54 protein-coding genes are annotated in these 57,671 nt (G+C 62.0%); 21 read left to right on the forward strand and 33 right to left on the reverse strand.

Annotated features, from left to right (window positions below; translation table 11 throughout):
- Window positions 1–93: 93 nt before the first annotated feature.
- From SSPSH_RS04055 to SSPSH_RS04090, 10 genes are all read right to left on the reverse strand, one after another.
- Entirely contained in the window at window positions 94–432 is a 339-nt protein-coding gene (locus SSPSH_RS04055; protein ID WP_021031390.1) for a hypothetical protein, read from the reverse strand.
- 91 nt (window positions 433–523) lie between these two features.
- A complete protein-coding gene (locus SSPSH_RS18305) occupies window positions 524–1,522 on the reverse strand; it encodes a hypothetical protein (protein ID WP_021031391.1) in 999 nt (332 codons plus the stop codon).
- 500 nt (window positions 1,523–2,022) lie between these two features.
- Window positions 2,023–2,184 carry a hypothetical protein gene (locus tag SSPSH_RS18840; protein WP_153802873.1) on the reverse strand — a complete coding sequence of 54 codons (162 nt, stop codon included), beginning with the start codon at window positions 2,182–2,184 and terminating at the stop codon, window positions 2,023–2,025.
- Window positions 2,185–2,193: 9 nt separating this feature from the next.
- A complete protein-coding gene (locus SSPSH_RS04060) occupies window positions 2,194–2,760 on the reverse strand; it encodes a hypothetical protein (RefSeq protein ID WP_006913838.1) in 567 nt (188 codons plus the stop codon).
- 848 nt (window positions 2,761–3,608) lie between these two features.
- On the reverse strand, window positions 3,609–3,980 hold the full coding sequence (locus tag SSPSH_RS18675; RefSeq protein ID WP_021031393.1) for a hypothetical protein: 372 nt from the start codon (window positions 3,978–3,980) through the stop codon (window positions 3,609–3,611).
- Between the two features lie 99 nt (window positions 3,981–4,079).
- Window positions 4,080–4,520: a hypothetical protein gene (locus tag SSPSH_RS04070; RefSeq protein WP_021031394.1), complete on the reverse strand. Its 441-nt coding sequence runs from the start codon at window positions 4,518–4,520 to the stop codon at window positions 4,080–4,082.
- Between the two features lie 166 nt (window positions 4,521–4,686).
- The gene (locus SSPSH_RS04075; protein WP_006913841.1) at window positions 4,687–5,007 is read right to left on the reverse strand and encodes a hypothetical protein; all 321 of its coding nucleotides are present in this window, start codon (window positions 5,005–5,007) and stop codon (window positions 4,687–4,689) included.
- Window positions 5,008–5,273: 266 nt separating this feature from the next.
- Complete coding sequence (locus tag SSPSH_RS04080; protein WP_006913842.1) at window positions 5,274–6,590, reverse strand: short-chain fatty acid transporter; 1,317 nt, start codon at window positions 6,588–6,590, stop codon at window positions 5,274–5,276.
- A 48-nt stretch (window positions 6,591–6,638) separates the two neighbouring features.
- Window positions 6,639–7,571, reverse strand: a complete 933-nt coding sequence (gene lhpI, locus SSPSH_RS04085; RefSeq protein WP_006913843.1) for a bifunctional Delta(1)-pyrroline-2-carboxylate/Delta(1)-piperideine-2-carboxylate reductase — start codon at window positions 7,569–7,571, stop codon at window positions 6,639–6,641.
- A gap of 73 nt (window positions 7,572–7,644) precedes the next feature.
- Window positions 7,645–11,049: a molybdopterin-dependent oxidoreductase gene (locus tag SSPSH_RS04090; RefSeq protein WP_006913844.1), complete on the reverse strand. Its 3,405-nt coding sequence runs from the start codon at window positions 11,047–11,049 to the stop codon at window positions 7,645–7,647.
- A gap of 105 nt (window positions 11,050–11,154) precedes the next feature.
- Here SSPSH_RS04090 and SSPSH_RS04095 point away from each other — a divergent pair, with 105 nt between their 5' ends.
- From SSPSH_RS04095 to SSPSH_RS04125, 7 genes are all read left to right on the forward strand, one after another.
- The gene (locus SSPSH_RS04095) at window positions 11,155–12,069 is read left to right on the forward strand and encodes a LysR family transcriptional regulator (protein ID WP_006913845.1); all 915 of its coding nucleotides are present in this window, start codon (window positions 11,155–11,157) and stop codon (window positions 12,067–12,069) included.
- A 325-nt stretch (window positions 12,070–12,394) separates the two neighbouring features.
- Window positions 12,395–13,243, forward strand: coding sequence for a bifunctional allantoicase/(S)-ureidoglycine aminohydrolase (locus tag SSPSH_RS04100; RefSeq protein ID WP_006913846.1), 849 nt, complete (start codon window positions 12,395–12,397; stop codon window positions 13,241–13,243).
- A complete protein-coding gene (locus SSPSH_RS04105) occupies window positions 13,240–13,932 on the forward strand; it encodes a GntR family transcriptional regulator (RefSeq protein ID WP_021031395.1) in 693 nt (230 codons plus the stop codon). Before SSPSH_RS04100 ends, SSPSH_RS04105 begins: the two co-directional genes overlap by 4 nt.
- Before the next feature lie 38 nt (window positions 13,933–13,970).
- Window positions 13,971–14,918 carry an allantoinase PuuE gene (gene puuE, locus SSPSH_RS04110; protein ID WP_006913848.1) on the forward strand — a complete coding sequence of 316 codons (948 nt, stop codon included), beginning with the start codon at window positions 13,971–13,973 and terminating at the stop codon, window positions 14,916–14,918.
- Between the two features lie 48 nt (window positions 14,919–14,966).
- Window positions 14,967–15,509: an ureidoglycolate lyase gene (locus SSPSH_RS04115; RefSeq protein WP_006913849.1), complete on the forward strand. Its 543-nt coding sequence runs from the start codon at window positions 14,967–14,969 to the stop codon at window positions 15,507–15,509.
- The gene (locus SSPSH_RS04120) at window positions 15,506–17,014 is read left to right on the forward strand and encodes an NCS1 family nucleobase:cation symporter-1 (RefSeq protein WP_006913850.1); all 1,509 of its coding nucleotides are present in this window, start codon (window positions 15,506–15,508) and stop codon (window positions 17,012–17,014) included. The genes SSPSH_RS04115 and SSPSH_RS04120 overlap by 4 nt, the downstream gene beginning before the upstream one ends.
- A 295-nt stretch (window positions 17,015–17,309) precedes the next feature.
- On the forward strand, window positions 17,310–18,032 hold the full coding sequence (locus SSPSH_RS04125; protein WP_006913851.1) for an aspartate/glutamate racemase family protein: 723 nt from the start codon (window positions 17,310–17,312) through the stop codon (window positions 18,030–18,032).
- A gap of 25 nt (window positions 18,033–18,057) precedes the next feature.
- Here the strand turns inward: SSPSH_RS04125 and SSPSH_RS04130 are convergent, their stop codons facing one another.
- The gene (locus SSPSH_RS04130; protein WP_006913852.1) at window positions 18,058–18,930 is read right to left on the reverse strand and encodes a hypothetical protein; all 873 of its coding nucleotides are present in this window, start codon (window positions 18,928–18,930) and stop codon (window positions 18,058–18,060) included.
- A 160-nt stretch (window positions 18,931–19,090) separates the two neighbouring features.
- Between SSPSH_RS04130 and SSPSH_RS04135 the strand changes: the two genes are divergently transcribed.
- Window positions 19,091–19,594, forward strand: coding sequence for a hypothetical protein (locus tag SSPSH_RS04135; protein WP_006913853.1), 504 nt, complete (start codon window positions 19,091–19,093; stop codon window positions 19,592–19,594).
- Window positions 19,591–21,189, forward strand: coding sequence for a WG repeat-containing protein (locus tag SSPSH_RS04140; protein ID WP_021031396.1), 1,599 nt, complete (start codon window positions 19,591–19,593; stop codon window positions 21,187–21,189). The genes SSPSH_RS04135 and SSPSH_RS04140 overlap by 4 nt, the downstream gene beginning before the upstream one ends.
- A 73-nt stretch (window positions 21,190–21,262) precedes the next feature.
- Here the strand turns inward: SSPSH_RS04140 and bla are convergent, their stop codons facing one another.
- Window positions 21,263–22,147, reverse strand: a complete 885-nt coding sequence (gene bla, locus SSPSH_RS04145; RefSeq protein ID WP_006913855.1) for a class A beta-lactamase — start codon at window positions 22,145–22,147, stop codon at window positions 21,263–21,265.
- Window positions 22,148–22,334: 187 nt separating this feature from the next.
- Here bla and SSPSH_RS04150 point away from each other — a divergent pair, with 187 nt between their 5' ends.
- Complete coding sequence (locus SSPSH_RS04150) at window positions 22,335–23,498, forward strand: acetyl-CoA acetyltransferase (RefSeq protein ID WP_006913856.1); 1,164 nt, start codon at window positions 22,335–22,337, stop codon at window positions 23,496–23,498.
- Window positions 23,499–23,627: 129 nt separating this feature from the next.
- Here SSPSH_RS04150 and SSPSH_RS04155 read toward each other — a convergent pair whose 3' ends face one another.
- From SSPSH_RS04155 to SSPSH_RS04165, 3 genes are read right to left on the reverse strand one after another with little or no spacing between them, the layout of a single operon-like run.
- The gene (locus SSPSH_RS04155; protein ID WP_006913857.1) at window positions 23,628–25,904 is read right to left on the reverse strand and encodes a xanthine dehydrogenase family protein molybdopterin-binding subunit; all 2,277 of its coding nucleotides are present in this window, start codon (window positions 25,902–25,904) and stop codon (window positions 23,628–23,630) included.
- Complete coding sequence (locus tag SSPSH_RS04160; RefSeq protein ID WP_006913858.1) at window positions 25,897–26,958, reverse strand: FAD binding domain-containing protein; 1,062 nt, start codon at window positions 26,956–26,958, stop codon at window positions 25,897–25,899. Before SSPSH_RS04160 ends, SSPSH_RS04155 begins: the two co-directional genes overlap by 8 nt.
- Window positions 26,955–27,452, reverse strand: coding sequence for a (2Fe-2S)-binding protein (locus SSPSH_RS04165; RefSeq protein ID WP_006913859.1), 498 nt, complete (start codon window positions 27,450–27,452; stop codon window positions 26,955–26,957). Before SSPSH_RS04165 ends, SSPSH_RS04160 begins: the two co-directional genes overlap by 4 nt.
- 117 nt (window positions 27,453–27,569) lie before the next feature.
- Between SSPSH_RS04165 and SSPSH_RS04170 the strand changes: the two genes are divergently transcribed.
- The 3 genes from SSPSH_RS04170 to SSPSH_RS04180 all read left to right on the forward strand — a co-directional run bounded on the left by SSPSH_RS04170 (window position 27,570) and on the right by SSPSH_RS04180 (window position 31,164).
- Entirely contained in the window at window positions 27,570–28,166 is a 597-nt protein-coding gene (locus tag SSPSH_RS04170) for a TetR/AcrR family transcriptional regulator (protein WP_006913860.1), read from the forward strand.
- A gap of 143 nt (window positions 28,167–28,309) precedes the next feature.
- On the forward strand, window positions 28,310–28,759 hold the full coding sequence (locus tag SSPSH_RS04175) for a hypothetical protein (RefSeq protein ID WP_021031397.1): 450 nt from the start codon (window positions 28,310–28,312) through the stop codon (window positions 28,757–28,759).
- Between the two features lie 380 nt (window positions 28,760–29,139).
- A complete protein-coding gene (locus SSPSH_RS04180; protein WP_021031399.1) occupies window positions 29,140–31,164 on the forward strand; it encodes a methyl-accepting chemotaxis protein in 2,025 nt (674 codons plus the stop codon).
- A gap of 98 nt (window positions 31,165–31,262) precedes the next feature.
- On the opposite strand, the gene SSPSH_RS17730 is transcribed toward SSPSH_RS04180, so the two are convergent.
- The 11 genes from SSPSH_RS17730 to SSPSH_RS17740 all read right to left on the reverse strand — a co-directional run bounded on the left by SSPSH_RS17730 (window position 31,263) and on the right by SSPSH_RS17740 (window position 40,802).
- Window positions 31,263–32,399, reverse strand: a complete 1,137-nt coding sequence (locus SSPSH_RS17730) for a GGDEF domain-containing protein (protein WP_006913863.1) — start codon at window positions 32,397–32,399, stop codon at window positions 31,263–31,265.
- Window positions 32,400–32,903: 504 nt separating this feature from the next.
- Window positions 32,904–33,104: a hypothetical protein gene (locus tag SSPSH_RS04190; RefSeq protein ID WP_006913864.1), complete on the reverse strand. Its 201-nt coding sequence runs from the start codon at window positions 33,102–33,104 to the stop codon at window positions 32,904–32,906.
- 376 nt (window positions 33,105–33,480) lie between these two features.
- The gene (locus SSPSH_RS04195) at window positions 33,481–34,494 is read right to left on the reverse strand and encodes a zinc-dependent alcohol dehydrogenase family protein (protein ID WP_006913865.1); all 1,014 of its coding nucleotides are present in this window, start codon (window positions 34,492–34,494) and stop codon (window positions 33,481–33,483) included.
- A 62-nt stretch (window positions 34,495–34,556) separates the two neighbouring features.
- Window positions 34,557–34,856: an ArsR/SmtB family transcription factor gene (locus tag SSPSH_RS04200; protein ID WP_021031400.1), complete on the reverse strand. Its 300-nt coding sequence runs from the start codon at window positions 34,854–34,856 to the stop codon at window positions 34,557–34,559.
- Window positions 34,857–34,990: 134 nt separating this feature from the next.
- A complete protein-coding gene (locus tag SSPSH_RS04205) occupies window positions 34,991–35,353 on the reverse strand; it encodes a gamma-butyrobetaine hydroxylase family protein (RefSeq protein ID WP_006913867.1) in 363 nt (120 codons plus the stop codon).
- 98 nt (window positions 35,354–35,451) lie between these two features.
- Complete coding sequence (gene hslU / locus SSPSH_RS04210; protein ID WP_006913868.1) at window positions 35,452–36,792, reverse strand: ATP-dependent protease ATPase subunit HslU; 1,341 nt, start codon at window positions 36,790–36,792, stop codon at window positions 35,452–35,454.
- Window positions 36,793–36,856: 64 nt separating this feature from the next.
- Window positions 36,857–37,399: an ATP-dependent protease subunit HslV gene (gene hslV / locus SSPSH_RS04215; RefSeq protein WP_006913869.1), complete on the reverse strand. Its 543-nt coding sequence runs from the start codon at window positions 37,397–37,399 to the stop codon at window positions 36,857–36,859.
- Window positions 37,400–37,589: 190 nt separating this feature from the next.
- Window positions 37,590–38,504, reverse strand: coding sequence for a tyrosine recombinase XerC (gene xerC, locus SSPSH_RS04220; protein ID WP_006913870.1), 915 nt, complete (start codon window positions 38,502–38,504; stop codon window positions 37,590–37,592).
- Window positions 38,505–38,507: 3 nt separating this feature from the next.
- The gene (locus SSPSH_RS17735) at window positions 38,508–39,236 is read right to left on the reverse strand and encodes a DUF484 family protein (protein ID WP_006913871.1); all 729 of its coding nucleotides are present in this window, start codon (window positions 39,234–39,236) and stop codon (window positions 38,508–38,510) included.
- An 82-nt stretch (window positions 39,237–39,318) separates the two neighbouring features.
- The gene (dapF, locus tag SSPSH_RS04230) at window positions 39,319–40,167 is read right to left on the reverse strand and encodes a diaminopimelate epimerase (protein ID WP_021031403.1); all 849 of its coding nucleotides are present in this window, start codon (window positions 40,165–40,167) and stop codon (window positions 39,319–39,321) included.
- 8 nt (window positions 40,168–40,175) lie between these two features.
- Window positions 40,176–40,802, reverse strand: coding sequence for a copper chaperone PCu(A)C (locus tag SSPSH_RS17740; RefSeq protein WP_021031404.1), 627 nt, complete (start codon window positions 40,800–40,802; stop codon window positions 40,176–40,178).
- Window positions 40,803–40,915: 113 nt separating this feature from the next.
- On the opposite strand from SSPSH_RS17740, the gene SSPSH_RS04240 reads away from it, so the two are divergent.
- From SSPSH_RS04240 to SSPSH_RS04270, 7 genes are all read left to right on the forward strand, one after another.
- A complete protein-coding gene (locus SSPSH_RS04240) occupies window positions 40,916–41,299 on the forward strand; it encodes a MerC domain-containing protein (RefSeq protein ID WP_006913675.1) in 384 nt (127 codons plus the stop codon).
- Window positions 41,300–41,335: 36 nt separating this feature from the next.
- Complete coding sequence (locus SSPSH_RS04245) at window positions 41,336–41,830, forward strand: Fur family transcriptional regulator (RefSeq protein WP_006913676.1); 495 nt, start codon at window positions 41,336–41,338, stop codon at window positions 41,828–41,830.
- Between the two features lie 207 nt (window positions 41,831–42,037).
- Window positions 42,038–42,799 (forward strand): ABC transporter ATP-binding protein, encoded by a 762-nt coding sequence (locus SSPSH_RS04250; RefSeq protein WP_006913677.1) that lies wholly within the window; start codon window positions 42,038–42,040, stop codon window positions 42,797–42,799.
- The gene (locus SSPSH_RS04255; protein ID WP_006913678.1) at window positions 42,792–43,496 is read left to right on the forward strand and encodes an ABC transporter ATP-binding protein; all 705 of its coding nucleotides are present in this window, start codon (window positions 42,792–42,794) and stop codon (window positions 43,494–43,496) included. Before SSPSH_RS04250 ends, SSPSH_RS04255 begins: the two co-directional genes overlap by 8 nt.
- 46 nt (window positions 43,497–43,542) lie before the next feature.
- Entirely contained in the window at window positions 43,543–44,754 is a 1,212-nt protein-coding gene (locus tag SSPSH_RS04260; RefSeq protein WP_006913679.1) for an ABC transporter substrate-binding protein, read from the forward strand.
- A gap of 26 nt (window positions 44,755–44,780) precedes the next feature.
- Entirely contained in the window at window positions 44,781–45,683 is a 903-nt protein-coding gene (locus SSPSH_RS04265) for a branched-chain amino acid ABC transporter permease (RefSeq protein WP_006913680.1), read from the forward strand.
- Entirely contained in the window at window positions 45,680–46,597 is a 918-nt protein-coding gene (locus tag SSPSH_RS04270; protein ID WP_006913681.1) for a branched-chain amino acid ABC transporter permease, read from the forward strand. The genes SSPSH_RS04265 and SSPSH_RS04270 overlap by 4 nt, the downstream gene beginning before the upstream one ends.
- Before the next feature lie 765 nt (window positions 46,598–47,362).
- Here the strand turns inward: SSPSH_RS04270 and SSPSH_RS04275 are convergent.
- The 6 genes from SSPSH_RS04275 to SSPSH_RS04300 form a co-directional block, all read right to left on the reverse strand.
- Window positions 47,363–49,045, reverse strand: coding sequence for an AMP-binding protein (locus SSPSH_RS04275; protein WP_006913874.1), 1,683 nt, complete (start codon window positions 49,043–49,045; stop codon window positions 47,363–47,365).
- Between the two features lie 77 nt (window positions 49,046–49,122).
- A complete protein-coding gene (gene mmsB, locus SSPSH_RS04280; protein WP_006913875.1) occupies window positions 49,123–50,034 on the reverse strand; it encodes a 3-hydroxyisobutyrate dehydrogenase in 912 nt (303 codons plus the stop codon).
- Window positions 50,035–50,090: 56 nt separating this feature from the next.
- Window positions 50,091–51,230 carry an enoyl-CoA hydratase/isomerase family protein gene (locus tag SSPSH_RS04285; protein WP_006913876.1) on the reverse strand — a complete coding sequence of 380 codons (1,140 nt, stop codon included), beginning with the start codon at window positions 51,228–51,230 and terminating at the stop codon, window positions 50,091–50,093.
- Window positions 51,227–52,021 (reverse strand): enoyl-CoA hydratase, encoded by a 795-nt coding sequence (locus SSPSH_RS04290; protein WP_006913877.1) that lies wholly within the window; start codon window positions 52,019–52,021, stop codon window positions 51,227–51,229. Before SSPSH_RS04290 ends, SSPSH_RS04285 begins: the two co-directional genes overlap by 4 nt.
- The gene (locus SSPSH_RS04295) at window positions 52,018–53,178 is read right to left on the reverse strand and encodes an acyl-CoA dehydrogenase family protein (protein WP_006913878.1); all 1,161 of its coding nucleotides are present in this window, start codon (window positions 53,176–53,178) and stop codon (window positions 52,018–52,020) included. The genes SSPSH_RS04290 and SSPSH_RS04295 overlap by 4 nt, the downstream gene beginning before the upstream one ends.
- Window positions 53,179–53,187: 9 nt before the next feature.
- Complete coding sequence (locus tag SSPSH_RS04300) at window positions 53,188–54,714, reverse strand: CoA-acylating methylmalonate-semialdehyde dehydrogenase (protein ID WP_006913879.1); 1,527 nt, start codon at window positions 54,712–54,714, stop codon at window positions 53,188–53,190.
- A 530-nt stretch (window positions 54,715–55,244) separates the two neighbouring features.
- Between SSPSH_RS04300 and SSPSH_RS04305 the strand changes: the two genes are divergently transcribed.
- Window positions 55,245–56,159, forward strand: coding sequence for an AraC family transcriptional regulator (locus SSPSH_RS04305; RefSeq protein ID WP_006913880.1), 915 nt, complete (start codon window positions 55,245–55,247; stop codon window positions 56,157–56,159).
- A 120-nt stretch (window positions 56,160–56,279) separates the two neighbouring features.
- Here SSPSH_RS04305 and SSPSH_RS04310 read toward each other — a convergent pair whose 3' ends face one another.
- On the reverse strand, window positions 56,280–57,497 hold the full coding sequence (locus SSPSH_RS04310; protein WP_006913881.1) for an ABC transporter substrate-binding protein: 1,218 nt from the start codon (window positions 57,495–57,497) through the stop codon (window positions 56,280–56,282).
- Window positions 57,498–57,671: the final 174 nt, after the last annotated feature.

Below are 57,671 nucleotides of genomic sequence, written 5' to 3' on the forward strand. Positions count from 1 at the left end.
CCCTTTGGTGCTGTCATTCATAACGTATAATGCCCAAGCTCAGTTGCCGGCCGAAGCGCGCCAGCGCTTTGGGTGGTCAACTGCAGCGAACTGTTAGCTTTCACTCGGCCCGTTTTCGAAGCTCGTCAGCACCTCGTTTAGATAAGCTTGGCGATACAGTTCAAAGCGCTCCGACGAGAAAGCTTCTCTTGGGGCTGGGAAGTCCAAGGCCTGCAGGCGTCCGAGTTCGGCAACAAGCATGGACTCAGATTCCAGAAATGTTCTGCCATGCAGATAGTTATAAACGTAAAACTTCGCTAGATGGTCATCATGAACATGCTTATACGAAGGGTTATCCTTTAACTTGGCTCTCACTTCCCGGAGATAGCGTTCGGCATCTTCCGCTCTACGCAAGAACCCTCGGGATATCGATTCTTTATCGTACTTTTTCATGATAGCTAACGCCAACCATGAGGGCCGCATTTGGAGTGGAGCGCGAAGCGCGTAGCGGAAAATGCGTCCCTCTCCATGGTTTTGTTGGGTGTCATTTTATATGAGCCTCATCTTTGGTTAGCTCGTACTGAATTACCTGAATTTGAAGCTCGCTCAGTGAGGCTTCTATATCTGGCGGGATATTCGCTGGGCTTGGTAGGACGAGATGCCTTCGTGCGCTAAAACCACATGAGTGAACAACTAATTGGCCGATTGCCGTGTACAGGTCAGAGCGGCTACTACTGGTTTTTACTTCGTATAACTCAGATAAAATTCCACCTACCTCTAATCCAAGGTCAATCTGTACATTTTTTACAAAGCGCGATTTTTCGTTTAAGCGCTTTTTCTCCCTCCATAATTTCAGTGCCTCAACTACTTCGCCGTGGCGTGAAAGGTAGTCGATTTTCGACTTCCTGCGCCCTTTCCTACGTCCGAATGACTCTGCATAGTAGTCTTCAAACGCACTCAGCTTTCGTTGAAAGTCAGCGGTGGATATCTCGCCGTTTCGGACGGCTATCTTAAACTCGACAATGCTTTCAATATATTGAATGGCTGAGCGAGTTGCGTTTACTCCATTAATGGGCATAACTACAACGCCAAAGCGCTGATTACCTTCTGAGTCCATAGCGGGAGCCAATGTGTGGTTGCTCCATGCTAAAAATGCGGATTTACCAACGCCTTTGGTACCGCCACCAACCCGACCCGAGTGCATTAGATAAACTTGGCCGTCATCTGGGTTACGGGCGAAATAACCAGATACCTGTCTATTTGCACCAGAAAACGGCGTGTTGATCTCTACTGAAATTTGCAACCCGCCAGCTGCCTCGTATACACCGAACCAGTTTAGTTGACGGGGATTTGGCGTTTCTTCCTTAAGTTTGCTGCTCCAGAACCAGTACTCACCGTTCGTATAAACCTTGGCATCGTAAGTTGTACCGCCTGGATAGCCTATGTTTCTGACATCAGGCCTAACGAGGCTCTTCTGGACAGTTGCTTTGAGAGTGGCGTGTGCCTCAGATATTTCTTGCTTTTTTTCAAGAAGGATAAACATTCAGGCACTCCACATAGTCTGGCTCTGATACCCAACGCCGAAGCTCAGTTGCCGCCGGAGCGGCCGCAGGCCGCGGAGGGAACCCAAAACGCGGCAGCGTTTTGGGCGGTAAACTGCAGCGCTATGTTAGATAGCTGTGAGTTAGAATTTAAGGAGTAGCTTTGCGGCGGGGTCTGTTTTTCGGGCTAGGCCCTTCGCGCTTGCAGCAGCACTTTTGTTGGCAACCGCACTCAGGACAAGTGCATACCCACAAACAATTGGGTAACCCCTCGGGACGCCCTGGACTAACGCAATTCTCCAGGTAGAGCCTCGTGCCGCAGTCAGGGCAAGCTGGCTCATTCCCTTCAACCTTGTCACAGTCTGGAACAGCTTTTGAGCCCATTCGAATTTTCCCCTATATCTAACGCCTAAGCTCAGTTGCCGCCGGAGGGGCCGCAGGCCACGGAGGGAACCCAAAGCGCGGCAGCGCTTCGGGCGGTCAACTGCAGCGTATCGTTAGGCTATCGCTTGTTTTTGTCGTTATCTGTGACAAATTTTCTTCGACGCGATCTTTCATCGCTTTCAGTCACAATTCTTCGCTGCCTTGATTCGTCAGGGATCTTCGGCTCAGGAACTTTTGGAGCGGGCTTTTCACCGTTATTATTGCCATCCGATTCGGCCATATCTTCCTCCTACGCTGTTACGACTTTGATGAAATAGATCGAGCACGAAAAACAAGCAACTACAAAAGAGCCGATCAACAGCCAACTCACGAAGCGAAGCAATTTAGCGCGCTTGAGGTTAGTGTTGCTCCCGTAGTCTACAGCCCTATCAATCTCCTCAATAAGGCTAGTCAAAGTATTTGCGTGAATTGTTTCACACTCATCTTTTAATGATTTGTAAGCGTCGTGCGCAAGAATACGCCAACCAGGGCCAATCTTTAGATAGCCCCTTCTACCCGGCAGGGCATACAAGCACAACCCAAAGGCTGCAGCAGAAAGTAGAACTGATAAAACAAATAGCAATATTGAACATGGCCCCGGAGAAGTCTCGACATTGCTATAGATGAAACTGTAGCTGGTAAAAAATGCCCCTAGCAAGGCGGCAGCTACCCACAGATACGTTCTTGCCACCATTATTTGATGGCGGTTGATATCGATATGCTGAGACCAATACTCTTTTGAGGCTTCATCGAGGATATTCGACAGTGAGGCCGAATATTGCTCGTAATCGTAGTAAGGCTTTTTTTCGTCGTTCATTATTTCGCCTAACGCCGAAGCTCAGTTGCCGCCGGAGCGCGAAGCGCGGAGGGAACCCAAAGCGCGATAGCGATTTGGGCGGTCAACTGCAGCGATTCGTTATGCACTAGTAGCGCGCGAACCACGTAGGTGCGTTTACTCTTGAGTCATACGATTCATCGCAAACGAAACCTACAAATTCGCTGGCAGCCTCGTGCGCCGACTTACCTCGCGGAATACGCTCCGCCGCGTAAAACGCATCGTCCATATTTATTAAGGTTCCAGTAGCAGAAAAGATATGCCTCTTCTCTTTCGCGTCGTCCTCTAGAATCCTATTGATCGCGTGGTTGATAAGCGCCGTTTGAACCTCGGTGACGAACTGAAATTTTTCCAAGAAAACTCTGCTTCCATTTCTCCCCCTGTGTATAACGCCCAAGCTCAGTTGCCGCCGGAGCGGCCGAAGGCCGCGGAGGGAACCCGAAACGCGCCAGCGCTTTGGGCGGTCAACTGCAGCGATTTGTTAGAGCTTCAATTTTTCTTTTGCTGTGCGAAGACTAGAAGTTTCCAGCGGATCGGCCCACTTCCCGCGGAATGTTGGTGGTGATTCTGGGGAGGGAAAGGATTCCCCTTATTTGATGCGATCTCATCGCCACATACTTTGCATCGGTAAATGCCCGAGTTGTTGCATGTATCGCCCGGGCTGTATTCAGCGTCGTATTCGTCACTATTCCCTTTTGAAAGATAGCTTCCGTATTTGTATTGAGCCATCACTTCCTCCCTCGTTTATACATCTCTAACGCCCGCAATAAGCGGCGCGAGGAACGAGCGTCCGGCGACCGCAGGGAGCGAACTTAATTGCTTTGTTAGCTTTAATTGACCCGAACACTGAGAGAAATCCCTTTATTTGAAAGAACACTGTTCTGGTCTGCTTCGCTTATAAATGGCGTGTTGCATGGATTATGAACATATTTGATTGAATCCTGTGGATCTACTTGCGAAAGATATTTTTTAATAAGCTCGATAGCCGCATCAAAATTATCCATAGCAGAGTCGCTTGCTGGCTTTGTGCTGTACACCCAGCTACCTGACGGGCTTGAAACACTATCAAGAATGGTTACTTCTGAGTCAAAGCCGCTATCATTCTTGTATATGTCGATGGTGCAACGACGCCCATTGGTTGTCGCGACATCAATGTCATGGACGTCGCGAAACGGCCCGATAGAAATAACGGTGGTTGCCATACTGCTGATCTCCTTCTTGTAAAGCTAACGCCGAAGCTCAGTTGCCGACCGAAGCGCGGCAGCGCTTTGGGCGGTCAACTGCAGCGATTCGTTGGGCGCTCATTCCGTAATATTCTCTGAGCGCTCTTTAAGGGCTTTGAGCTTCTTATTTAGCTTTTCTTTGCTATCTGGGTATTTACGAATATCTTCTAGCCGGGTTAATGCCAGAATCGCGAACATCGCCGCCATGCTAAGTACGCTGAGCTTCAGAAATACCGATAAATTGGAAGCTCCGGTGACGAAGGCGACAACTGGGTCAATAATCAGCGCGATGCAAATTAGCAAGACTAAGAAAAAAACCATCTTAAAACAAAACAACGTCGTTTTCTCAAAGGATGGCGCTACAGCATCAAGCCATTCTTCCTGCTCCGACAAGTCTTTGATTTTACGGCGAAGCGATTTTTTAGTTCGATATTTCCACCAGCGACTTACCAGATAGATGAGTCCCGCAGTTATCAAGCTGACTGCGATTGATCGTAGGTCTTGCGCTGTCAAAAGCATTCTATTGCTCTACTTAGTGCCCAACGCCAAGTATACGGACGAAGCTAGGTATAGCGCTAACGGCACTTTTCGCATAGCAATAAACCAATCTCCACGATATGCGGATCCGGCCGGCTTGGCACGTTCCTATACGAATAGCCAGCTTCGCCGATTAGGTTTTTAGCGTTCACCACTCCGGAATCCCTCGCTCGCTCAACACCACTCGATTCCCCGCCGCGTCAAACCGCGTCAATTCCTGACGCCCGCGACGACAGCGGACGAAGGTGGAATTGATCACATCATTGGACTCGGCGAAGCATTCTTCCTTGGAACGCGGCGCGATGGTGACCCATTGCGGCTGGCTGTTGATCAGCGGCTGCATGGCGGCCTGGCTGACGCCGCTGCTGAAGCTGCCCACGGCTCGGCCGAGCGCGTTGGCGGGATCGGCTTGTGCAGCCGTGGTAGCGCCGGCGAGTAATGCCAGCGCGGCGATGATTGGATAGTTCATGTTCCCCCTCGTCTCGCGCGGCGTGCCGCGCGCTGGGCCGGCGCAGGCGTAGCTGCGAGGCCAAGTAGAGAACATTCCATAAAACCGGGCGCAAAGAAAAGACCCGCGGTAGCGGGCCTTGATTAGTCATTGGTCGCAGATTCGGGGCAAATCAACGCGGGCCAATGGATACGTTTGTTACCGCAACGGGGGCGGCGGGCGTGTTTTTTACGGCGTGCCGCCGGCGGCGCCGCGCCAAACGGCGCGCGCCGCGCAGGCCGGCTGTTTTAGATCAGCAATAGCCCGCCGATGGCCACGCCGGTAACCAGCATGATGACCACACAGAAACCCATGATGTCGCGGGCCTTGAGGCCGGCGATGGCGAGCGCCGGCAGTGCCCAGAAGGGCTGGATCATGTTGGTCCAGGCGTCGCCCCAGGCAAAGCCGGTGATCACGTCGCCGATATCGGCATTCAGCGATTGCGCGGCCTCCATGAGGATGGGACCTTGCACGGCCCACTGGCCGCCGCCGGAGGGAATGAAGATATTGATAAAGCCGGCGGAGAGGAAACTCACGAGTGGCAGCGTGTGAGCGGAGGAGATGCTCACGAAGCCGCTGGCCATGAGGGCCGCGAGGCCGGAGGCTTTCATCATGCCCATGATGCCGGCGTAGAACGGGAACTGGATGAGCACGCCAGCCACGCCGCGTACGGCTTCGTCCAGCGTTTCCAGATAACGCTTCGGGCTGCCGTGCAGGGCCAGGCCCAGAAAGATGAGCACGAAGATCACGATATTTAGGTTCAGCCCGCCGCCGCCCACGGCATAGGTGATGACTGCGGCAAAGCCCAGCGCGGCGCTGATCCAGGCCAACCATTTGGACTGTTCCAGGCGTTCGGCCGGCCGTGTTTCTTCATCAGCTGCCGTCGCAGTCGCGGATTCGTCGGCGAGCTGCTCGGCCTTGACCGTGACCGGGTTCTTGAGGCCACGCATCATGAAGCCGCAGACCACGGGCAGCAGCACGAGGATGACCGCACAGATGATGAGATTGAGCGGGCTGAAAATCGTCTCGCCCGTAGAGATGATGCCGATCTGTTCTTCCAGAAAGTGCCCGGGCGTGGCCACGACCAGCGGTGCGGCGGCCGACAGGCCGGCATGCCAGATGATGAAGCCGGCATAGGCACTGGCCACCAGCAGGCGGTAATCCACGCCTTCCACGCGGCGGGCCATTTCGCGTGCGAGGATCGCGCCGACCACCAGGCCGATGCCCCAATTGAACCAGGTGACGATCAGCGATACGAACGCCACCATGATCACCGCGCGAATCGGCGTGCGGGCGACCGTGGCGATACGCGACACCAGAGTCATGAACAGCGGCGTCTTGGCGACAGTGAAGCCGGTAACAAGCATCAGCGCCATCTGCATGGCGAAGCTGAGCAGGTTCCAGAAGCCGTCCTGCCAGAAGCCGAGCATGGCGACCGGGCCGTGGCCCTGGAAGATCATGCCCGCCGCGAACACGATCAGCGTGATGATCAGTACCAGGATCAGCGGATCCGGTAGATAGCGGTCGAAGACGCGGACACAGCCGCGGGTGAGTGCACTGAACATGATGGAAATCCCCCTTTCCAGAGCCGGTGGGCTCTTATCGATTGAAAATCAGGTCTGGCGTGCTTCGTAGATGAGCGTGGCGCTCGCCAGATCCTCCAGCGCGGTACCGACGGCCTTGAACACGGTGATCTCGTCGTCGTGTTCGCGGCCGGGATTGTCGCCGCGGCACAGGCTGGCCAGATCGGCCTGTATGTCGGCTTCGGCCAGCGCGCCGCTGCGAATCGGTTCGATCAGATCGCCGCTTTCATGCAGGGCGCCGAATACGTCGACGAACACGCGCCCTCGCGCGAACACGTCGTCGTCGGCTTCGCGCATGACCGGCGAAAAACTGCCGATGAGATCGACATGCACACCCGGCTGCAGCCAGGCGCCGCGAATGAGCGGCTCGGTGGACAGCGTGGCCCCCACCACGCAATCCGCCCGGCGCACCGCGGCTTCAAGGTCGGTGGCGACCTGGGCATCGAAACCCTGATCGTTGAGGTCGCGTACGAGGCGATCGGCGTTTGCCCGGGTCGGGTTCCAGACCCGAACGCGCTCGATCGGCCGCACGCTCGCGTAGGCGTCTGCCATGAGCGAGCCGATCCGGCCGGCGCCGAGGATGAGCAGTTCCCGTGCATCTTCGCGGGCGAGATAAGACGCACCGAGTGCCGAGGCCGCGGCGGTACGGCGGGCGGTGATCTGGTCGCCGTCGATCAGCGCGAGATGCTTGCCGGTATCGGCATCGCACAGCAGATAGCTGGCATGCAGTCCGGGCATGCCACGCTTGCCGTTACCGGGAAACACACTCACCACCTTGATGCCCATATAACGCTCGGACCACGCCGGCATGAGCAACAGCGTGCTGTCGTCGGCATTGCCTACGCCATGGTGGTGGTGGCGTTCGGGCGCCTGACAGCCGGCGACAAAGGCATCGCGCAGCGCCGGCACGAGGCGCTCGAAGGGCAGATTGCGGCGGGCGGTTTGGGCATCCAGGTTCAACATCGGGGCATCCACATAAAAAGAGAGCAACAGGTCGCCGCTGGCGGCAATGGCATGATGGCGAAACGCGGCGCGCTCATGCGTCCAGCTCGATCAGCGTGAGCGGTACAGCCTGACAGGTCAGGCAGATATCTTCGTCGAGCGCGCTGGTGTCGACCGCGGTTTGGATACGGCCGGCCACGAGTTTGAGCGCACAGCTTTCACACTGGCCGGCCCGGCAGCCGCTGGGCAGTTCGATGCCCTGGGCGGCGGCGCTGTCGAGAATGGAGTGCTGCTCGGGCGTCCAGGTGAAGCTCACGCCCGAGCGCTTGAGCGTGACCGTCTGCGCCGACAGCCCGGCACGGTCGACCGGCGCGGGCGATGTAAACGCTTCGGAAAAGATCTCGAAATCGAATACGCCGCGCGCGGTAAGCCGTTCGCGTACTTGCGTCATCATCGGTGCCGGCCCGCATAGATAGAAGCGCGCCCGCCGGGCGATCCAGTCCGCCGGGATGAGCCGGTCATCCACATAGCCATCGGCGTCGTAATCGCGCCCGAGGGCGTCGCCGGCCTGCGGTTCGCTATACACATCGACGACTTCAAGGCGTGGCAGCAAGGCCTCGAGCGCTTTCAAACGCGTAGCAAACGCATGCGTTGCGCGGTTGCGATTGGCATGGATCAGATGGATTTCCGGCATGGTTTGCGCATCGGTCGCGGCCAGTGTTTCCAGCAGCGACAGAAACGGCGTGATGCCGATGCCGCCGGCGATGAGCACGATAGGTGCGTCGTGGCGCGTAGGCAGCGTGAAGCGCCCGGCCGGCATACGCGCCTGCACGATATCGCCCTCGCCCAGGGCGTCGTTGATATGCGTGGAAACCTGCCCCGCCGCGTTCTGCGGCGTTTGGGCTAGGCGTTTGACGCTGATGCGATAGCGCGTTGGCGTATCGAGCGCCGCATCCGACAGCGAATAGAAGCGTTCGGCCACGCTGCCATCGGCCAAGGTGAAACGCAGTGGCAGATGCTGGCCCGGTCGAAAACCGGCCAGGGGCGCGTTATCGACCGCTTCCAGATAAACGCTGGCCACAGCATCGCCTTCGCGCTCGATCGCGGCAACCCGAAAATCGCGATAGCCGGTCCAACAGGCGCCGAATGCCAGCGCACGCACATCGCAGCGCGCGCTGCGCAAGGCGATTGCGCCGCTGATGGGATCCCGCGCGTTGCCGTCCATCACGGCATTGAGATTGAAACTGCCGCTACCGGCGATTGGCGCGCCGGGCAGGCCGAGGTCATCACAGGCTTGCCACCAGCCGTAATCTGCCACCACGACGTCATCGGCGAGCGTGTCGTCCACACGGGCGCGCAGGCGTATCGGCCCCCGTTGTCCGTCGAGGGCAACCCACTGGCTGCCGACGATATTGCGCTCGGACGCCGCCACAGCCGATAACGCCACGCGCGGATCGGGCGAGCGCCGGCGCAGGGAACTGATCTGGCGATGCTGCGAATGACAGTAGTAGCCGTCCTTGGCGGTGGTCAGGCGCAGTGGCCAACGGCTATCGGGCGCCGGTGGCCCGCACGCCTGGGGCACGGCCGAATAGCCGTGGCTGTGCAAACGCTCGGAATAGAATTCGACCCGCCGTGTCGGTGTCGCAAACCCGGTCACTTCGCCGCTGGCCGTGGCCCGTGCGTATTTGCGCTCGCTGACGTCGATATCGACAACGCGACCGCCGGGCTCGGCACGCAGCGTGGCCACGTCGAGGCCCAACGGCGCGAGCATGTGGTTCCAGCCGGCCTCGATATCGCCACCGAAGAAATCATCAGCCATGCCCAGGCGGCAGGCCAGGTCCAGCGCCACGTCGTAGTCCGCACGCGATTCGCCACGCGGCGCGACCATGCGCTGGCGCAGTTGTACAAGGCCGGCCGCGCGCGCATCGATCTCGAAACCGGGGCGCAGGCCTTCGCGTTCCCATGGCGTATTGATGGGCAGCAGGATGTCGGCATAGGCATTGGTCGGCGTATGAAACAGGTCGCAATGCACATGAAATTCCAGCGCTTCGAGCGCGCGCTGGCCGCGCTCCACATCCGGCTGTGACGCGAGAAAATTGCCGCCGAAGCCGAACAGCGCGTGCACGCCGTACGGTTTTTCATCGAGTACGGCGTCGTAGACATCGGCCGCGGTGACCCAGCCGGATGCCGGCGGGCCGAGTGGCCGGTCGTCGATGCCGAGTGCCTTGGCGCGCTGGGCGGGTTCCAGCAGCGTGATGTGATTCACGCGGTTGATCGGCAGCGGCCCGTAGATCCGGTTGCCGCCCACGCAATCGAAACTACCGGTGAGCGCATAGAGCGTGGCGATCGCGCGGTCGGTCTGACTGGCGTTCGCATGCTGGCCGATACCAGTCCAGCCGTGATAGCTCACCGCCGTGCCAGCGTCGGCAATCATCTCGGCGGCGCGCAGAATATCGTCCGGCGCCAGGCCGGTGGCCTCAGCCGTGCGGGCAAGCGTCCATTGCTCGCAGGCGTATCGATAATGAGAAAACGCCGGGCGTGCCCGCACGACGCGTCCTGCTGCGAGCGCGATGCCATACCGTCCGTCGAGCGCGGCGTCGCCAGCCAACGCCTCGTCCATGGCCACCGACGTATCCACACATACAGGCTTCGCCTGGGCCTGCGACCAGACCACGAAGCCGGTACGCGCCGCATTCAGTTTTTCCGCACGCAGAAAACGGCCGGTCGCTTCGTTCACGAGAAACGGCGCATTGCTCCAGCGACGCACGAAATCCGTATCGACATGCGCGTCGGCCACCAGCAAACGGGCAAGCCCCATCGCGAGCGCATCGTCGGTGCCGGGTTTGATCTGCAACCACAGGTCGGCCGCCCGGGCATGCGGCGTTGCGCGCGGGTCCACAACCAGCAGTGCGCGCGGCGCGTGATCATCCCCGCCTTCGGCCAGCTTCGACGCCTCGGCCAGCCATACGCTCGACGGATTGTGCCCCCACAGGATACTCAGGCGCGCCTGCGCATAGTCGGGCGCGGGCATGCCGCAGCCAAAGGTGAACTGGTGCGCGACATCCTTGTGCCAGTTGCATAGCTCGGTGGCATAGATCGTGTTCGGGCTGCCGTAACGACGAATGAAGCGCTCCACCCAGTCGATGCTGTCGGACATGGGCGTGCCGCTGGGCGTGGTCACGGAGAAGGCCACGCTTTCCGCGCCGTGCCGATCGCGGTAGTCGGCCAGTTTGTCGGCGATCTCGGTCAGCGCTTCATCCCAGCCGATACGCTGCCAGCCGGGGTCAGCGTCGCTCTTGGGGCGGGTACGCCGCAACGGGTAGAGAATGCGTTCGCGGCTATGCACCAGTTCCGGCGCGGCACGACCCTTGGCACAGGTGGCCTGACCGGTGGGATGCGTAGGGTCAGCCGCAACCGATAGCAGCCGATCGCCGTCCACGGTATTGAGCGTGCCGCAGCGCGAGCGGCACAAAGTGCAATAGCCTGGCACACGACGCATCACCGTTGGCCTGTCCTGCGATCCCCCATACTGGAACCGTACCGGCGTCGCTTCAAAACAATCTAATATGTATTTTCGAGCCCTAGATATAGAAAAAACCTATACATGAAGCTGCAACAGCTGCGCCATTTTCTAGCGGTCGTCGACAGCGGCTCGCTCTCCGAAGCCGCCCAGCGCTGTCATATTTCGCAGCCGTCGATGTCGGCCTCGTTGCATCGGCTGGAAGAAGATGTCGACAAGCAGCTGTTCATCCGCCATGCCCGCGGCCTCACGCCCACCGACAGCGGCCGACGCCTGCAACAGTACGCCACGCGCATCCTGCAAACCGTCGAAGAGGCCCGTCTTAACCTCGACAACGAACCGGCCAACCTTACCGGACGCCTGCGGGTGGGCGTGACCGAAACCATCTCGGCTTATCTGTTGCCGCGCCTGCTGCGCTGGCAACAAACCATGCTGCCCGAGCTGTCGGTGACCTATATCGAAGACGATATCGCCGGCATGCAGCGACGGGTGAAAAACGGCGAACTCGACCTGGGCGTGATGGTCACCGACAACATCGCAGCCGACCCAGCCTTGCGCTGCGACGTGCTCTTTTCATCACCGCGTCGGCTGTGGCTGAGCCCGGGCCATCCGCTGCTACAGCAAGACAAGATCTCGCTTGTCGACGTCGCTGCGTATCCCTTCGTATTACTTGAGATGGACGAACACATCAGCACCTGGTCGCGCTATTGGCAGGCCAGCCCGGTACGGCCGGAGGTCGTTTTCCAGAGCCACTCTATCGAAGCGGTACGTAGCATGGTCGGACGCAATGTCGGCATCACCATTCTGTCCGACATGGTGTTCCGCCCGTGGACGCTCGACGGCGAACACCTCTCCCGGCGCACGCTCGACGCCGAGGTGCCCGGTATGGATATCGGCGTGCTTCGTGTCGATGCCAGCGACAGCACCGAGATTCAGGCCTTCGTGGACATGCTCTACCACCACCTGCGGCGCGACGCATTGCTGGAACAGCAGCGCTAGGCCGCCAAACGCCGCGCCGGCTACCTGTCGTAGCGCGCTTTCTTCCCAGTTCGCCGGTTAGCCCGCCACTTGCACGATGGCGGCGCTAGCGGCCGCTTCCCGCCCGCTCAAGGTCTTGGTGACCAGGCTTGCATGAAGCTCCGCTTCGACTCCCCGTCCCCGCCCCAAACGGCATGTGAAGCGCGTATGCCGCGCTGCACGAGCGAACCGATATAACGTCTCACCGGTCTGCCTACGACAATTGTCTACTACGCACAAAGCAAATTGTATCCAATTATTATTGTCATTAGGATCCATTCATGTTTATAGCCAGCGATACCCGACGATGACCGACCGCAGCTACGCTTTTCCGCCCGGCGGCTTGCCGCCACAGACCGCTCGCACGGTCGATCGCGCGGTATTCAAAAACGCTTATGCCGTTATTCCGGCCGGCACGATGCGGGATATCGTCACCAGCAAGCTGCCGCACTGGCGCGAGACACGAGCCTGGATTCTGGCCCGGCCGATGACCGGCTTTGCCGAGACCTTTGCCCAGTACGCAATGGAAGTCGGCCCCGGCGGCGGCTGCGATCAGGGCGAGCCGGAAGCGGGCGTGGAAGGCGTGCTGTTCGTGCTTTCGGGCGCCGCCGAGCTGACGCTGGGCGAGGCAACGCACACGTTGCATGCCGGCAGCTATGTGTTCATCGCACCCGATACGAAATGGTCGCTGCACAACAATGGCAACAACCCGCTGCGTTTTCAGTGGATACGCAAGGCCTATGAGCCGGTGGCGGGCATTGCAGCCCCCGCGTCGTTCGTCACCCACGATGACGATGTGGCCCCCGACTACATGCCCGATTGCAACGGCGTGTGGGCGACCAGTCGCTTTGTCGATGCCGACGATCTGTCGCACGACATGCATGTGACGATCGTGACCTTCGAGCCGGGCGGCGTGATTCCGTTTTCGGAAACACATGTGATGGAGCACGGCCTGTACGTGCTCGAAGGCAAGGCGATCTACCAGCTCAACGAGGATTGGGTCGAAGTCGAGGCCGGCGATTTCATGTGGCTGCGCGCCTTCTGCCCACAGGCTTGCTATGCCGCCGGGCCGGGGCGTTTTCGCTATCTGCTCTACAAGGACGTGAACCGGCATCCGCGCATGGACGCACTGGCCCGGCCGGGGACGCGCTCGTGAGCGATAACGAAGACAAGGCACTGCCCATCGATCGCCGGATCGAGGCGGATATTACCCGTGCGATCTACGACCAGCGCATGCCGCCGGGCACGCGGTTGTCCGAAGAACGCCTCGGCGAGCTGTACGAGGTGAGCCGCACGGTGGTGCGCAAGGCATTGTTTCAGTTGTCCAGCCGCAAGCTGGTGGAAATTCGCCCCAACCGCGGCGCCCGTGTGGCCCAGCCCAGCGCGGCCCAAGCCCGCGAGGTGTTCGCTGCCCGCGCCACGCTCGAAGCCGCCATGCTCGAAGAGAGCATGACGCGCCTCACACCAGCCGACATCGCCGCCCTGCGCGACACGCTGGCCCACGATCACGACACGCCAACCGACGAGGCGGACGCGGCCGAGTCGATCGCCGAATCCGGCGACTTCCATCGCGCCCTCGCGCGTCTGCACGGCAATACCGTATTGCAGGAATTTCTCGACGAGCTGATCGGCCAGACGTCGTTGATCATCGCCCTGTACCGCCCACGCGATGCCGCGCTGTGCTCGCACGACGCCCACGACGCGTTGCTCGACGCCATCGAAGCCGGCGATGCCGCCACCGCACGCCGGGCGATGCGCGCGCACCTGATGGCCTGCCTCGACGCCCTCGAACTCGACCCGCCGCAACCCGCCGCGCTGGCCGACATGCTCGGCCGGGCGCGCTGACGCAGCCGCCGAATCACACAGACCAGGACACCGTTGTCATGAGCGAAACCGATACCGCCAACGCCCCCTATCCGCGCGACCTGATCGGCTACGCCGGCCAACCGCCACATGCGCAGTGGCCGGGTAACGCCCGCATCGCGGTGCAGTTCGTCATCAACTACGAAGAAGGCGCTGAGAACAACATCCTCCACGGCGACCCGGCCGCCGAAGCGTTTCTATCCGAAATGGTGGGCACCGAGGCACGCGAAGGCGTGCGCCATATGAGCATGGAATGGCTCTACGAATACGGCAGCCGCGCCGGCTTCTGGCGGCTGTTGCGGTTGTTCACCGAACGCGACCTGACCGCGACGGTATTTGCCGTCGGCATGGCCCTGGAACGCAACCCGCAGGCGGCGCAGGCAATGGTCGATGCCGGCTTTGAAATCGCCTCGCACGGATGGCGCTGGATCGATTATCAATACGTCGACGAGGCCACCGAGCGCGAGCATATCGCCAAGGCCGTCGATGCCATCGAGCGTACGACGGGCCAAACGCCGGTGGGCTGGTATACCGGCCGCTGCGGGCCGAATACGCGCCGGCTGGTAGCCGAACACGGCGGCTTTCTCTACGACGCCGATTCCTACGCCGACGACCTGCCCTACTGGGAAACGGTCAACGGCACGGTGAACGACGAGCCGCACCTGATCGTGCCCTACACGCTCGACACCAACGACATGCGCTTCGTGGCCCCGCAGGGTTTCAACAGCGGTGAGCAGTTCTATACCTATCTAAAAGATGCCTTCGACGTGCTCTACGCCGAGGGCGAAGACGCGCCGAAGATGCTGTCGGTTGGCCTGCATTGTCGCGTCGCCGGACGCCCGGCGCGCGCGGCCGCGCTCGCGCGTTTTCTCGACTACGTGCGCGCCCACGACGATGTCTGGGTGTGTCAGCGCCAGGAGATCGCTCGCCACTGGCGCGCCACGCATCCCTATAACAAGAACACATAAAAGAATCGCTTCAGCGGTTCGCAGAAACACGAGTTCGGAGGAGAACCGATGCCCCACACCACCCGTACCGGCCGGCCTACATTACTGCAGGCCGAGCCGCTGCGCGCCGAGACCTTCGCGCCGTTCGGCGACGTGATCGAATCCACGACTACGCCGAACGCCATCAATCAGGGCATGGGCGAACGCTTCGCCGATCTGGCCACGCTCGAACTCGATGCCGAGGGCGGGCGCCCGACCATCAGCCGTATGCGCTGCCAGCCGGAAACGCTGCCCGTGGATCTGCGCCTGATGGAGCGTCATCCGCTGTCCAGCCAGGCTTTCGTACCGGTCGACGGCCAGCGTTATATCGTCGTCGTCGCACCGGCCGGCGATGTGCCCACGGCCGATACGCTGCGGGCCTTCGTGGCCAACGGCGATCAGGGCATCAACTACCGGCGCGGCGTGTGGCACCACCCGATGATCGCGCTCGATCGTGTCTGCGAATTCCTGGAGGTCCACCGCGCCGGCCCCGAAGCCAACTGCGACGAAGTGCCGCTCGACGCGACCATAGTGGTCGATGTGCCCGAGTCGCTGGCGGGAGGCGATCAATGAGCGATCACACTTCCACAGCGAGCCCGGCCAATACCGACTACACCGGCCGGCCGAGCGACGTGCCCAAGCCCAGCCCGCGGTTGTACAACAACGACCTCGCCCCCGTGCAGCGTGATTTTCGCCCCTGGGGCGCCTATAGCGTGTTTACGCTCTGGGCAAACGATGTGCATAGCCTGGGCAACTACACCTTCGCGATCGGGCTGTTCGCGCTGGGCCTGGGCGCCTGGCAAATCATGACCACCATGCTCATTGGCGCGATCGTGCTGTTCGGCATGCTCACGCTCTCCGGCTTTGTCGGCGAGCGTACGGGCGTGCCCTTTCCGGTGATGAGCCGTATCGCCTTTGGTATCCACGGCGGGCGTATTGCCGCCATTGCCCGCGGCGCCGTGGCCATCGTGTGGTTCGGTATTCAGACATTTCTGGCCGCGGAAGTGCTCAACGTGGTGCTGGTGACGATCGCGCCCGGGCTGGCCTCACTGGAACAGACCCAGGTACTGGGTCTGTCGTTGCTCGGGTGGATATCGTTTTCGGCCCTGTGGCTGTTGCAGGTGGTGATCGTGAGCTATGGCATGGCCATGGTGCGCCGTTATGTATCGCTGGCCGGGCCGGTGATTCTCACCACCATGGCGCTGCTGGCGATCTGGGTGCTCGCCCAGGCCAACTTCACCATGGCGTGGTCGATCGATGAGCCGCTTACCGGTGCCGCGATGTGGCAGAAGATCTTCGCCGGCGCGGGCCTGTGGGTGGTCATCTATGCCACCTTCGCCCTGAATTTCAGCGACTTCACCCGCTGTGCCAAGAGCCGGCGCGCGATCGTGGTGGGCAACCTGGCCGGTATTCCGCTCAACATGATGCTGTTCGCAGCGATCGTGGTCGTGCTCGCCGGCGCCCAGTTTCAAATCGACGGCCAAATCATCCAGAGCCCGGCGGATATTGTGAGCAGCATGGCCCAGCCCTGGCTGCAGATCCCGGCCAGTTTGGCGCTGATCGTGCTCACCGTGGCGGTCAATCTCGTGGCCAACTTCGTGGCCCCGATCTATACCCTGGCCGATATCGCCCCGCGCGCGCTCAACTTCAAACGCGCTGGCGTGATCAGCGCGGTGCTGGGCGCGGTGATTCTGCCCTGGAACCTCTACAACAGCCCGCTGGTGATCGAGTATTTCTTGGGCGGGCTGGGTGCTGTGCTCGGGCCGCTCTTCGGCGTGATCATGGCCGACTACTGGCTGCTGCGCCGCGAGCGCGTGAATGTGCCGGACCTCTACAGCGAACGCCCGGACGGCGACTACCACTACACCGGCGGCGTCCATCGGCGCGCTTTCGCCGCGCTGATCCCGGCTGCCATCGTCGGCGTGGTGATCGCCCTCGTGCCCGCGTTTGAAAGCGTGGCCGGTTTTTCGTGGTTCTTCGGCGCGGCAATCGCGGCCGTGCTGTATCTGCTGATCGTACCGCGCGGCCAGCGCTTCAACGACGTGAGCGGCGCGGGCATTTCGCGCCCCGGTATCTGAGGAACCTCTGATCTATTCATGCACGGTCGCGCCGGAGTCTTTTGCGCGCGACCAACGAGCATCCGCGAGCCGCAGTTTGCTGATTGCAAATAAACAAGAATGCGCGCCGCTCAGGCGCGCGCAAAAGCCCTGCCGCAGGGCGGTTTGGCCCAAAAGGCCCCGCTACGGCGTTGCATGGCTTGGTCATAGAATGGCTATGACGCGGCGCCATGCGCCTTGTATCGAGGCCTTTTGGGACACAAACGCGAACCGTGTATGAACAGATCAGAGGCTCCCTAACTTAAAAGAGCATTGCATGCGAATTCTCATCGCCAACGTCAACACCACCGCTTCCATGACCGATGCCATCGCCGCCCAGGCGCGGCGCGTGGCCGCCCCCGGCACCGAAATCGTCGCGCTCACGCCGGCCTTTGGCGCCGAATCGGTCGAAGGCAACTATGAAAGCTATGTGGCCGCGGTCGCGGTAATGGAAACCATTCGTGCCTACGAGGGCGAATACGATGCCATCATCCAGGCCGGCTACGGCGAGCACGGCCGCGAAGGTCTACAGGAGCTGTTCGACGTGCCGGTGGTGGATATAACTGAAGCCGCCGCGGCGAGCGCGATGTTCGTCGGCCACAAGTATTCGGTGGTCACCACCCTCGACCGGGCCGTACCGCTGATCGAAGACCGCCTGCTGCTGGCCGGCCTCGATCGCCGCTGTGCCTCGGTACGCGCCAGCGGACTGGCCGTGCTCGATCTCGAACGCGACCCCGACGCCGCTATCGAGCGTATCGTCGAACAGGCCGTGGCCGCCGTGGAAGAGGACCGGGCCGAGGCGATCTGTCTGGGCTGTGGCGGCATGTCGGGGCTCACCCAGCGGGTGATCGAACGGACCGGCGTGCCGGTGATCGACGGCGTGGCCGCCGCCGTGTGTCTGGCCGAAGGGCTGGTCCGCCAGGGCCTGAGCACCTCCAAGAGCCGCACCTATGCGCCGCCGCGGCCCAAGCAGTTCAAGAACTGGCCGCCGCGCAGCTGAGCACGTGTTTGATGTCGTACAGGCGTTAGCCGCTTTCGGCGAAATCCAGTTCGGCATCGACCACGCGATCGAACGTCCAGCCGATGTCGAAAGAAAACGGACGGCCGGTTTCGGCGACACGTTTGTTGCACTCGTCGTGACTGCCGCTCGAAGCCATGCCGCCGCGGCCCGGCCCCATGTCGATGGCATCACCGATGACGCCAAAATCCAGTCTTACATGGTGCAGCGTGGGCGAGACGCCGAAACCGGTGCCATGGGATTGGCTCACCTCGAAGCGATCCGATGTAAAGGCCTCGTGCAAGGGCGCATACTCGAAATCGATCGCATGTTTTCTGGCCGCGGCATCGAAGGTGTCGAAATCGACTGGTAGTGGTGGCTCGAATTCGAGCCGGACGATGCAGTGCGTCGGATTATTGGTGGCCGGCATCTCGATGCCATAGCGGTATTGCTTGAAATAGATCAGCGATGCGCCGCCATGGCCTAGCGCTACCTGACTGGTGTCGCCGTCCACCGTGATTCCAGGCGGCCAGTTTTCGCGTGCGTCGTGCAGCTCGTCGAAGATATCTCGTATCGACTGACGCTGACTGGCGTCGAGATCGTCGACGAAGGTCAGTCGCATGCGATAGCGATGCTTGTAGAACGTCGTGCCCGGGTTGTTCTTGCTCTCGTACGGGATTTCCTGCGGCTCCATCGATTCGAGCCGCAGCTCGCCGAATTGGCCGAACCGCTCGTCGACGGAAACCCTGAGGCTTGCGGGAATCGGCCGCATGCCGCCGTTGAGCGGATCGCTTTCGCCGAACTCGAGTACGGCCGTGCCGCCGTCGCTACAACCTGAAAGCGGACTTATACCGGCGACGACAAAAAGCGCACAGCCGATACGAACCGAAGATGAGGGCAAGCGCTGAAACTCCTTGTCGGCATTGCCAGCTCATCTTACGCGAAAAACACAAGCGCATGATATTGAAGAACTTTGAGCATAAAATTGTCCACGATCGATCGTGGCGAGGGGACGGCGTAGTCGGGCAGACTATGCAGCGACCCCGCCCGCCTGGTGCCACATGACAATTGACCACCACCCGGCTCGGGATCATTCACTGCACCGACGCTCGGGTAATCGGGGCCTACTGGGCCCGATCTGGGCCGGCACCTGGCGATTCGCCCTGGCTGGACCGCCGGTCGGCACGGCTCTGTTGGTGCTGCCGATGCTCGCGGCGTCGGCGTCGGCGTTGGACATGCCGGTTAGCTTAGATGAGGTAATCGGCAGCTGGCTGTTCTTCTCGATATTCGCCTATTTCTTTGCCGGCCCCTCGGCGGCCATGGCCGGTGCTTTGTACGGCTGGATGAAATATCACAGCGGCCATCGCAGCCGATGGGGTATTGGCGCGCTTGCCGGCACGCTGGGCTGGCTGCTCCAGGTCGCAGCCATAGCGCTATGGACCCCGGACGTAGAGAACATACAAGCCGTCGTCTTCACCCCGATCGCGCTGGCGTCGGGCGCCCTCTGTGGGCGTTTGTTCGAGCCTGCCTCTTCGGCGGCGAAAGACAGCACCGTGCCGCGATGACGACAACGCCTACGTCTGTTCGCAGCCGGCGTCGCCTGCTGACCCGTACGGTACTGCTCGCATTGCTGGCGCTTGCTCTGGCCGCGTGTAGCACGCCTGACGACAAGGCACCCGATACTCGGATGGTGCCGTGGCGCGGCGCCGACGGGCAGTTCGGCTTCTCGACCCGCGACGAACAACTACTCATCGAGCCGCGCTTTCAAACAGCCCGACCCGGCAACCACGGTTTTGCGCCCGTCGCCACCGCCAAGGATCGCTGGGGGCTGGTCGACGCCCACGGCCATATGGCACTGGATTTCGACTATGCCGCCATGGAGTTCATCGACACGCCGTATGCCGCGCTCGTCGTGACCAAGACGGAATACAACGCCTGGTGGCGCGTCTGGGAATGGCGCCTCTGGCCGGAATTCAACATTCTGAGCACATCGCATAACGGGCCGACACTGACCACCCGAGTGCCGCGCGCCGTCTGGCGGGTATACGACCCCGCCACGGGCGAAACGCTCTATGAAAGCGACCGCCCCGACGACAAAAAGGGCGGTGCCGATAGCCAGTACTGGCGCGATGACTGGGAACCCGAGCGCCATCGCCCCCGCGACCTACGGATCGACCATTGGCCGGACGGTGCGGTGGTGATCGACAACACCCTCTATGCCGACAGCGGCACCGGCCGTTTGAGCGCCGTCGCGCACGATATTCGCGACCGCCTCGCCGGCGGTGATTTTCTGCAGCGTATCGATGACAAACGCCACCGCCGCACCGACGCCAACGGCCAAGCAACCGATGCGCCTGTCTATACCGAACGCTACGGCGTGCCATTCGAAACCGAAGACGGCGAATCGATCACCGTGCCGCGTTCAAACGTCTTCGAAGACGAGGCCGGCCGGTTCTATCTGTTCCCCGACCTGTCGCACCCACTTCCGACCACGCTGGCTGACTACCGATTCGCGGACGGCACACGCCTCGCGGCACGGGATTTCGCCGGCACGAACGTAGCCACGTTCATGCCCGTGCCGAACAGTCCTTGGTTTGCACTCGTCTCGCGAGTGACGCGCACCGGCCAGACCGAGCCCGGCAAGACGCTCACGTTCCTGTTCGACGGCGACGGCCGCTGGTGCGAAGGTTTCTATTGCATGCTCGCCGACGGGCGCATGCTGTTTCGCTATACCGAGCCCTATGGCGTGCTCGCGCCCAACCTGACGTTCGAGCCGCTGCCCATGGCCGCCATGGGGCGCGGCGCGCTCGGCCCGCACCGCTACGCAGGCACGGATAGCAAGGACCGCAAGGGCGTCTACGACAGCGAAAACCGCCGCTCGGTGTTTCGAGCGGCGAACATCGCGATCGACAGCCTGCCGTTGGCCCCTGGCCGCGTCGGCTACCGAGCCAAGAACAGCGAGGGCAAGTCTGTCGGCGCCGGTCTGCTCGACAGTGAGACCGGCTACGTCGCGGTGCCGCCCATATACGGCTATATCAAAGACGATGGCCACGTGCTGTTCGATCCTGACGACGGCGAACCCATGCACTTCTATATCGATTTGCAAAGCGGACGCGAATATCGTGACGGCGCTGCGCAGCGGCCTGCCGACGAGTCTTAGTCATGCTCCATGTCTGACCATCGGTTTCCAGTAACACGCTCGTACATCCATGGCGGATTTCAGCGATACGCGCTCATCCGATGCCATGCCAGCGCGCCGCAACGGCGCCTACGTCGGCCAGGACACGATCGCGCTGTGCTTTCGACGCACTTGAGCCCGTGTAGTACGTCGCAATCAGTACCGGCGCGCCGCCTTCGGGCCAGGTGATGGCAATATCATTGGCCGTGTTGTTGCCGCCGGAGCCGGTCTTGTCGCCGATACGCCAGCTTTCGCTCAGGCCGGCGCGCAAACGGTTGTCGCCGGTTTCATTGGCTTCGAGCCGTGCAATGAGCTGATCGCGCGAGGACGAAGTAAGACGATCGCCCAGCAGAATCTTCTGCATGAGCCCCACCATCGCTCGCGGCGTGGTGCTGTCGTGCGGGTTGCCGGGCGTATATTCGTTAAGCGCTGTTTCGTAACGATCCAGACGGGTCACGTCATCGCCGAGTGAACGCATGAAGGCAGTCAGCGCCTTGGGGCCACCCAGGCTTTGAAGCATGAGATTGCCGGCGGTGTTGTCGCTCAACGTGATTGCGGCACGACAGATCGCGCCCAGCGTCATGCCGGTGCCGGCATGCTTTTCGGTTTCGGGCGAATAGGTCACGAGGTCGGCCGTGGCGTAGTCGATATGCCGGTCGAGAGACTCCTCGCCCGCGTCCACACGCGACAGGATCATCGCCGCGGCGACAACCTTGAACGTGCTGCACAACAGAAAGCGCTCATCGCCGCGCTGGGCGATATATCGATCGCTGCCGGTATCGAGCACGCAAACGCCAAGGCGACCGCCATGACGCTTTTCGAGCTTGTGCATCGTGGCCGCAAAATCGTCAGCCTCGCGGGCAAGAACTGCGGGCATACCGAGCACTGATAGCGCGGCACCCGCAGTGAGTTGTTTGAGAATACGACGACGCGTGGTCACGAGACAGATCCAGGACAAAAGCGGGGCGGGATCATAGCAGCGGCGCTTGCGCGCATCGCCAACGGTTGTCGAAGCCCGGTTCGAGCAAAGCTCGCTTCGCGGTTGCGTAATTCTCACGGCACTCGTACAACGGTCGGGATAAGCGCCCCGATTTTGGCGCCTACCTCTTCAACCCGAGAAATACGATATGAGCAATACCGTGGCAATCGTCGGCAGCGGCCATACGAAGTTCGGCCGGCTCGAAGACAACCTGGAAGCGCTGATCGTTGCCGCCACGCGCGAAGCAGTAGAAGAATCCGGCCTCGCCCCCGAGCAGATCGATGCGGTATTTCTCGGCCACTTCAATTCCGGCATGGTCACCGACGGCTTTGCCTCGTCGCTGATTCATCAGGCCTATCCGGAGCTGCGCTTCAAGCCGGCCATGCGCGCCGAAAACGCCTGTGCCTCCGGCTCGGCTGCCATCCATGCGGGCATGAACACCATTCTCGCCGGCAAGGCCCAGACCGTGCTGGTGGTCGGCGCCGAAAAAATGACCCATCGCCCCACTGCCGATGTGACCACGGCTCTGGCTGGCGCGGGCTATCAGAACGACGACGATGAAAAGATCCTGAGCTTTCCGCAGGTGTTCGGCGTGGCCGCGCAGCAGTACGCCGAGCGCTATGCCAGCCCGCTCGATGCCATGGCCCATATCGCGGCCAAGAATCACCACAACGCCATGCGTAATCCGCTGGCGCATATGCAGAAGGCATTCTCCTTTGACGCGTGCAGCCAGGTCAGCGACAAGAACCCCGAAATCGCGCCGCCGCTACGCCTGACCGATTGCTCACTGGTCACCGACGGTGCCGCCGCGATCGTGCTCACCGCCGAAGACAACGCCGCGAACTTCCAAAACGCCGCCCGTTTTCGCTCGGCCGTGCACGTGAGCGATTTCCTGCCCATGGGCCGTCGTGACTTCGTGGCCTTCGAAGGCCCCGAACGCGCATTCGCGATGGCACTCGAACAGGCCGGCGTCACAGTCGACGATATCGACTTCGCCGAAGTCCACGACTGTTTCACCATCGCCGAACTGCTCACCTACGAAGCCATGGGCCTCGCGCCCAAGGGCCAGGGCGCACGGGCGATCGAGGACGGCAGCGTCTATCGCGACGGCCGCCTGCCGGTGAATCTCTCTGGCGGGCTCAAAGCCAAGGGCCACCCGGTCGGCGCGACCGGCGTATCCATGCATGCGATCGCCTATCGCCAGCTCACCGGCCAGGCCGGCGAGCTCCAGCTGCCCAACGCCAAGCTGGGGCTGATTTTCAATATGGGCGGTGCGGCCGTAGCGAACTACGTTTCCGTGTTGGAGGCGTAAAGGGGCCGGCCCTCAGCGTCGCGCGCTCGCCAACCCGTTTTTGACGGCCGCTCGGCGAGCTGTTCCAGTCCGTCTAAAAACGCTTGCACAGGCAAGGCGGCAACAAGCCGCCCTGCCTTTATGGCTACATCAGTCTGCGGTCGCCGGCTCAGCGATCATATCGGCCACACCGATGGGGAACCGGCGGACGCGTTTGCTGGTGGCATGCCAAACGGCATTGGCGATGGCGCCGGCCGTGCCGGTGACCGCGATTTCGCCGACACCCTTAATGCCAAGCACGTTCACGTGCGGGTCGTCTTCGTTGACGATCAGGGCTTCGATATTCGCGACATCGGCATTGGTCGGCACATGATATTCGCCCAGATTGGCGTTCATGATGCGGCCGGTGCGCGGGTCAGTTTCGGCTTTTTCGTGCAGCGCGAACCCCAGGCCCCAGATCATGCCGCCAAAGAACTGACTTTCGACCATACGCGGGTTGATCACGCGGCCCGCGGCGAATGCGCCGACCATGCGTGTGACGCGCATCTGGCCCAAATCGGGGTCGACCTTGACCTCGGCAAACACCGCGCCATGCGCATGCATGGCATAGCGTTCGCCCACATCGGCATCGGCGCGCCCGCGGCCATGGCCTTCGAGTTCGCGAAGCCCGGCACGCCGCAGAATATCGGCATAGCCTTCGCTGCGGGCCCCGTCGTCCACGGCCTGCAGCCGGCCCCAGCGGGCTTCAACCTGATCGGCGGCCAGACCGTGTAGCGGCGAGTCCGTATCGGCAACGGCCATGTCGATGAGCCGGGCAATGGCATTGCGCCCGGCCGCGTCGATGGCGTTGCCCACAGTCGCGGTATGACCCGAACCGCCGGCGACACCGCCGTCCGGCAGGTCGGACGTACCAGCACGAAACACGGTCTGATCGAGTTCGAGTTTGAGGCTGTCCGCTGCAATCTGGGCAAGCGCGGTCCAGGCGCCCTGGCCCATGTCCTGGGCACCGGTTTCCATCACGCCGGTGCCGTCGGCACGGATGATCGCGCGGGCTTCCGCTTCGAACATGATGACCGGGAACGTCGCCGTCCCCAGGCCCCAGCCCACGAGCAGGCCGTTCTCGTCGCGCATCGAGCGCGGCGCCAGTACGCGCTTTGCCCAGCCGAAGCGTTCTGCGCCCTGGGCATAGCAGTCGTAGAGCCGCTTGGAGGAAAACGGCTTGCCGGAGATCGGCTCGACGTCGGCATAGTTGGCCAGCCGGAAGGCCAGCGGGTCCATGCCACAGGCATGGGCGGCTTCGTCGATCGCGGATTCCAGCGCGACCGAGCCACTGGCTTCGCCGGGCCCACGCATGAACATGGGCGTACCGGTATGCACGCGCACGGCGTCGTGCGTGGTCGAGATCGCCAGGCTGGCATAAAGCGTATGTGAAATATTCGCTGACGGCTCGAAGAACTCGTCGAACATCGATGAAGTGGTACGGGCATGGTGCGACAACGCGGTGAGTTTGCCGGCGTCGTCCATGCCCAGACGCAAGGTCTGGCTTGTCGGCGCGCGATGGCCGAGCGGGCCGTACATCTGCGGCCGGGTCGGCACCAGCTTGACCGGACGACCGACCATTTTCGCGGCCAGAATCCCCAGAACCTGCGGGCTCATCAGCGCGCCCTTGCAGCCGAAACCGCCGCCCAGATAAGGGCTGCGGATGAGCACGTCGTCTGCATCGATACCGAACAGCCCGGCCAAGCGACCGCGCGCAATCGTCATCGCCTGGCTGGGCGTATCGACAATGAGCTTATCGCCTTCCCAGGCTGCGACCACCGCATGCGGTTCCATGGGGTTGTGATACTGCGCCGGCGTTTCATAGGTCGAATCGACCCGATGGCTGCCTTGGGCCAGACCCGCGTCGATATCGCCGACATGGCTTTCAGCCGGCGCGCCGGGGCCGACCGCTTCGGGCACGAACGCCTCGCTATCGGCGTGCATATCGAGCTGCGCCGGCTCGACGTCGTACCGCGGTGCCAGCAACGCGGCGCCCTCGGTCGCAGCCTCGAAGGTTTCGGCAATCACCACGGCGATGGGCTGATTGGCGTAGCGCACGCGATCGCTTTGCAACAGGTCGAGCCGGAACATGAACGGGTTGTCGCGATCGTCGGGGTTCTTGGCCAGTGCCGGGCGATTCTCCGGCGTCATGACTTCAACCACACCCGGGTGCGCTTTGGCCGCCGCTACGTCGAGCGCGCGCACGCGGCCGTTGGCGATGGTCGCTACTGCCATGACGGCATGCAGCATGTCCTTCGGATGATTGTCGGCGGCATACGTGGCGGCGCCAGTGACCTTGGCCACGCCGTCGCGGCGCTTGACCGGCTGGCCGATGCTGGCTTGTTGGCGCTGACGCGCCGGGGCGGTGATGGGGACGAACTCAGACATGGGCGAGCTCTCCAGTGGCAGTGGCGAAAGGCGCGCCGGGCAGGGCCGGCAATTCGCGCGGGGTGCCGGCAGCCGCACGAGCCAGTACGCGCGCAACGGCATTCTGGGCCAGCGGGATCTTGTAGGCGTTATCGCCCGAGGGCGCTGCACCGGCCAAAGCGGCCCGCCCCGCGGCAGCGAATGCTTCGATGCCGATCTGAGAACCGATCAGCCCGGCCTCGGCGTCATACGCGCGCCATGGTTTGGCGGCGATGCTGCCCATCGCGATACGCGCGTCGGTAATCGTGCCGTTATCGTCGATCTTGAGTGCAGCAGCAGCCGAAACCAGGGCAAAGGCATAAGAAGTCCGCTCACGCACTTTCAAATAACGCGAATGCCATGCAAATGCCGCGGCTTCTTTAGGCAGGCGAACGCCGACGATGAGTTCGCCGGGCGCAAGCCGGGTTTCCTGGTGCGGCGTGTCGCCCGGCAACCGATGGAAATCGGTGAGCGCGACTTCACGCTGGCCTTCGCGACCTGCAATTTCGACCACGGCATCAAGCGCGGCCAGCGCCACACAGAAATCGGAGGGCTGGGTGGCGATACAGGCGTCGCTGAAGCCAAGCACCGCATGATTACTGTTCAGGCCATCGCGTGCATCGCAGCCGGCGCCGGGCACGCGTTTGTTGCAGGCACTAGCCGGGTCGTAGAAATAGGCACAGCGCGTGCGCTGCAGCAGATTGCCGCCGACAGTAGCGGCATTGCGCAGTTGCGGCGACGCGCCGGCAAGCAAGGCTTCGGCCACGGCCGGGAAGTCGTGGGCGAACTCGTCGTCGTAGGCCAGACCGGCATTTTTTACCAGCGCGCCGATGCGTGCGCCGCCGCCCTCGTCGCGTTCGATCCTGTTCAGTGCCGGCAGGTGCGTGATATCCACCAGCCGCGCCGGCTTGATCGCCCCGCCCTTCATCAGATCGAGCAGGTTGGTGCCGCCGGCCAGATATGTCGCGCCGGGCTCGCTCGCGGCGGCGACGGCGTCTTCGATAGTCGTCGGGCGAACGTAGTCGAAGTGATTCATGCCACACCCCGCTCGGACTCGCGCGCCGTGAGGCGTTCGGCGTCAAGCACGGCCTCGACGATGCCGGCGTAGGCGCCGCAGCGACACAGATTGCCGCTCATCTGCTCGCGCACGCGTTCCGGGTCGCCGTGAACGCGTGCTTCGCGCAACAGGCCGATCGCGCTCATGATCTGCCCCGGCGTGCAGAAACCGCACTGAAAGCCGTCGTGATCGATAAAGGCCTGCTGAACCGGATGCAGTTCGGGGCCATCGGCCACGCCTTCGATCGTTTCGACGCTCGCACCCTCCAGGCTGGCCGCGAGCGTTAGGCAGGCGTTCACGCGCCGGCCGTCGACCAGCACGGTGCAGGCACCGCACTGGCCGCGGTCGCAGCCTTTTTTGGTGCCGGTGAGCTCAAGGCGCTCGCGCAGCAGATCGAGCAACGTGATACGCGGATCGTCCAGTTCAATCGCGCGCGATTCGCCGTTAAGCGTTATTTGAATAGCCAGCGACATGCGCAGCCTCCGGTAAGATGACGGGTAAAACCGTAGCCGTGAAACACTATACGCGCCGTTTCACGTCTCCGATTCAATATACGGAGGCGTCCTCCGCTTTGTACAGACACTTCGACGATGAGCAATAACGAGGGGAAGACGAAACCACGCGGCCGCCCCCAGCGAGCGGATGCACGGCGCAATCGCGAGCGGCTGCTGTCAGCGGCGCGAACGGTGTTTGCCACAAACGGCGCAAACGCCAGCCTGCAAGGCATCGCGCGCGAAGCGGGCGTGGGCATCGGCACGCTATATCGGCATTTTCCCTCGCGCGAAAATCTCTATACCGCGGTCTATGAGCACGAGGTCGATCACCTGGTCGCCCTGGCCGCATCACGCACGCAAGCGCCCGATCCGGTGGCTGCCCTGCGCGACTGGCTGCAAGCGCTGGTATCGCTGGTCGCCACCAAGACCGGCATGATCTCGGCGTTGGCCATATCGGCCGAAACCAAGTCGGCCGTGTCGCAGGCCACCTCCGCCCGTTTGATCGACGCGCTCGGCAGCCTGCTCGACCGATGCGTCACGCAGAAGCTGCTGCGTGACGCGCTTTCCGCGCGCGACGTACTGCATGCCGTGGTCGGCATGTGCCTGATCCAGACCGAGCCCGACTGGCAGCAACGTGTCGCACCGATGATCGATGTTCTGATCGACGGACTGCGCCGACCTGCGGGCGACTGAGGCCGCATCGATCGCCGTGGTCGGCAATCGAAGTCCGTGAACACAGACCACCCGCGCTGCCCACACACTGGAAATTGCGCCCGAATGCACATAGCGTTGCGCGCACGAATATCCCGAACACCGCCGATACTGCGACGAACGCCATGAGTGAAGACGATCTGATCGAGGCCAGCCCCTGCAAACTGCGCAACGGCGATTGGGGCTGCAAAACACAGGAGCCGGTCCAGGTTGGCGATGCCGTTCAGATCGTCACCCGGGCCAACAAGCAATGGCGCGCCGAAATCACGCAGGTGGTCTGGACCGACGGCCAGGTCTGTATCTGTGCGACGGCCAGCGACAAACAGAAAAAGGCGCCGGACGACGCGAAACAGCCGCCCCGTAAGGCAACCCCAGAACGCACGCCAAAAGCCGCCGCTTCGCCGCGCAACGCCACGACAGACTCGGCCGTTGACGACGCGCCGCCGGCGCCGCCGCGCTTCGACGTGCCGCCCACGGACGAACTCGACGCCATGGCCGACAGCGCCGCCGAACAGGCCGACGATGACGACGACCTCATGAACGCCATGAACGAGTTCGAGCGCGACTCACGATAAGCAGCCTTTCCCCTGCCGGCACGGCAGGCGCAGATGCCCGCCTATACCTTGTCGCGCGGGCTGTATCAGAACACGCGCTTTGCATACGCGCCTGCAAGGCAAGCGTCGAGCCTGTGCGCATCGCTCACATCGACGAGCCCGTTACGCGACATGCGCGGCCTGCGCTCAGTGCGTAGCACTCTACTGCGCAGATGGATTCTGCCCTTCTGCAACGCTGCCGACCCCGCGTTTCGCTCCGTCAACGCGTAGAACAGAATTTTTCTAAAAAAAAGCCGCCTTGCTGCCGATAGGACTAACGTATCTCTAGGTAAATCGGTTATCCACGACAACTGTCGAGACTTTTGTCTTGTCGTGCGTCCCTAGCTGCAGCTTTCAAACCAATGACAAACTTCTTGCATCGCATTGGCATCAGTCGCAAGTTTCTGTTGGCGCTGACCCTGCCAACGCTGGCCATGCTTTACTTCGCCGTCTCCGGCATTGTTCAACGCCAGCAGGTGGTTAGTGAAATGGATCGCCTTCATTCGCTGACCGCCGTGGCCGAACAGGCCGGCAATCTGGTACATCAGCTCCAGCGAGAGCGTGGCATGACAGCCGGCTTTCTCGGCAGCCAGGGCCAGACCTTCGGCGACGAACTGCGAGCACAACGCCCCGCTACGGATACCGAGGCGAATGCTTTCATCGATCAGCTCGCCGCGCTGGACGAAAGTCAGCTCAGCACTGACCTGAGCGCCCAGATTGATGCAGCCCGCCAGCGCCTGGACGCAACCACCGATATGCGTTCACGGGTGGATGCGCTCTCGGTACCGCTGGGCGATGCACTGGAACACTACACTGGCACGAACGCAGCCCTCATGGGTCTGGCCGGCAAACTGGGGCATACGACAGACCAAGCCAAGATCGCACAACGCCTGTCAGCCTATTACAAGCTGCTGGAAGCCAAGGATCTCGCCGGCATCGAACGTGCAGTGCTCGCAAACGCATTTGCAGCGGACCAGATGCCGCAGGCGTTGTATCGCCGATTCCTGAAATTGATCGGTGCTGAAGCCGCGTTTTTGAAAGGGTTCCAGACCCTTGCCACCCCCGCGATGCGTGAAGAATACCGGCAAGCCCTCTCCGGACCGGAAATCGACCGCCTGAAGGACTTGCGAAACCTGGCTATCGATCGCGCCGACCAGGGCGGTTTCGGCGTCGATCCCAAGCAATGGTTCGACTGGCAGACCATCAAGATCAGCGGGCTGAAGACCGTGGAAGACGCAGTGACGGCCGAAATCATGGCAACCGAACAGGGGCTGCGCAGCGAAGCCCGCGCGGACCTCTGGTTCTATGTGGCCATCGCTGTGGTCGCATCCCTGCTCGCGCTGGTGCTCACCATTGCCATCGTGCGCGCTATCGTTGGCCCGCTTAAGGAGGCCTTGCATAACATCACGAATCGTAATGGCGACCTGACCCAGCGCCTGGTCGTACCGGGTACCGACGAGCTGTCCCAGCTCTACAAGGCCTTCAACGAGGCCACTGAAAGCACGGCCCAACTGGTGCGAAACATCCAGCGCAGCGCCCTGTCCGTCGAAGTGGCCAGCGGTGAAATCTCGCAAGGCAACCAGGACCTTGCCCAGCGAACCGAGCAGCAGTCCGCCTCGATCGAGGAAACCGCTGCGAGCATGGAGGAGATTACCTCGACGGTCCGCCATACCGCAGAGAACGCAGGCCAGGCCCAGCATCTGTCTGAAGACGTATCCGAACAGGCCACGCAGGCGCGCGCCATCGCCGACGATGCGCGCAAGGCGATGAGCGATATTCATAGCGCCAATCAGGAAGTCACCGACATCGTCGAGGCGATCGACGGTATTGCATTCCAGACCAACCTGCTGGCCCTGAATGCGTCGGTCGAAGCCGCCCGCGCCGGCGAGCACGGCCGCGGCTTCGCCGTGGTCGCTGCAGAAGTACGCCAGCTGGCCAGCCGCAGTGCCAACGAAGCCAAGCGTATTCGTGTGCTGATCGAACGCAACGTATCGACCATCGATACCGGCAACAAGCTGGTGGGCGATACCCACAGCACGTTAACCGAAATCGCATCGCGGATCCGACAGGTAACGGGCCTGGTAACCGATATTTCGAGCGCGACAAACGAACAGTCGCAAGGTATCGAACAGATCAATCAGGCCATTGCACAGCTGGAATCGGTGACGCAGCAGAACTCCGCCCTAGTGGAAGAGGTCGCCGCTGCCAGCAAGTCGCTCGATGAACAGGCGGTTGAAATGGCGCGTGAAGTCGGTCAATTCACGGTCGACGACAGCGGGCATGCTCACGCCGCGCATGCCGAGAATCAAGCCGGAACAACATCAGCGCGCTCGCATCACACGCCGTCTTCCAGCATGCCGTCGGGCGCACTTGCCATGGGCGGCTAGCTCGGCAGGCTCATGCTCTGCGGCAGGCGCAATCCGGCTCTATCTCGGTTCAGCCGGATAGGCAGCGGACCCATCCAGCTCACGAGTTGGCGCGGCGGTTAATCGTTAGCGCCGCGAAAGCCGCTTTCGGCCCGATTGCGGCCCAGATTCTTGGCCCGATACAGCGCCTTGTCAGCCGCGTCGATCGGTTCTCGTGTCGACGGCGCGCGCCGCTTGCCGCGGCTTTCGAACTGACTGTACCCGATGCTCATGGTGACGACTTCGAGTGCATCGGGGCGATAGCGGTGCTCGATCGCCAGCGCCTCTACGGCAGCGCGCAGCCGCTCGACCGCTTCCTTGATATAACCGTGGTTGGCTTGCGGCAGAAGAATGATGAACTCCTCGCCGCCATAGCGGGCCACGAGATCGAAATCGCTGCGTGTGGAATCCCGCAGCGCCGCGCCAATCGCATACAGCGTTTCATCGCCTCGCAAATGACCGTAATGGTCGTTATAGAGCTTGAAATAGTCGATATCGCATAGCACGACGCCGACCAAGGTGTCCGGTTTTTCAGACCACCGCGCGAGAAACGCCTCCACGGCTCGACGATTGGGCAACTGGGTAAGCACATCGGTCGCACTCAGTTGTGCAAGTTCCAGGTTCGAATCCGTCAGGCTTTCTTCGACGGCGTCGATCTGCTGGCGAAAAAGCACCATAAACGCCGTTATCAACGCGACCGCAGCAACCGTACTGAAACCGAAGACCAGCGTGAGAATAACCTCTGGCACCGCCAACGGTGGTGTGGCATGGCCGAAGTTCTGATCGCATATCCAGAACAGGAGCGCGTTGCTCCCTGCCAGCAGGGCAAGCGCTCGAGCGCGCGCACGCTCGAACAACAGCGGCAGAATGCTGATGAGGGTGAAATAGAACAGATGGACGCCCAGGTCGCGGCCGATGTACCAGGTCACCATCGCGAGCTGCGCCATCACTACGACCACAATGAAATTACGGGCGGAATCATGACGCCGGCGATAGTTCGCCCATAGCGTCCATAGGTACCCCGCCATGATCGCCAAATTGCTGGCGAAAACCGGCGCATAGTAAGACAGCGACGTCAGGCCATAGAACAGCTGATAAGGCACGGTCGTAACCGCGCCAAACAGGCCCAGCTGATTGACGAGCATGATGCGCCTGCGCAAGGCCGGTTCCGTATCTTGCGCACCCAACTTCCAGAGTTTGGCCAACCATCTCAGCATGTCGTCCGGGCCAGACGTCCTTTAATTGATTCGTGTTTCCGGCACGGCCGTCGGCCGCAAGCTACACGTCATAGCCCCAATCCAACACGCCGGCATGCATCCTGTTACCCAACCCATGACCGTACAGCTGATCGTGTCCTATCGGCCAGCGCGCTCACAAATTGATGACAGCATCCCATGCTGGCTCAACCGAACATGCTCACCAGAGCACGCCCTTGATCGGGGCGACCTCAGTTGGTGCCGGTCGACCGATCGCCTTTATGAGATCGAGCTCGATCAACCTGCCCCGGCTGAAGAACCAGCGTGACACAAGAAAAAATCTTTCGTCATATCCGTGGGCGGCGTACTTAATTCCGGATTCCACGAAGCAATTAGCCCAAGGCCCTTAGCCCGTGCCACGAATTCCGTACACTGTCACCGGATTCCACAGACGGGCTGCCGCTCAAGCGCCGGGGTGCGATCTGGCCCGACGAAGTCGATAATCTGGCAACGAAACGTGCCGATCTACTGATTACCCACGAAGCGCCGGGCTGTCATCGCTACGGCTTCGAGGCGCTGACGGAACTCGCACACGGCCTGGGTGCGCAAGCGCTGTATCACGGCCACGTTCACGTACAGTACGATCACGACACGGATGATTGCGGTTTGACGGTCCACGGCATCGCGCTCGGCGCGGCGGTGGATCTCGACGGCACGATTCTGCACTGGGGGCCGCGGTCTCAACGGCCATATTGAGCGGCTCGCGAAAGTCAGTATTGGAGACTCAGGCCATCCCCCTCAAGCCGGTCGATTCCGACGAGTAACAGGGTCGAGTCTTTCATCGCGTGCAAATTCCCGGAACTGCCCCTCACTTTCGCGCTGTAAACGCGAAACGTCAGGCTCTCGAAGGGTTGACCGTGGCGGCGGGGTGCCGTTTTGATCAGTTTGTCTTATCGCGGTTGCCTGACGATTCGATCCACGACGCCGGACACGGCGACGCGTACGCACAAGAGGGCTCGCTCACAGACCGACCCGCGTCACAGCAAAAAGCCCCGGTCGGCTGACCGGGGCTTCGTTGGTGATCACGCTCGTGTCGAACGGGTCAAATCGTCAGGCAGATCTTGCCGAAGTGCTGGTTGGTTTCCTGATAGCGAAACGCGTCGGCCAGCTCTTGCAGGGGGAAGGTTTTGTCGATGAGCGGCTCGATGTTGCTGGCCTCGATGGCGCGCACCATGTCCTGCTGCTGACGGCGATTGCCTACCAGCACGCCTTGGAGCCGAATCTGCTTGGCGAGCATCGGCATGAGCGAGACCTCGCCGGCCACGCCGCTCAACACGCCGATGACGGCGATATGCCCACGGACACGAACGGCCGTCATCGACTGTGCCAGCGTATCCGGGCCGCCGACCTCGATGACGTGATCGACACCGATACCGCCGGTGATATCACGCGCGGTCTGGCCCCAGTTCTTGTCCTGCTTGTAGTTGATCAGGTGATCCGCGCCCAGTGCGCCGAGTCGCTCGAGCTTGGCGTCGCTCGACGAGGTGGCGATGACCGTGGCCCCGCAGTGCTTGGCGAACTGGAGCGCAAAGATCGAGACCCCGCCCGTGCCTTGCACGAGCACGGTTTCGCCCGGCTTTAGCGCGCCGTCTTCCATAAGCGCACGCCAGGCCGTCAGGCCCGCGGTGGTGAGCGTGGCCGCCTGGACAGGCGTGTAATTCGATGGCGCCGGAGTGAACGCCTGGGCCGAGCGGGTGACGCGTTCGCAGGCATAGCCGTCGATGCCGTCGCCCGGCACGGTGTCGAAGCCTTCGACTTCGGTTTCGCCGTCGTACCAGGTGGTAAAGAACGTGCTGACGACGTGATCGCCCACGGCAAACTCGGTGACGCCCTCGCCGATGGCTTCGACTTCGCCGGCACCGTCGGCCATGGGCACGCGGTCTTCGCTCAGCGCGCCCCACAGGCCGGTGACCACGGCATAGTCGTGGAAATTGAGGGAGTTCGCCCGAAGACGCACGGTGATTTCGCCGGGCCCAGGCGCGGCCACATCCCGCTGTTCGAGGCGGACTTTGTCGTAGCCGCTACCGGCACCGACGACGATGGTTTGATTGGACATATCCAAGCTCCTTTAAACGATTCGTTATTTCGTTAAAAAACGAAATGTATGTCGAAAAGATATCAGAGATTGGCGCGGATGTCGTCCAACAATGTGTCGATGGCAGCTTCGTTGCGGCGATAGTAGGTCCACTTGCCAATGCGCGTGGCCTGTACGAGTTCGGCGCGCTGGAGAATCGCCAGATGGGTCGATGCCGTCGACGGCGACATGCCCGCCTTGGATTGGATATGGCTCACACAGACGCCAATACCCACCGGATCGCCGTGCGCCTGGGCCGGGAAATGCTCGGCCGGCGCGCGTAACCAGGCCATGATCTGCAAGCGAGTATCGCTGGCCAGCGCCTTGAGTTGATCGACCATCATGCGTTCACGATAACGGCTTCGTCGGGCGTTGTCGCCGAAAGTTCACGCAGCCATCTTGGTGGTGCGATCCGGCAAGTTGGTCACACACCCGCTGCTCGATGCGTATTCCTGGATCACCCAACGAGCGCTCGCCGCTAGTGCCAAAGCTTGTCGCGCGAGGCCTCGGCCGCTTGGAGACGTTCCAGATAGTCGTTCCAGTTCGCTTCGTAGGCATCGCCCAGCTCGCGCAACCCGGCCCAGGAGAAGATGCCGGTGTTGTGACCGTCGTCGAAGTGGAGCTGGATCGCATAGTTGCCGACCGGCTCGATCTTGTCGACGCCGACATCGCGCTTGCCGGTGACCAGCTGCATGGGCCCGCCGTGGCCACGCACTTCGGCCGACGGCGAATAGACCCGCAGGTATTCGAGCGGCAGCTTGTAGACGGCGCCGTCGGCGTATTCGACTTCCAGCACCTTGGATTTCTGGTGGAGCGTGATGTCGGTGGGTGCATCGGCCATGATCGACCTCGTTGACAGCAGAAATGAAAAAGCCGGGACAGGATAACCCCGCCCCGGCTTGGCAGACACGCAAGCGTGCCTGATGGCCTGCCTGTCGACTACAGAATATAGCGCGACAGGTCTTCGTCGGCGGCGAGGTCCTTGAGCTTGGAGTCGACGTAGTCGGCGTCGACCTTGAGCGTTTCACCGGCCTTGTCCGGGCCTTCGAAGGAGATTTCCTCCATCAGCCGTTCCATGACGGTATGCAGACGCCGGGCACCGATGTTTTCGGTGCCTTCGTTGACCTTGAAGGCCATCTCGGCGATGCGGTGCACGCCATCGTCGGTGAACTCGATGGTCACGCCTTCGGTGTTCATCAACGCGCCGTACTGTTCGGTGAGCGAGCAATGCGGCTCGGTGAGGATACGCACGAAGTCTTCGGCCTTGAGCGCGTCGAGTTCGACACGAATCGGCAGACGGCCCTGGAGCTCGGGGATCAGGTCCGACGGCTTGGCCACATGGAACGCACCCGAGGCGATGAACAGGATATGGTCGGTCTTGACCATGCCGTACTTGGTGGAGACGGTGGACCCTTCCACCAGCGGCAAGAGGTCGCGCTGTACGCCTTCACGGGAGACATCGCCGCCCGAGCCGCCGCCGGCATCCGAGCGTTTGCAGACCTTGTCGATCTCGTCGATGAAGACGATGCCCGAGTTTTCGACCTGATCGATGGCCTGGGTCTTGATCTGCTCTTCGTCGACCAGCTTGGCGGCTTCTTCGTCCACGATCTGACGGTAGGCGTCCTTGATCTTGATCTTCTTGCGCTTGGTCTTGTCGCCCTTCATGTTCTGGAACATGGACTGGAGCTGGTTGGTCATCTCCTCCATGCCCGGGGGCGCCATGATTTCGAAGTTCTGGCCGCCCTGCTGCAGTTCCAGCTCGATTTCCTTATCGTCGAGCTTGCCTTCACGCAGGCGCTTACGAAACACCTGACGCGTGGCGCTGGATTCGACCGCCTTCTGGTCGGATTCGCCGGCTTCTTCCCAGCTGCTCGGCTTGGGCAGCAGCGCATCCAGGATGCGTTCTTCGGCGGCGTCCTCGGCCTTGATCCGCACCGCCTTCTTGGCCGATTCGCGCGTCATCTTGATGGCGACTTCCACCAGATCGCGGATAATGGAATCCACTTCCTTGCCGACATAGCCCACTTCCGTGAACTTGGTCGCTTCGATCTTGGTGAACGGCGCATTGGCGAGCTTGGCCAGGCGTCGGGCGATTTCGGTCTTGCCGACACCCGTGGGGCCGATCATGAGAATGTTCTTGGGCGTGATCTCGCCGCGGATGGATTCATCCAGCTGCATGCGCCGCCAGCGGTTACGCAGCGCAATAGCGACCGAGCGTTTGGCTTCGCCCTGACCGATGATGTGGCGGTCGAGTTCGGCCACGATCTCGCGCGGCGTCATTTCGTGGCGCGGCAACGCAGCGGTTTCTTCGCGGCTGTCGTCGGCCATGGTCTCGGAGGCTGTATCAGACATTGTCCAGCACCTCGACGGTGATGTGGTGATTGGTATAAATGCAGGTGTCGGCGGCGATATGCATGGCCTTTTCGGCGATGGTGGGGGCATCCATATCGGTGTTTTCCACCAGCGCGCGGCCGGCCGCCTGGGCATAGGAGCCGCCCGAGCCGATCGCCATGCAGGCGAACTCGGGCTCCATGACATCGCCGTTGCCGGAGATCATCAGCGTGGCGGTTTCGTCAGCGACCAGCAACAGCGCTTCCAGACGGCGCAGCGCGCGGTCGGTACGCCAATCCTTGGCCATTTCCACCGCCGCTTTCACAAGCTGGCCGCCGTGTTCCTGAAGCTTGCCTTCGAAACGCTCGAACAGCGTGAAGGCATCGGCCGTGCCGCCTGCAAAACCGGCGAGCACCTTGTCGTTATAGAGCCGGCGCACCTTGCGCGCATTGCCCTTGAACATGGTGTCGCCCATGGAAACCTGGCCATCGCCGGCCAGGGCCACTTTGCCGTTATGGCGCACGGCGAGAATTGTTGTGCCGTCGAATTGTTTCAACTGGTGCTCCTTCGACCTACGTTGACGTCGGTTCGATTCGAGTTGGGGCCATGCATAACACGATTCAAGCAATCCTTTTGTGCGGCCGTTCGGCCGGCGTTCAGCTTCGCAGATCGGCGCTGACAATGCGTTCGGCAAAGATCCTGACTCGCAATGCCGGCCAGAGCGCGCACACGCCCTCGGAAGAATGCTACGAGTCGCTGGGCTCGGCGCGTTGGCCCGCGCGCGGATGAGCGGCGTCGTAGACCTTGGCCAGATGGGCGAAATCCAGATGCGTATAGATCTGGGTGGTGCCGATATTCGCGTGGCCAAGCAATTCCTGCACCGCCCGAAGGTCGGCGCTGGATTCCAGCAAATGGGTGGCAAAAGAATGACGCAGCTTGTGCGGGTGCAGATGCACCGGCAGGCCGTGCTGCTGGGCCCAGCGCTGCATACGCGCCGCCACGCTCGAACGCGACAGACGCGTACCGCGCTGGGAGACGAACAGTGCCGGTTCGTCGGCAGCGGCCAATTGGGGACGCACCTTCAGCCAGTTCCGAAGGGCCGCAATCGCGCGTGAGCCGATCGGCACGCTGCGCTGGCGGGAGCCCTTGCCGAGTACCCGTGCTTCGCCGCCGGTTAGATCGACATCGTTGACGTCGAGGCCCACCGCCTCGGCCAGACGCACGCCCGCAGAATAGAACAGCTCCAGCAGCGCGTGGTCTCGGACGTCGAGATCGTCGGACGGGGCCACATCGAGCATCGCGGCGAGATCGTCCACGTCCACGGTTTCCGGCAGACGGGCCGGGCGCTTGGGCGCGCGCACGTCGGTGGCCGGGTTGCGCACGGCCAGGCCTTCGCGCATCTGCCATGTATAAAAACTGCGCAGCGCCGAAACCAACCGCGCCAGGCTGGCCGGCTTCAAACCCGCACGATGGCGGGCCGCGATGAATTCACGCAGGTCGGCTGTGGTTACGCGGGCCCAGTCCGGTATTCCGCGTTCTTCGAGCCAGTCGGCCGCACTGCCCAAATCGCGTGCGTAGGCAGCCTGGGTATGCGTCGACACGCGGCGCTCGTGGGTGAGATGGGCCAGAAATACATCGACCCGGTCGTCAAGCTCGCTCACGCGCTAGGGCAGCGTTTCGCGGCCCAACAGACGTTGCAGGGCGACTGTGACAAGTTCGCCCATCAATTCCAGAAACAGGGTACCCATATCGGGCACGAAGCGCTCGCCCTTGCGGCTGGCCAGCACCAGCGCGCCGTGCACGCCGCTCGTGCCCAGCGGGATCATCGCGGCGCTCGCCAGAGCGGGCACGTCGTTGCTACGGGTGGCGAACAACGCTTCGGACTGCTCTTCGGACAACGGCCCGCAGATCGGCTTGCCACGACGATAAACGTTGATAAGCGCCTTGCCCGCCGGGGTGTCGTCGGCAACCGCGTGGATTTCGCCGTCGGCCAGGGCTTCGACATCGCCCGCGGTGCCGGAGAGCCCAACATAGATATGATCCACGTCGAGATGCTGTTGCAGGCAATAGGCCAGTTCCGGCACCAGTTCGGCCGCGCTTTGCACCGTCACCAGCACCTTGGCCAAGCGATTGAGCTGGACTACACGCTGTTCGTTGTCGCGCGCGGTTTCCACGAGCTCGTTGAAACGCGCCTGCAACTGGCGATTGGTGTTGCGCAGGCCGGCGACCTGGCGTTCGATCAGCGATACCGCGTTGCCGCTGTCGTGCGGCACGTCGAGCGCCTCGAGCACGGCCGGGTAGCGGCTGAGCAGATCGGGGTGCGCCTGAAGATAGGCTGCGACCTCGGCTTCATCCAATGCCGGCGTTGGATTTTGTTTTTCGGCTTCGTTCATGTCGGAGCATCTCTTCAAAGAGGTGAAAACCCACCCGCCGCCGGGCAAAGCACAAACCACGCCACGCTGGGCGCGATCCGTGTCATCTGCTGGTATTCGACAATAGCAGTTCGCCGTCGAATACGCGCTCGGCCGGCCCACTCAAATATACCTGTTTGCCGTGACCGGCCCAGTCGACCGTCGCCGTACCACCGGGCAAGTCGACCGTAACGCTCGGATCCAGCACGCCGGCACGAATGCCGACCACCGCCGCGGCCGCCGCGCCGCTGCCACAGGCCAGCGTCTCGCCGGCGCCGCGCTCGTACACCCGCAGGCGAATGCGCTCTGGCGTGACGAGCTGTGCAAATCCCACGTTCACACGCGCGGGAAACGCGGCATGGCTCTCCAGAGCCGGGCCGATCGTGGCCACATCGGCGGTGTCGACATCGTCGACGCGAACCACGGCGTGCGGGTTGCCAATGGCAAGCGCGGCAAAACGTACGGTGCGCCCGGCGATATCGTCGAGGCGATATTCGTCGGCGGTATTGAAACCGCTCAAGGGGATATCGGCCGGTTCGAACACGGGCACACCCAGCGCGACACGATAGTGATGGTCGTCAAGGCTTTCGAGCACCATCTGGCCGTCACGCACGTCGACGACGATCTCGTTTTTCTCGGTCAGCCCCTGCTCACGCACGTAGCGGGCGAAGCAGCGTGCACCGTTACCACACTGGCCCGATTCGCTGCCGTCGGAATTGAGGATGCGATAGCCGAAATCTGCGTTGGCACTGCGTGCCGGCTCCACAATCAGAATCTGATCGCAGCCGATGCCGAAGTGGCGGTCGGCTATCGCGCGCGCGGCTTCGGCATCGAGCGTAATCGACTCGCGCGTACCGTCGAGTACGACGAAATCGTTGCCGAGACCGTGCATCTTGGTAAAACGCAAACTCATCGATCCCCCTATTCGGCGCTGGCCGAGTCCTCGTTGGCGTTGCCGGCGCTGTCCGCATCGTCGGACAGGTCCGGCTCGCTGGCGTCTTCGTCGGCCCCGTTGCCGTGGCCCATCCCATCCATATCGTGACCGCCGTGACTCATATCCGAGCCCGGCCCATCGGCCCGCACGGTGGCGGCGATAGGCAACTCGGCCTGATCGCTGCCACAGGCCAGAATCAGCTCGACCTGATCGCCAGCCGCATAAGCCTGGCTGGGCGAAAACAGCATGACATGACGACCGCCGGATTCGAACGCTACTTGCTCGCCCGGCCCGACCACAACCTGTTCGATCGGGTGCATGCTCGCCTGGCCACCTTCATTCACCACGGTTTCGTGCATTTCGGCGCGGTCGAACTGGCTGCTGCTCACGCCGTTGACGATGACCTTGTCGTCGCCGTCGTTCGACAAGGTGAAATAGGCACCCATGACATCCGCGCCTTCAGGCGCCACACGAACCCACGGGTCTGCGGCGCTCAACGACCCGCAGTCCGGCGCTTCGGATGTGCCACATGCCACAAGCGGCAACGAGAGCACGCCAGCCAGCGTGAAAACCAGCCCCTGCCGTGCGCGCGCCCCAATTAATACTCTTTTCATCGCTTGCTCCGCTTAAAATGTTATATACTAACGATTGAATATCTTTCGATCAGGGCATCGCCGTGAGCCGAGGCTCTCCCTCCAATGTTACCGGCAAATTAGATAAGGCCGCAGTGATCCTTTCGGGAATCTGCCTGGTGCATTGCCTGGCGTTTCCGCTGCTGATTGCGCTGTTCCCGGTGTTCGGCTTTTCCTTCGTTGCGCATACCACCTTTCATCAGATCATTTTAATTGTCGTGGTGCCGACTACCACGTTCGCGCTCGGGCTGGGGTATTGGCGCCATCGGCATATTGCGTTGCCCATCTTTGGCGTCGCGGGCGTATCCATGCTGGTGGTAGCCGCGTTTGGCGTGCATGCACTCGGCGCCGAAATCATCGAGCGCGGTGTGACCGTGGCGGGTGGTCTGCTGCTGGCGGCCGCGCATATCCAGAATTATCGGCTGACCCGCGCCGGGCACTGCCCCCATCATGAACGCGCGCACGTATCGAGTGTCTAGTTTTTAACGCTCGAAAAGTGCACGCTCGCCATCATAATGATTGATGCTCCCCAAAATTCCGTATTCGACGCCAGTGGTCACGACCACGGCGCCTGTATCCACGATGCGCTGGCGCGCGCGGAAACCCTCTGCCAGCAGCAAGGTCTACGCCTGACGGCCATTCGCCGGCGCGTGCTTGAACTGATCTGGGAAAACCATCGGCCGACCAAGGCCTACGATCTGCTCAACACGATCAACGCCGAACGAGGCAATGCCGCGCCGCCGACGGTCTATCGCGCACTCGACTTCCTGCTGGATGCCGGCTTGATTCACAAGATCGAATCGCTCAATGCGTTCATCGGCTGCGACGCAGGCCATGGTGACGGGCATCCGAAATTCCTGATCTGCCGTGCCTGCGAGCGCGTGGCCGAGATTCCAAGTCCTGCCGTCGACAACGCCCTTGCGCGGGAGGCCAAACGCGCCGGCTTCACCATCGATCACGAAACCATCGAGATTGGCGGCACCTGCGCGGCCTGCGCCCACCGCGGCTGATCGATCCGGGCCGGCCACGCCGCGCCAGCACACCCTCCATAAGTCGAAGCGACTAACGTCGAATAACCCGCGGCCCTACGCGCCAGTATAGTCGGATCGATAGCTGACTGGGCTGTCAGGTTCGTTTCTATTCACCGCCGGACCACGGGTTATGACGCGACGGTTTCTTACGATCATCTCCACCGCGCCCCGCGCGACTAATACCGCATGACCGATGCCATCCTGCAGGCACGCGGTCTGAGCAAGACCTTTGCCGGCTTTTCGGCCGTGTCGAATATCGACCTGGACGTCGAGCGCGGCAGCATTCATGCGTTGATCGGCCCCAACGGCGCCGGCAAGACGACGGTGTTCAACCTGCTCACGCGCTTCATCACGCCCAGCGCCGGTTCGATTGTCTACGACGGCACGGACATCACCCGCGCCAAACCCACCGATATCGCCAACCGCGGCATGGTGCGTTCGTTCCAGATCTCGGCGATCTTTCCGCACTTGAGCGTGCTGGATAACGTGCGCGTGGCCTTGCAGCGCCACCTCGGTCTTTCGTATCACTTCTGGCGCTCGAACAAGGTGCTGGATTCAACCAACGAGCGCGCGATGGCGCTGCTCAAGGAAGTCGGGTTGGCCGAATTCGCCGGCACCACGGCCGTGGAACTGGCGTACGGCCGCAAGCGCGCGCTCGAGATCGCCACAACGCTCGCGCTCGATCCCAAACTGATGCTGCTCGACGAGCCCACGCAGGGCATGAGCGCTGAAGACGTGGGCAAAGTGACGGCATTGATCCGGCAGGTAGCAGCCGATCGCACCATTCTGATGGTGGAACACAACTTGAAGGTCGTCTCGACGCTGGCCGACAAAATCACCGTTCTCAACCGCGGCGAAATTCTGGCCGAAGGCCCGTACGCGCAAGTGTCGAAAGACCCGGCGGTCATGGAAGCCTATATGGGCAGTGCCGAGGTGGCGCATGGCTGAGTTGCTGCGCATTGCCGATCTCAACGCCTGGTATGGCGAATCGCACATCCTGCATGGCGTGAATCTGAGCGTGAACGAAGGCGAAGTCGTGACGCTTCTCGGGCGCAATGGCGCCGGACGCACGACCACGTTGAAATCGATTCTCGGCCTGGTCGACAAACGTAGCGGCTCGATCACCGTCAGCGGCACCGAGGTAATCAAACAGCCCACCCACAAGATCGCGCGTCTGGGCCTGCTCGGCTATTGCCCGGAAGAGCGCGGCATCTTCGCGCGCCTGAACGTGGACGAAAACCTGGCCCTGCCGCCAAAGCTCGGCGATGACGGCATGAGCGTGGAAGAGATCTACGACATGTTCCCGAACCTTGCCGAGCGCCGCCGCAGCATGGGCACCCAACTATCCGGTGGCGAACAGCAAATGCTGGCGATGGCCCGTGTGCTGCGTACCGGCGCGCGTTTACTGCTGCTCGACGAGATCACCGAAGGCCTGGCGCCGGTGATCGTCGAAGCACTCGGCAAGACCATCCGCCAGATGAAAGAGCGCGGGCTCACCATCGTGCTGGTCGAACAGAACTTTCATTTCGCCGCACCGCTGGCGGATCGTCACTACATCATCGAACACGGCCACGTGGCCGAAGTCGTCGAAGGCCACGAGGCCGACGCCAAGCGAGAACGTATCAACGAGTTCTTGAGCGTCTGAATCATAAAAAACCGGCGCGACCGGGGGAGACATAATGAAAAAGACCATGATCGGGGCCGTCTGTGCAGCCACGCTGACCGCCGTCGCCGCCACCAGCGCGCTCGCGGCGGCGGACGGGTTGTCCAACGGCAGCGTGAAGATCGGCGTGCTCAGCGATATGTCGGGCGTCTACAAGGCGATCGAAGGCCCGGGCGCGGTGATCGCCGCGCAGATGGCGATCGACGACTTCGGCGGCCAGGTGCTGGGCGAGGACATCGAACTGGTCTCGGCCGATCACCAGCTCAAGGCCGATGTGGCCTCGTCAATCGCGCGCCGCTGGATCGATCGCGACCATGTCGACATGCTCGTGGGCATGGATAATTCAGCGGTCGGCCTGGCCGTTCAGGGCCTGGCCTCGGCCAAGAAGACGATCGCAATCAACACCGGCGCGGGCACCGTCGAACTCACGGAAAGCCAGTGCTCGTCCTACGGTATCCATTACGTCTACGACACCTATGCCCTGCCCGTAGGTACCGCGACCGCCATGGTGCAGAACGGCGGCAAGAAATGGTTCTTCATAACGGCCGACTATGCCTTCGGCCATTCGCTGCAGGACAACACCGCCCGCGTGGTCAAGGAACTCGGCGGTGAAGTGGTCGGCAGCGTCAATGCGCCGTTGAGCACGAACGATTTCTCGTCCTACCTGCTCCAGGCGAGCAGCTCCGGGGCCGATGTGATCGGCCTGGCCAATGCCGGCGGCGATACGGTCAACTCGATCAAGCAGGCCAACGAATTCGGCATCGTCGCCCGCGGTCAGAAAATGGCCGGCATGCTGGTCTTTCTGACCGACGTGAAAGCGCTGGGCCTGGATACCGCCAAGGGCCTGCAGTTCACCACCGCGTTTTATTGGGACCGCAACGACGAAAGCCGCGAATGGTCGCAGCGATTCTTCGATAAACATGGCGCCATGCCGACGATGGTCCAGGCGGGCGTGTATTCGGCCACGATGCATTATCTGGAAGCGATCAAGGCCGCGGGCACGGACGATGCCGACGCGGTACGCGCCGAACTGGGCCAGATGGAGCTCAACGATTTCTTCGTGAAGAACGGCAAGATCGAGGCCAACGGGCTGATGTCACACGACATGTATCTGGCCAAGGTCAAAACACCCGATCAGTCGAAGAGCGACTGGGACCTGCTCGATATCGTGAGCACGATTCCGGCAGAAAAAGCCTATATCCCGGTGGCTGAAAGCAGCTGCTCGCTGGTCAAGCAGTAAGCAGACACGGTTAAGGATCGGTAGCGATGAATATCGACGCCATTCTGGCGCAGACGATGCTGGGGCTGAGCCAGGGCGTGTTCTACGCCATGCTCAGCCTTGGCCTTGCGATCATCTTCGGGCTGCTCAACGTCATCAACTTTGCCCACGGTGCGCTCTACATGCTGGGCGCGTTCGTGGCGTTGATCGGCTATTCGTATATAGGCCCGTGGCTAGGCTACCCGGATTTCCAGATGGGCTTCTGGTGGGCGTTGATCGTCGCGCCACTCGTCGTGGCCTGCTTCGGCATGCTCATGGAACGCTTCATGCTGCGCCGGCTGTATCAGTTCGACCATATCTACGGTCTGCTGCTGACTTTCGGCGTGGCGCTGGTACTCCAGGGCGTGCTGTCGAACTATTTCAATATCTCGGGCACGGCTTACCCGGCCACGCCGGAATCGCTGCGCGGCATCGTGAATCTCGGCTTCATGTATTTTCCGAAGTACCGGCTGTTCGCGATCGTGCTGTCGGTGATCGTTTGTTTCGCCACCTGGTACATGATCGAACGCACCAGCCTGGGCGCGGTGCTGCGCGCCGGCCAGGAGAACCCGAAACTGGTGGAAGCCTTCGGCATCAACGTGCCGCGCATGATTACGCTCACCTTCGGTTTCGGCGTGGCGCTGGCAGCACTTGCCGGCGTGCTGGCCGCGCCGATCTATTCGGTGAGCCCGCTGATGGGGGCCGATCTGATCATCACCGTATTCGCCGTCGTGGTCATCGGCGGCATGGGCTCGATTCTGGGGGCGATCGTGACGGGACTCACGCTCGGACTCGTGCAGGGCCTGACCCAGGCGCTCTATCCACCGGCGGCCAATACCGTGATCTTTTTCATCATGGTGGTCGTGCTGCTGATCCGCCCGGCGGGCCTGTTCGGGAAGGCAGAAGGATGAATAAAGTCTTCTGGGTACTGCTGATCGTGCTGGGGCTGGCCGCACCGTGGCTGACCTATCCCGTGTTCGCCATGAAGCTGCTGTGCTTCGCACTTTTCGCCTGCGCATTCAATCTGTTGCTGGGCTATGTGGGTCTGCTGTCGTTCGGCCATGCCGCGTTTTTCGGCGGCGCGGCGTACATCACCGGGCATGTGATTACAGCCTGGGGCTTCGGCCCGCTGCCGGGTATTCTCACCGGCACCCTGTTCGCGATGATGCTGGGGGCGATCTTCGGCGCGCTGGCAATCCGCCGCCAGGGCATCTATTTCGCCATGATCACGCTGGCGCTGGCCCAGATCATCTTTTTTCTCGCGCTCAAGCTGCCGTTTACCGGCGGCGAAAACGGGCTGCAGGGCATTCCGCGCGGCACTCTGCTGGGCGTGTTCGATCTGAATGAACCGATCACGATGTACTACTTCGTGTTCGCGGTATTCATGGTCGGCTTTCTGATCATCTACCGCACCATTCATTCGCCGTTCGGTCAGATTCTCACCGCGATCCGCGAGAACGAACCCCGCGCGCGCTCGCTGGGCTACAACGTGGAACGCTTCAAGCTGATCGCCTTTACGCTGTCGGCCACGCTGGCCGGCACCGCGGGCGCGACCAAGGCCGTGATCTTCCAGTTCGCCTCCCTCACCGACGTGCACTGGCAGATGTCCGGCGAAGTCGTGCTCATGACCCTGCTCGGCGGCATGGGCACGCTGTTCGGCCCTATCGCCGGGGCTGCTGCCGTGATCACGCTGCAGGACGAACTCGCCTCCTTCGGCTCGTGGGTGCAGGTCGCCATCGGCGGTATCTTCGTGGTCTGTGTACTGCTATTCAGGCGCGGCTTCGTGGGCGAACTGGCGCGGCTGGTCAAGGCCAAGTCCAGCTAGCGGGGTACGCTGTCACCGGTTAACGTTGGCGTTCTATGCAACCACGACGCGCACAGCAGGACGGTGATAGCTGGGGCGAGCGGCTGGCTGGCGCTGCCGCCAGTCTGTTCTTTGAGGAATCTCTGCACCACCTCTCGCGGTTCGCGTTCGAGTCCTAAAATGCGTTGCGACAAGGCGTCCGAGCGCAGCGCCTGCCTTATTGGCAGGTCAAGCTCGGCAACGCAGTCGCGGCGAATTTTAGGCCGAACCCCTTCGGGGCCGGGTCTTTGCGCGCGCCTGATCGGCGTCGAGGCAGACGCACCGTGCAACCAGCACGCTACGCCCGCCTCTCCTTGCCAGCCACGCGCAAAGCACGCCGGCGCGACCTCGACAGGTGGTGAAGAGATTCCTTAGCGTGCCGACGGCGGCGTTCATCTGGTTTGCGCTCAACAAGCGGCTGGCGCTTCACAGCCTGCCATTCATCGAAGGGCCGGTCGGCGGGGGGATGGCTTGTTGCAGCCATCGTCTTTCTCGCCTGCTTCGCTTTCGTTTTTCCGCGGCGTTTCACCCGTTTTCTTGGGGGCGTATGGCACGGGCTGCATCGCATCATCAATCTTTGGTGGTAGTTCCGCGGCTTCGCGTTCTGGTGCCCTCGCCGAGACGTCTTGGTCTTGGAGTTCGTCCTGCTTGCAGCAAGGGGACTAATCGAACTCGTGAGTGCGGAAAGACCCGCGTCCCGAAACCAAAGCCCCGACAAACTCGTGAGTGCCAACAGCCCGAGCGCAACTACCCCTTGAGCTCAGGAAAATCCGCTTCGCTATAGGCAAACTCTCCCTTCTCATCCCCCGCCGCATGGGCCCGCAGTTCCACGCGCCGAATCTTGCCCGAAATGGTCTTGGGCAATTCAGCGAATTCCAGTTCGCGGATACGCATATAAGGCGCCATGCGCTCGCGACTGAAAGCAAATAACGCCTTGGCGGCTTCCGGGCCCGGTTCATGGCCGCGACGTAAAACCACATACGCCTTGGGGACATTCAGCCGCATGTCGTCGGGCGCCGGCACCACGGCCGCTTCGGCCACCGATTCGTGCTCGATGAGAATCGACTCCAGCTCGAACGGCGACACGCGATAGTCGGAGGACTTGAACACGTCGTCGGCCCGGCCGACATACCAGTAATAGCCGTCTTCATCGCGGCTGGCGACGTCGCCAGTACGGTAGTAGCCGTCGTGCAGGGCCTTGGCCATACGCTCGGGATCGTCTCGATATTCCTGCATGAGCCCAAGCGGGCGATCGGCGCGTACGTCGATCGCGATCTCGCCTTCGTCGCATTCCTCATCGAAAGCGTTGAGCAACGCGATCCGGTAGCCCGGCAGTGGTCGGCCCATGGAACCGGACTTCATCGGCTGGCCGGGCGGATTGCCGATCTGGGCGGTGGTTTCGGTCTGGCCATAGCCATCCCGAATCTTGAGACCCCAGAGCCGTTCCACGCGGGCGATGACTTCCGGGTTGAGCGGCTCGCCGGCGCCGACCAGACTCTTGAGTTTCATATCGTAGGCAGACAGCTCTTCCTGGATCAGCAACCGCCATACGGTTGGCGGCGCACACAGGCTGGTCACGCCCTTGTCGGCAATCACCTGCAAGGCGTCGGGGGCGGAAAACCGCGCGCTGCGATAGACGAACACCGTGCAGCCCGCATCCCAGGGCGCGAACAGGTTCGACCAGGCATGCTTGGCCCAGCCGGGCGAGCTGATATTGAAATGGATATCGTCCGGCTGCAGCCCGAGCCAGTACATGGTCGACAGCGAGCCCACCGGATAGCTTTGATGCGTATGCAGCACGAGCTTGGGTTTGGAGGTGGTGCCGGAGGTGAAATACAGCAGCATCGGGTCAGTGGCGCGGGTCGTGCCCACGGGCTCGAACTCGGTGGCGCATTCATACGCCGCCTCGTAACCGACCCACTGGCCGACCGGTTCGCCGGCTGCGATACAGGTCAACCCACCGGCCACGCCTTCGAACTTGGCGATATGTTCTTCGGCCGCCAGGATGTGCGACACCCCGCCCCGGCCGAGGCGATCACCCAGGTCTTTTTGCGACAACAGCGTGGTGGCCGGGATGACTACTGCACCGAGCTTGATCGCGGCCAGCATGGTTTCCCATAGCTCGACCACGTTATCGAGCATCACCAGCAGCGTATCGCCGCGGCCGAGTTCGTGGTCGCGCAGGAAGTTGGCGACCTGATTCGAGCGTTGGCGCAGCTGCTCGAAGCTGTAGCGTTCTTCGCTGCCGTCGGCGTCGACGAGCCATAGCGCAATCTTGTCGTTATCGCGGGCATAGTCGTCGAACCAGTCCAGTGCCCAGTTGAACTCATCGAGCTCGGGCCATTTGAACGCCTCGTAGGCGCGGGCGTAGTCCTGTCGCATGTCCAGCAGTTGCTGGCGTGCGGCCTTGAATGCGTCTACCGAGTGCATCGCCTTCTCCTTCTCGCGGTCGGCGGTCCGGTGTTCGGCCGCCGTGATTATGTTTTTTTACTCGATAGCGTCGGCGCTCAGCCGCCGGCGCTTCCATCGGTATAGCCCTTGAGCAGATTGAGAATGCTCGAGAAATCGTCGCCGCCGTGGCCGGACTGGCTGTGTACCGAATACAGATTGCGCGCCATCGAGCCCAGCGGCGTGGCGACGCCTTTCTTCAGGCTGGAGTCCATCGCCAGGCCCAGATCCTTCAACATGAGATCCACGCCAAAGCCGGGCTTGTAGCCGTTCGAGGCCGGGGCGTTGTCCATCACACCCGGATAGGGATTGTAGACATTGAGCGCCCAGTTGCCGCCGGAGGCGTTCTTCATGATGTCGGACACCACGCTCGGGTCGAGGCCGTTGGCCACGGCCAGATTGATGGCCTCCGAGGTGCCGGTCATGAGAATGCCCAGCAGCATGTTGTTGCACATCTTGGCGACCTGCCCCGCGCCGGCCGGCCCGGCATGGAAATAGGTCTTGCCCATGACGTCGAACAGCGGACGCGCCTGTTCGACCGCCTCGGCCTCGCCGCCGACCATGAACGTCAGCCCGCCCGCCTTGGCCCCGTTCACGCCGCCGGAGACCGGGGCATCGAGCATGGACAGCCCGCGTTCGCCCGCGGCCGCGGCCACCTGGCGCGCGGTTTCGGCATCGATGGTGGAGCAGTCGACCAGTAGCGTGCCGGCGGCGACAGCATTCAGCAGGCCGTTTTCGCCCTGATAGAGCGTGGCGACGTGCTTGCCCGCGGGCAGCATGGAGATGACGATATCGGCGTGCTCCGCTGCGGCGGCGGCACTCTCGGCGCGCTCGGCGCCCAGTGCCACGGCCTCGGCCATGGCCTGTTCGACCAGATCGAACACCGTCAGCGCATAGCCGGCCTTGATCAGGTTGGCGGCCATCGGCGCGCCCATATTGCCCAGGCCGATGAAAGCGATTTTGTTGGCCATTCTCTCCTCCTTGTCGTACTTGTTTATCGGTTTCGCGCGCGGCCGCGTACGGCCGATCAAAGATCGGCCAGCGGGTGCTGCGCGTAATCGTCGGGCAGCGTGAAATGGGCCGCGATCTGTTCGGGCGTCACCGCATCCAGCGTGGCCGGCGACCACTGCGGGTTCTTGTCCTTGTCGACCAGCAGGGCGCGAATGCCCTCGGCGAAATCGGGCCGGCGGGTACAGGCAATGGCCATGGCGAGTTCGCGCTGAAACACCTGTTCGATCGACAGTTTCGGATCGCGGGCGAGCTGTCGATGCACCACCGCCAGCGACAATGGCGACGCGCCGGCGATGGCTTTCGCGCCGTGGGCAAACCAGTCGTCGGTTCCGGCCTGCGCTGTCAGGCGCTTTTGAAATTCAGCAACGGTGGCGGTATCGGTAAGCCGGGCGATGGTGTGCTGATGGGCGAACAGCGCGGATTCGCGGCGTGCCTTATCGCTGGCTTCGGCGTCTTCGAAATCACGTAGCGCACGCGCGAGTACGGCATCGTCGGCAGCGCGTTCACCCCGCCAATCCAGCTCGGTGAGCGATGCAAACACCGCCTCGCGTTTGCCGGAGTCGACACGGTAATCAGCCAGGCCCAGCCAGAGCGCGTCGCCCGGCTGCATGGGCGTTGTCGTCAGCCCGAGAAACAGGCCGATACGTTGCGGCATACGCCCCAGAAACCAGCTCGCACCCACGTCCGGAAACAACCCGATGGTGACTTCCGGCATGGCAATCTTGCTGCGCTCGGTGACCACCCGATGGCTGGCCCCCGCCATCACGCCCAGGCCGCCGCCCATGACCGTGCCGTTGCCCCAGCACAGCACCGGTTTGGGGTAGCGATGGATGCTATGGTCGAGCCGGTACTCGTGGGCAAAGAAGGCTTCGGCATCGGGGCTCGGCGCATCGCCAGTGCTCGTCATGGCCTTGTAGAGGCCGATGACGTCGCCACCGGCACAGAACGCTTTTTCGCCCGCACCGTGGAGTACGACACACACGATATCGTCGCGTTCGGCCCAGGCGTCGAGCTGGGCCTGCAGGCGGTCGATCATCGGCCGCGACAGCGAGTTCAGCGCCCGGGGCGCGTTGAGCTGGGCGAAAGCCACGCAATAGCCATCGCCGGTATGACGCTCTTCGAACAACACGCTGCTGTCGGTCGTTGCTTCGCTCATCGATTACGGCTCCTGTCGTGTTCCCATACGGGCTCGCGTTTGCCCAGGAAGGCGGCGACGCCTTCGGCAGCGTCGGCGGTTTCGAACAGCGTGCCAAAGGCCGCGCGCTCGCGCGCCAACGCCGTGGTCAGCGCGGCGCCCTGATGAGCGTCGATCAAACGCTTGCTGGCCACAAGCGCGATCGGGCTCTGGCGGGCGGCCTGTTCGGCAAGCGCCAATGCGGCCGGCAAACTCTCGCCGCTGGGCACCGACTGTTGGATCAGCCCGATACGCTTGGCGGTTTCCACGTCCACGGTTTCGCCGCATAGAATCAGCCGCTTGGCCCAGCCGCGGCCGATCTGACGGGCCAGCGTGGCCGTGCCGCCGCCACAGGGCAGCAGCCCGACCCGCCCTTCCGGCAAACCGAAACGGGCCTGGGTTTCAGCGATGCGAATATCGCAGGCCAGCGCGCATTCCAGCCCGGCGCCGAGACACCAGCCATTGATCGCCGCGACCGTAAGTCCGGAAAAATCGTGCAGCCGGGTCACGACCGCCGCGAGCAGGCGCGTGAGTTCGCGGGCCGCGGCCGGACTGATGCCGACATACATGTTGAGATCGTCGCCAGCACAGAAAAACCGCTCGCCGGCGCCCGTCATCACCAGCGTATCGATCGCGCTGTCGGCCTCGAGCGTATCCAGCTGCGCGGCCAGTTCGCGCAGAATCGCGGCCGTGAAGACATGCGCCGGCGGATTGTCGAACGTGAGAATCGCCACGCGCTCCCGGCGTTCGAGCCTCGGCAGGCCGTCGCTCACCGCAGCCTGTCTCCGTCGTGATCGGCAAGCACACGCCGGGCGATGATCAGGCGCATGATTTCGTTGGTGCCTTCCAGAATCTGGTGCACGCGCACGTCACGCACATGGCGTTCCAGCGGATACTCGCGGATATAGCCATAGCCGCCGTGGATCTGCAGCGCGTCGTTGCAGATATCGAAGCAGCGATCGGTCGCCATGCGTTTGGCCATGGCACAGAATGCCGTGGCTTCGGCATGGCCCGCGTCGAGCCGGCTGGCGGCCAGCCAGACCATTTGTCGTGCCGCGATGAGTTCAGTGGCCATATCGGCCAGCTTGAACTGGAGCGCCTGGAAATCCTCCAGCTTGCGCCCGAACTGCTGGCGTTCGCTCATGTAGCGGCGCGCGGCGTCGAGCGCAGCCTGGGCGGTGCCCAGCGAACAACAGGCGATATTGATCCGCCCGCCGTCGAGGCCTTTCATGGCGATAGAAAAACCCTGACCTTCCTCGCCCAGCCGGTTGGCCGCCGGCACGCGCACATCCTCGAACGTAATGGTGCGCGTGGCCTGGCTGTTCCAGCCCATCTTGGGTTCCTTGCGCCCATAGCTGATGCCGGGCGCGTCCGCCGGCACCGCAAAGGTGCTGATGCCGCCCGCCCCGGCCTTGCCGGTGCGGGCCATGACCACCAGCAAATCGGTATCGCCCGCGCCGGAGATGAAGCACTTGCTGCCGTTGAGCACGTAGGCGTCGCCGTCGCGCTCGGCTTTTGTCTTGAGCGAGGCCGCATCCGAACCGGCACCGGGCTCGGTCAGGCAATAAGAGGCCAGTTTCTCGCCGGCCGTGAGCTCGCCACACCACTGGTCGCGTACGTCGTCGCCGCCAAACGTGGCGACCATCCAGGTCGCCATGTTGTGGATGCTGATATAGGCCGCGGTCGAGGTGCAGCCCGCAGACAAGGCTTCGAAGATCATCGCGCTGTCGAGGCGGGCCAGGCCCAGCCCGCCCTGATCCTCGGGGGTATACAGCCCGCAGAAACCCAATTCGCCGGCCTGGGCGATCACTTCGCGCGGGAAATAGGCCTCGGCGTCCCATTGCGCGGCGTTGGGCGCGAGTGCCGAACGGGCGAAATCCTCAGCGGCTTCGCGCAGCGCGATCTGGGTCTCGTTGAGTTCGAAATCCATACCAGCTCCTCAACGCATGCTGATGGTCATGTTCGGGCCTGAGGGCACATCGTCTTCGGGCCAGCGCGAGATCACGGTCTTGGTTTCGGTATAGAAGCGCACCGCCTGCTTGCCATAGGCATGCAGGTCGCCAAAGAACGAATTTTTGGAGCCGGTGAATGAGAAGAACGGCGCTGGCACTGGAATCGGCAGGTTGATGCCGACCTGGCCCACTTCGGTTTCGTACTGGTACTTGCGTGCGGCCGCACCCGATTTGGTGAAAATCGATGTGCCGTTGCCATAGGGGTTGGCGTTGACCAGTTCGATCGCTTCTTCGAGCGTATCGACATGCATCACGCATAGCGCGGGCCCGAAGATCTCTTCCTGATAGATCTTCATGTCCGTGGTGACGTTGTCGAACAACGTGGGGCCAATCCAGTTGCCGTCCGGATAGCCCTCGACCGTGCAGTCGGAGCCGTCGAGCAGTACATCGGCGCCTTCGCCGGCTGCGCCCTTGATGAGATCGCGTACGCGATCGCGCGATTTTTTATTGATCAGCGGGCCGTAGGCCGCGCCCTCATCGCCCGGCGCGCCGGGACGAATATCGGCGAGCGCATTCTTGATGTCCTCGACCCAGTCACGGGTCGATTCGCCCACCAGTACGGCCACGGAGATCGCCATGCAACGCTGCCCGGCTGCGCCACAGGAGGAACCGACCAGCGACGACACCACCTGATCCTTGTCGGCATCGGGCATGACGATCATGTGGTTCTTGGCACCGGCCATGGCCTGGACCCGCTTGAGGTTATCCGTACCGCGGCGATAGACATGCTCGGCCACCGGCACCGAACCCACGAAAGACACGGCCTTCACATCCGGGTGATCGAGAATCGCATCCACTTGGCGCTTGTCGCCGTGGATGAGCTGCAACAGCCCCTTGGGAAAGCCGGCTTCGGCGAACAGCTCGGTGAGCATGACCGGCGTGAGCGGATCCTGCTCCGACGGCTTGAGGATGAAGCTGTTGCCGCAGGCCACGGCAAGCGGATACATCCACAGCGGGATCATGGCCGGGAAGTTGAAGGGGGTAATGCCGGCACAGACGCCGATCGGGTGCACATAGCTGTGCGTATCGATATTGCGGGCGACGTTCTCGGCGGTCTCGCCCATCATGTGGGTGGTCATGCCGCAGCCGTGTTCGACCACTTCGATCCCGCGCCAGACATCGCCCATGGCGTCTGCAAAGGTCTTGCCCGTTTCTTCGGAAAGCACCTTGGCAATATCTTCCTGACGTTCCTTGAGCAGCGTCTGATACTTGAACAGATAGCGAACGCGCTCGACGGTGGGCACATCGCGCCAGCTCTTGAAGGCCGCCTTGGCAGATTCGACCGCCCGCTGCATTTCCTCGTCGGTGGCCACCGGCACCTGGGCGATCACTTCCTGGGTGGCCGGGTTATTGAGCTCGATCCACTCCGAAGTGGCGCTGTCGACGAATTCGCCGTCGATGAACAGCGGGACTTTCTGGCTCTGTCGAATCGTGTCGATACGGGATGAAGACATGGGCTTGTTCCTGATGGGATCACGGGTTGGCCGTATCGTGTCGAACCGCTGAGCCTGCAGCGCAGGGGTCGAGCCGGCCGTTGAAAAGGTCATGGAAGAACCACGGTGGCAAAACGCACCGGCGTTGTGCCGCCGTCGACGCTAGCCGAGGGTGTTCGACGCGGCGAGAAAACGACGGTTTGGCGAGGCATGAGCGTCGGCGTACGCCGACACGTGCTTAGCACTCGAGCGCTGAATGAGGCAGGCGGTACGCATTGGATCTCCTCCGTGGCGTTGTATTGGGCGGTCAGCGTTCGTTATGCGGGACACGCTGCCGTTTTTTTTTCGATATCGAAACAGCCCGGCACTGCCTGCTGTTTCATCGCGGCCCTGCTTTGTTTTTTGTGCCGCGTTTATAACTTATTGCCAATCAGATCACGCCGATCCGGCGTCTGAAATAGTCTTAATTGCCGCCGGCTGGACAAAATTGCTTCGCGCATGATCAAGTGTCCTGTAACGCAAATTCGCCACACCCACACGAAATTCATGTCGTGAACTTAGCGCCCCGCATACCTGCGTATGCCGGTATCGAGACCTCGCGCTGGCCGCTGCCGGAAACCGGACGGCGCGTGATCCTGCCGCAAAAACTCGTTGACGAAATGGCCGCCAACCCGCTGTGTCGCGACTGCCTGCCGCATGGCGTGGGGTACTACCCGAGGGCGGCGGGCCATCGCATGGGCCGTCGCAATCCGCGCGATCATCTGCTGATCTATTGCCTGTCCGGCGCCGGGGTGGCCCGGCGCGAGGGCCGGCGCCAGGCGGTACAGGCCGGCGACGTGCTGCTGCTGCGCGAAGGCGAGCGCCATAGTTATTGCGCCGACCGTCACGAGCCGTGGTCGATCTACTGGGCGCATCTGGGCGGCCATGCGGTCGCGCGTTTCTTCGACGAGATCGCGGCCGGGCACGATGACTTCGTGGTGCCGGTGGGCCTGCACCCACGCCTGACCGAGGATCTGAACCTGCTGCTGACCGTGGCGGATCGCTTCAAGAGCCAGCACTTCGTCTATGCGGCGAATCTGCTGCAGAGCATTCTGTCGTTCATGGCGCTGGTCCATCACCAGCACCGCGATCGCGGCGCGGCGCTGGATATCGACCGCGTCCAGGCCTGGTTGCAGGCGCATCTGCACGAGCGCATCGATCTCGACGAATTGGTGACCGCGACCAGTACGATCTCGCGCTATCACTTCATCCGCGAATACCGCCGCCAGACCGGCCAGACGCCCATGCAGGCCTTTCAGCGGCTCAAGATCAGCCGCGCCTGCTATCTGCTCGATATCACCGACTGGAACGTCGGCGAGATCGCCAGCGATCTGGGCTATGACGACCCCTATTATTTTTCGCGGCTGTTCAAGAAGGTCATGGGCGTGCCGCCGCGCGACTATCGGCGCGAGCATCAGGCCGGCTGAAAACTTTTCTGACGAGCCCTGCCCACCCTTATAGAAGGGTGCAGATTGGCAGTCGCATACAAAAACACCGGCACGCGCACTGGGCACGTACCGGTGTCTACGCACAACAACCGTGTTGAACTACTTCAGGCGCGCGCAGCCAGATTCGGCCAGCGACGGATAGGCCTGATCACCTGGAATCGTACGCTCGACAGTAGCGACATCCCATTCGCCTTTCGACGCATCCGGCCCCTTGACCTTGAGCAGATACATATCGTGCTCGAGCAGGCCGTCGTCGCGGATGGTGCCGCCCTGGGCAAAGAAATCGTCGATCGGCTTGTTACCGATCGCCTTGCGCACGGCATCGCTTTCATCCGTGCCGGCAGCGTTGACCGCATTCAGATAGGCCATCGTCGCCGAATACAGCGCCGCATGCGGGAACGTGGGCGTGGTGCCGCCGCTGGCCAGATAACGTTTCGCCCATTGCCGCGAGTCTTCGTCGTGATCCCAGTACCAGCCGCTGGTGAACTGCAGGCCCTTGGCGGTATCCAGGCCCAGGCTTTTCACGTCGCTAATAAGCACGAGCATGCCGGCCAGCGACTGGCCGCGCGAGACGATGCCGAACTCATTGGCCTGCTTGACCGCGTTAATGGTATCGGTGCCGGCATTGGCCAGACCGATCACATCCGCGCCGGAGCTCTGGGCCTGCAACAGATACGAAGAAAAGTCATTGGTGTTCAGCGGCGCGCGTACCGAGCCGACCACGCTGCCACCCAGTTCCTTGACCACGTCCGAGGTATTGCTTTCCAGGGCCTGGCCGAAGGCATAGTCGGCAGTGATGAAGAACCATTTCTTGCCGCCATTCTTGACGATGGCCGTGGCCGTACCGACCGGTAGCGCATGGGTATCGTAGCCGTAGTGGATACCGTAGGCCGTACAGGCATCGTTGGTCAGCGCCGAGGTGGCACTGCCGGTATTGATGGTGATGATGCCCTTGTTCGAGGCCAGCTGCTGTACCGCCAGGCCGACCGCGCTGTTGGTCAGATCCATGATGACATCGACATTATCGCGGTCGATCCATTCGCGGGCGGTAGAGGAGGCGATATCGGCCTTGTTCTGATGATCGGCCGAGATCACCTCGATATCCTTGCCGAGCACACTACCGCCAAAATCCTTGACCGCCATCTTCACCGCAGCGGTCGCACCGGGCCCGCTGAAACCATCGGCATAGACGCCGGACATATCGCCGAGCACGCCGATGGTTACCTGGCCGTCGTCGTTGCCGGCCGCCTGGGCCGTACCGACCGTGAGCAGGCCCGCCGCCGCTACGCCCAACAGGGCGTTTCGCCATATCGTCATGGTCCTCTCCTCGTTTTATAGGCTTCGTCGCTGCGCTTTGTACAGGCCGAACCGCTCGTTGTTGTAGTTGCACATTGCAGCACCGGCCAAACCCTGGCCCATTCGACCTTTGTCCAATGGCCACGCCGAGAGTGCGGGTTGCCGGCCTTAGCCACCACCGCATCGCGCCGCGAC

Origin of the sequence: Salinisphaera shabanensis E1L3A, assembly GCF_000215955.2 — a bacterium.
Taxonomy (GTDB): domain Bacteria; phylum Pseudomonadota; class Gammaproteobacteria; order Nevskiales; family Salinisphaeraceae; genus Salinisphaera; species Salinisphaera shabanensis.

Coding starts and splice junctions, on each gene's coding strand:
- SSPSH_RS04055 (WP_021031390.1), bottom strand. CDS start 432: ATGAAAAAGTACGATAAAGAATCGATATCCCGAGGGTTCTTGCGTAGA.
- SSPSH_RS18305 (WP_021031391.1), bottom strand. CDS start 1,522: ATGTTTATCCTTCTTGAAAAAAAGCAAGAAATATCTGAGGCACACGCC.
- SSPSH_RS18840 (WP_153802873.1), bottom strand. CDS start 2,184: ATGGCCGAATCGGATGGCAATAATAACGGTGAAAAGCCCGCTCCAAAA.
- SSPSH_RS04060 (WP_006913838.1), bottom strand. CDS start 2,760: ATGAACGACGAAAAAAAGCCTTACTACGATTACGAGCAATATTCGGCC.
- SSPSH_RS18675 (WP_021031393.1), bottom strand. CDS start 3,980: ATGGCAACCACCGTTATTTCTATCGGGCCGTTTCGCGACGTCCATGAC.
- SSPSH_RS04070 (WP_021031394.1), bottom strand. CDS start 4,520: ATGCTTTTGACAGCGCAAGACCTACGATCAATCGCAGTCAGCTTGATA.
- SSPSH_RS04075 (WP_006913841.1), bottom strand. CDS start 5,007: ATGAACTATCCAATCATCGCCGCGCTGGCATTACTCGCCGGCGCTACC.
- SSPSH_RS04080 (WP_006913842.1), bottom strand. CDS start 6,590: ATGTTCAGTGCACTCACCCGCGGCTGTGTCCGCGTCTTCGACCGCTAT.
- lhpI (WP_006913843.1), bottom strand. CDS start 7,571: ATGTTGAACCTGGATGCCCAAACCGCCCGCCGCAATCTGCCCTTCGAG.
- SSPSH_RS04090 (WP_006913844.1), bottom strand. CDS start 11,049: ATGCGTCGTGTGCCAGGCTATTGCACTTTGTGCCGCTCGCGCTGCGGC.
- SSPSH_RS04095 (WP_006913845.1), top strand. CDS start 11,155: ATGAAGCTGCAACAGCTGCGCCATTTTCTAGCGGTCGTCGACAGCGGC.
- SSPSH_RS04100 (WP_006913846.1), top strand. CDS start 12,395: ATGACCGACCGCAGCTACGCTTTTCCGCCCGGCGGCTTGCCGCCACAG.
- puuE (WP_006913848.1), top strand. CDS start 13,971: ATGAGCGAAACCGATACCGCCAACGCCCCCTATCCGCGCGACCTGATC.
- SSPSH_RS04115 (WP_006913849.1), top strand. CDS start 14,967: ATGCCCCACACCACCCGTACCGGCCGGCCTACATTACTGCAGGCCGAG.
- SSPSH_RS04120 (WP_006913850.1), top strand. CDS start 15,506: ATGAGCGATCACACTTCCACAGCGAGCCCGGCCAATACCGACTACACC.
- SSPSH_RS04125 (WP_006913851.1), top strand. CDS start 17,310: ATGCGAATTCTCATCGCCAACGTCAACACCACCGCTTCCATGACCGAT.
- SSPSH_RS04135 (WP_006913853.1), top strand. CDS start 19,091: ATGACAATTGACCACCACCCGGCTCGGGATCATTCACTGCACCGACGC.
- SSPSH_RS04140 (WP_021031396.1), top strand. CDS start 19,591: ATGACGACAACGCCTACGTCTGTTCGCAGCCGGCGTCGCCTGCTGACC.
- SSPSH_RS04150 (WP_006913856.1), top strand. CDS start 22,335: ATGAGCAATACCGTGGCAATCGTCGGCAGCGGCCATACGAAGTTCGGC.
- SSPSH_RS04155 (WP_006913857.1), bottom strand. CDS start 25,904: ATGTCTGAGTTCGTCCCCATCACCGCCCCGGCGCGTCAGCGCCAACAA.
- SSPSH_RS04160 (WP_006913858.1), bottom strand. CDS start 26,958: ATGAATCACTTCGACTACGTTCGCCCGACGACTATCGAAGACGCCGTC.
- SSPSH_RS04165 (WP_006913859.1), bottom strand. CDS start 27,452: ATGTCGCTGGCTATTCAAATAACGCTTAACGGCGAATCGCGCGCGATT.
- SSPSH_RS04170 (WP_006913860.1), top strand. CDS start 27,570: ATGAGCAATAACGAGGGGAAGACGAAACCACGCGGCCGCCCCCAGCGA.
- SSPSH_RS04175 (WP_021031397.1), top strand. CDS start 28,310: ATGAGTGAAGACGATCTGATCGAGGCCAGCCCCTGCAAACTGCGCAAC.
- SSPSH_RS04180 (WP_021031399.1), top strand. CDS start 29,140: ATGACAAACTTCTTGCATCGCATTGGCATCAGTCGCAAGTTTCTGTTG.
- SSPSH_RS17730 (WP_006913863.1), bottom strand. CDS start 32,399: ATGCTGAGATGGTTGGCCAAACTCTGGAAGTTGGGTGCGCAAGATACG.
- SSPSH_RS04195 (WP_006913865.1), bottom strand. CDS start 34,494: ATGTCCAATCAAACCATCGTCGTCGGTGCCGGTAGCGGCTACGACAAA.
- SSPSH_RS04200 (WP_021031400.1), bottom strand. CDS start 34,856: ATGATGGTCGATCAACTCAAGGCGCTGGCCAGCGATACTCGCTTGCAG.
- SSPSH_RS04205 (WP_006913867.1), bottom strand. CDS start 35,353: ATGGCCGATGCACCCACCGACATCACGCTCCACCAGAAATCCAAGGTG.
- hslU (WP_006913868.1), bottom strand. CDS start 36,792: ATGACGCCGCGCGAGATCGTGGCCGAACTCGACCGCCACATCATCGGT.
- SSPSH_RS17735 (WP_006913871.1), bottom strand. CDS start 39,236: ATGAACGAAGCCGAAAAACAAAATCCAACGCCGGCATTGGATGAAGCC.
- dapF (WP_021031403.1), bottom strand. CDS start 40,167: ATGAGTTTGCGTTTTACCAAGATGCACGGTCTCGGCAACGATTTCGTC.
- SSPSH_RS17740 (WP_021031404.1), bottom strand. CDS start 40,802: ATGAAAAGAGTATTAATTGGGGCGCGCGCACGGCAGGGGCTGGTTTTC.
- SSPSH_RS04245 (WP_006913676.1), top strand. CDS start 41,336: ATGATTGATGCTCCCCAAAATTCCGTATTCGACGCCAGTGGTCACGAC.
- SSPSH_RS04250 (WP_006913677.1), top strand. CDS start 42,038: ATGACCGATGCCATCCTGCAGGCACGCGGTCTGAGCAAGACCTTTGCC.
- SSPSH_RS04255 (WP_006913678.1), top strand. CDS start 42,792: ATGGCTGAGTTGCTGCGCATTGCCGATCTCAACGCCTGGTATGGCGAA.
- SSPSH_RS04260 (WP_006913679.1), top strand. CDS start 43,543: ATGATCGGGGCCGTCTGTGCAGCCACGCTGACCGCCGTCGCCGCCACC.
- SSPSH_RS04265 (WP_006913680.1), top strand. CDS start 44,781: ATGAATATCGACGCCATTCTGGCGCAGACGATGCTGGGGCTGAGCCAG.
- SSPSH_RS04270 (WP_006913681.1), top strand. CDS start 45,680: ATGAATAAAGTCTTCTGGGTACTGCTGATCGTGCTGGGGCTGGCCGCA.
- SSPSH_RS04275 (WP_006913874.1), bottom strand. CDS start 49,045: ATGCACTCGGTAGACGCATTCAAGGCCGCACGCCAGCAACTGCTGGAC.
- mmsB (WP_006913875.1), bottom strand. CDS start 50,034: ATGGCCAACAAAATCGCTTTCATCGGCCTGGGCAATATGGGCGCGCCG.
- SSPSH_RS04285 (WP_006913876.1), bottom strand. CDS start 51,230: ATGAGCGAAGCAACGACCGACAGCAGCGTGTTGTTCGAAGAGCGTCAT.
- SSPSH_RS04295 (WP_006913878.1), bottom strand. CDS start 53,178: ATGGATTTCGAACTCAACGAGACCCAGATCGCGCTGCGCGAAGCCGCT.
- SSPSH_RS04300 (WP_006913879.1), bottom strand. CDS start 54,714: ATGTCTTCATCCCGTATCGACACGATTCGACAGAGCCAGAAAGTCCCG.
- SSPSH_RS04310 (WP_006913881.1), bottom strand. CDS start 57,497: ATGACGATATGGCGAAACGCCCTGTTGGGCGTAGCGGCGGCGGGCCTG.